The sequence below is a fragment of the Paraburkholderia sp. BR10872 genome (assembly GCF_040965835.1).
Classification (GTDB): domain Bacteria; phylum Pseudomonadota; class Gammaproteobacteria; order Burkholderiales; family Burkholderiaceae; genus Paraburkholderia; species Paraburkholderia nodosa_A.
Genome location: NZ_JBFRCN010000041.1, coordinates 1 through 57,081, shown reverse-complemented (window position 1 = coordinate 57,081; position 57,081 = coordinate 1). Strand labels below are relative to the sequence as shown.

Here is a 57,081-nt window from a genome sequence, read left to right as displayed (position 1 = left end):
GCGACGCGCCGAACGGCACATCCGCGCCGGCGAGGCGCACGGTGTCGGTGCTCGCGCTATCGGCGGCGCTGAACTGGCGCGGCTCGTAGAATTCCCCGTAGTTCGGCAGGAAGCTCTTGGGCACGACGCCCGCCACACGCCCGCCCGCCACGACCGCTGCGCAGTTGAAGAGCGAATGCCCCGCGCGCACCGGCAGCCCCACGATCATCACGAGCGGCAGCGCGGCCGACGCTTCGACGATCTGCGCGAGCGCGCGCTCGCAGGCGTCGAGCAACGCTTGCTGATGGAACAGGTCGTCGCAGGTATAGGCCGAAAGCCCAAGCTCGGGGAACGCGACGAGCGCCGCGCCCCGCGCCGCGGCCTCGCGCGCGAGCGCGAGCGTCTCGCTGGCGTTGAATGCGGGATCGGCCACACGGCAGCGCGGCACGCCCACGGCGACGCGCGCAAAACCGTGCGTATAGAGATTGAAGAAGCGCTCTTTCATTTCGATAACCTTGAGGCGGGCGCGCTGCGCACGAAAGCGCGCGCTCTGACGTTTGGGCTGCCTGGTGCCGCTTGAAGCCGCTTTGAAACGCTCGATGCTGCGTGGCTGACGCCGCTGCACGAAGCGCGGCGGTCCTCACCCGCTCGGGACGTTTGCTTTACCATGACCGTTTGCCGCTGCAGGCGCTGCTGAACGACTCAAGCCGCATCCCACGCCAACGGGCACGCATGAAACAGGAACATTTCAATTATCGCACGGGCATCCTCGGCTCACCGTCCGAGGTCGACGCCGCCGAATGGAACGCGCTGCTCGCGCGTCAGGCGCAGCCTACGCCCTTTTTGCGCCACGAATTCCTCGCGGCGCTCGACGCCACGCGCTGTACCACGCCGAACGAGGGCTGGGCCGCGCAATTCGTCACGCTCACCGACGCACGCACGGGCCGCCTCGCCGCCGCCGCACCGGTGTACCTGAAGGGCCACTCGTACGGCGAGTACGTGTTCGACTGGGCCTGGGCCGACGCGTACAAGCGCAACGGCCTCGAGTACTACCCGAAGCTCCTGTGCGCCGTGCCGTTCACGCCGGTGCAGGGCACGCGCCTGATCGCCGCCGACACGACCGCGCGCCGCCATCTTGCCGCGACGCTGCTCGCCTTCGCCGAGCAGGCCGACGTCTCGTCGCTGCACGTGCTCTTTCCGACCACCGAAGATGCCGAGGCACTGACCGACCTCGGCATGATGCAGCGCGAAGGCGTGCAATTTCACTGGCTCAACGACGGCTATCGCGACTTCGAGGACTTCCTCTCGACTCTCGAACAGAAGAAGCGCAAGAACATCCGCGCGGAACGTCGCAAGGTGCACGACGCGGGCGTGACGATGCGGCGTGTGCGCGGCGAGGACATTAGCGACACCGAGTGGCGCTTTTTCAGTCGCTGCTACCGGCAAACCTACCGCGAGCATTTCTCTTCGCCGTACCTGAATCTCGACTTCTTTCGCATGATCGGCGAGACGATGCCGGAGAATCTGCTGCTCGTGATCGCCGAGCGCGAAGGCAAGCCGATCGCGAGTTCGCTCGTGGTCTGGCAGCGCGGTGAGAATGGCCAGGGCGGCACGCTCTATGGCCGCTACTGGGGCGCGCTCGAACACGTGCCCTGCCTGCACTTCGAGACCGCGTATTATCAGCCGCTCGAATTCTGCATCGAGGAAAAGCTCGACGTGTTCGAAGGCGGCGCGCAAGGCGAACACAAGATGGCGCGCGGTTTCCTGCCCACCGCCACGCGTTCGGCGCATTGGCTCGCCCATCCGGCGTTCTCGGATGCCGTCGCGCGCTTTCTCGAGAGCGAGACGAATCATATTCACGCCTACATGCACGAACTCAATGAGCGCAATCCTTTTCGAGCGTGAAGCTTCCGCGCGAAACAGACGCCCCGCCGGCTATTGCCTGAACCAGCGGTGCGAGACGTTGTCGACGATCATCTTCGCGTGCGCGTCCGTCTTCGCCTTGATCTGCGCGAGTTCTGCCGGCGTCATGCTCGCATTCGAGCACGCGGCGCGGTAGTTGGCGAAGTTGATCCCGCAGGCGAGCGCCATCTGCTTGCCGCGCTGCACGTCGCCAGTATCGCGATAGAACGCGATCATGTCGGGCCACGTTTGTGGCGCCTGCCCGAACCAGGCGAACTGCCCTTCGAGAAACGCACGTGCCTGCGCGCGGTTGCTGGCCGCCATTGCATCGGCGAGTTGCACCTGCACACGCCACGACCGCTCTGGCGCCTTCTGGTTGCGGGCGAGAATCTGCCCCGGCGTCTCGCTCGAGCGCGCATGTGAAAGTGCCAACAAATTGGCGAGATAGTAGTCTGGCGCGGCGTCGTTCGCCGTGGCGCCCGAAGCCGCCCTCTGCGCAAGCCGGTAAGCCTCGACATAGCGATGCTGTGCCTCCAGCATGTCGATGTCGCTCAACATCGCGTAGTGTGCGAGCACCTCCTTCGTGTGCCGCTGCTTACGCGCGGCTTCCCACGGCGCCGTCGTCGCCGGCGGACGCTTGCCCGCGATCAGACCCTCCACGGCCTTGCTAAGGTCGTCCTCACGCGCAGCACCCTCCGGGTGCGTGTCACGCAGTGACGCCATACCTTTTGCCAGCGCACGGTCCAATGCGCGCTGCGCGTCGTAGGCGCCGGTGTTCAGGCTCACCTGCCCTTGTGTCAGTGCGTCGTTGAGCTTCGCAAGTGCGTCGTTGATACCCTGCAGGGCCTGCGCGGGGCCCGACGGCTGCGCATCAGACATCGGCGCTGCTGCCGCTGCAACGGCAGTAGCGCTCGCTCCGCTCGCAGGCGCGCTAGCCATCGGTACAGAGCCCTTAGGGATCCTGGCGAGCGTGTCGGCGCGGATCTTCTCGTGCATCGCGTCGTCCTGGGCCTTCTGCAACTTCTCATCGCGCTCGCGCGCCTCGGTGTCGTAGGTGTCGATGCGCTCAAGAAACGCCTTGAACCCATAGATGTACGAGTAACCGCAACGCAAGCTTACGGTCGCTCCGAAGAGGTCAGCCTGCTCTTCGATGCTGCGCTGCCAGGCCGGCATGAGTACAGTCGTTCCGATGCTCTGCACGAGCATGATCTTGTCGAGGCCGTTCCAGCCGCGATCGACGACATTGCGGTTCACGACCGACCATGTCACGCCTGCAAGAATTGCAGAAGCGTCGCCCGCGTTGCGCACGTCGTACAGCGCGTAGTGGTTCAGGTAGATGTGGCCGTATTCGTGTGAGAGGATTGCAAAAATCTCGTCCTCGGATTGCGCCGACATGATCCAGCCAAGCGGAACGTAGATGTTGCCCGCCGCCGTCGAACTCGCATTGAGCGATGTGTCCGACGTGATGTGCACCGTGACGGGCCAGTCCGCTGTACCGGTCGTCACCTTGATCTTCTGTAACAGCGCGTTGAGGTATTGCTCCAATTCCGGCATGGATACGAGGCCCCAGCCATCAGCACGATGGTCGTTGAGGTCCTGCTTCGCGTCGGGCCAGGTGTGCGCGGGCGGCGGCGGCAACTCGCCCGCGATCTTGATGACAGGCTTCTCAGGCGCGCCAGGAGCGAGTGACGAAAGTGACGCGAGACTGGCGGGCACCGGCAAGTTCGCGCAGGCAGCGAGTGCGAGCGCAGCGGAGCAAGCCGCCGCCGCACGTGCGAATGGCGGCCTCATTGGCAACGGTTCGTCGACGAGCCGAGATCGCCCGCGCTCTGCGCGCCCCCCGCGGTCTTCTCGCAGTTCGCCCTCACAATCTGGCTCGCACGCACGTTCATCGAGTCCACCCAGTAGTCCTTGCCACCCAGTTTCACGCGGTAATAGCCCGAGTTCTCTTCGAGCACTGTCCAGGGCAGCCCGCTCGCATGCGCCGAGCTCACGGGCGTCGCAGGGACGGGGGCAGCGTAGAGTGGCAGCGGGTCGCTCTTTGCGCTCACAATCGACTGGGCCGCCATAGCGGGTGCAGTCCACGCAGCGGCAACTGCGATCGCGAGCGGCAGCGCAATACTCGCCCCGCGGCGCGCGAGTGTAGGCATAAGGTCCAGTTCGCGGCTTTGCTTCATGTTCATTCCCCGTTTACGTGATGGTTTGCTTGTTGGCCTATTTAGTCTTGCTGACATTGCTCTTTAGCGGCGTCTTGCGCGTTCGCGCCCTCATCCTCCCCTGATTCTCTCTCCGGACCGAACAGCCAAATGACTAGCTTCTCGTTCCACTCGAACCATTCCGCCGCGAGCGCGAACACCGCGATATCAATGATGCTGAGAAAGCCCATGTTCAGCACGGACTGGCCGAAATAGAGCAGCACAGCGACCAGTGCGAGCGACGCAGCGATCTCGAGCGTGCACTTGACGAACCAGGAGACCGATTCGCCCGCGCGCCGTGCAACCCAGCGCATGGGTCCACGTAGGTGCTCGCGCTCTACCCTCTTACGCATGCGGTTTTTCGCCACGCGCACCGCCACCACTGCCAACAGCCCGCCCACAACCAGAATGAACAGGTGCACATGATCGCGGTCGGCGCGCAGCGCGAGTGCCGTGGCGTGCTTGTAGCGTGAGCCGTAGGTCAAGAGATTGTCGAACGCCATCGCGTGGAGGTAGACACCTGGAACGCGCCCGTGAATCGGCGAGATCACAAAGTCGTTCGAATACTCGCGCGCGGTGCCGATCATGACGACGCGATTGGTCAGCGCGCGCTTGAGCACAGTCTCGCCAACGTCGTCGGCGTTTGCGAAGTCGTAGCCGTAAACTGTTTCGTGGTAAACACAGACCGGCTTCTCCGCGTCGTGAAAAAGCCATTCGCGCAAACCGAACGGCGCGATTTCAAGCAAGCCATGGTCAGTGCGGCAATATGCTTCGTGACTCTCTGGCGCGTCGTTCCCCTCCTCGGCCGAAACCGGGGCAAGCAAGCGTAGGCCGTCTGACGCAGGCGAGAGCCCCCACGAGAGCGCCATCGGCGCGCTTGCATTGGCAACCGGTTCCTTCGCGAGGTCGTCGTAAATCGCGAGCGCGGCGCTGCGCCGAACGGGGTTGCTACTGCTGTGCGTTTCGAGCGGATACGACCACGCGAGCTTGTCGACTTCGTCGGGCCTGAACGTGATCGAGACCGTCTCGAAGCAACGCCCTCGCAACTCATCGAGGCCCGGACGCACGCGCAATACGCCAGCGGCGTCGGGCGTTCCCGCAAGATAGACTCTCGTGCCGCCGGCGCGCAGCTTGCACAGGCGCTGCGCGAACAAAGCGAGCGTCGGGTCGGGACGAGGATCCCGGAACATGATGTCGAAGAATACGGCGCGCGGCTTGTAGCCCTGTAACGCATCGAGAAGCCGGGTGTAGTAACCGTAGCTTGCGGGCCAGGTCTGTCCAGCTTGCGCGAGCGAGGCATCGTCGATCACCAGGACGGAAATCGCGTCGCGTGAACCGTTACCGTAGGCCTGCCCCGCGACAGGCGCATAAACGCTCGCGGCCTTGCGCGTGGCGAACTCCTCACCGAACAGTTGGGGCAGCACGAGCGCGGCCGCAATGCCGAATACGATGGCGAGAAGCCCCTGCAGTATCGTGCGATTGAAAAGTGCCGCGGCGAGCCGCCTCTTCAGCGCGCGCGCCCCCCGTACCAGTACATTCATTCTCGTTATTGACTGCTTCTTCTTCGAATATCCCGCGGCCGCCCGCGCGTTCCTTTCAGTTGCTCGGCCAGCGCGACGCAACCGGCGAACACTGCTCTCGACTGCATTACGGCCGCCTTACCGTAAAACTTTAGCCGGGTGCGGTGCGACAATCTGCCCTCCAGCCGATCTGACGGGACTTAGCATGCGCCGCGAACTGTGGGACACTCACGCTCGCCCACCCTGATACGCGCCGTGCGCTTTTCCCCCGCTATGCCGTGGTTCCTCTACATGCTCGAATGCGCCGACGGCAGCGTCTACACGGGCATCGCCGTCGACGTCGCCGCCCGCTTCGCCCAGCACGCGAGCGGCACGGGCGCGCGCTACACGCGCTCGCGCAAGCCGGTGCAGGTGCTCGCGCAATTCGAGTTCGCCGACCGTGCGCGCGCCTCGAGCGCCGAGTACTGGGTCAAGCGCCTCACCCCACGCGAAAAGCGCGCGCTCGCGGCCGGCGCGCGCACGCTCGAATCGGTCCTGCCCCCGCCGCCCCCGGAAACGGCCCCGGAAACCGCAGCGCCGGATTGAGCAAACGCCTCGCGGCAAGAGCGTTTGCTCTTTTCATCGAACACGCCGTCTAAAGCCTAAAGCCGCCGCAGCCCTCGCCGTTATTGCTCACAAGACGCCGGTCTTAGCCCCCGGCGTGCGCTCTCATTTCACCTCGCAAGCCGAAGGGACCGGTGAAGCATGAAGAGACCCATTAAAACGGAGCCGAGCCGGCTTGCCCCCGGGTGGCACGGATTGCGGCGCACGACCGCGGTCCTGCTGCCGTTATGGCTGCTCGCTGCCGTCATGGCCGTGATCGCCGCGGTCAGCCTCGCGATCATGTCGATCCTGCTTGCCTATGTGGCGGGGGAAAGCAGCTGGTCGAAGGGCCAGAAGGACGCGGTCCACGCGCTGGAGCGCTACGCGCGCACCGGCGACGAGGCGGACTACCGCACGTTCCTCGCCGGCATTGCGGTGCCGCTCGGCGACCGCGCGGCCAGGCTGGAGATGAACCGCGCGCAGCCTGACACCGCGGCGATCCGGCACGGTTTCGAGCTGGGCCGCATCGCGCCCGCCGACATCGACGGCATGACCTGGGGTTACCGCACGCTCAAGAACACGCCGTGGATGCGCCCGGCCGTGGCCTTCTGGGAGATCGGTGACCGCTATATCCTGCGTCTTGCCGATACGGGCGAACGCCTGCACGCGCTCGTTCAGGCGGGCAAACTGCACGCGCCCGAATCCACCGGCCTCGTGCAGGAACTGCGCGAGATCGACAGCCAGCTCGCGCCCATCGAAAGCGGCTTCTCCCGCTCGCTCGACGACGCGGCGCGCGCCACGCGCTCGCTCCTCACGCTCGCGCTCGCCGCCTCCGCGATCGTGCTGCTCGGCGTGTTCTCGCAATTCATCCGCCGCGCGCTCGCTCGCAGCGACCGCCTCGAAGCCGAAGTGCGCAAGAACGAGGAGCGCCTCACGCTAGGCTTCGAAGGCATCAACGCCGGCCTCTGGGACTGGGAGGTCGGCAGCCGGCAATGCTACTTCTCGAACTGGCTCTACGAGCAGCTCGGCTACGACGTGGGCACGCGCTTCGAAAGCGACACGGGCCTCACCCAGCTCGTCCACCCGGACGACCTCACGCTCGTGCGCCACGCACTGCGCCAACACCTTGCGCGCGCAACGACTTTCGACGTGGAGTTTCGTCTGCGCACGCTCGCGGGCAGCTACTGCTGGTGCCGCGCGCGCGGCCAGGCGGTGCGCGACGCGCGCGGGCGCGCCGTGCGCATGGTCGGTTGCCTGTTCGACATTTCCGAACTAAGGACCGCAGAAGCGAAGGCCTATACCGAACGCGAACTGGCGGAGGTCACGCTGGCCTCGATCGGCGAAGCCGTGATCCGCACCGACGAGCACGCGCGCGTGACCTACTGCAACGCGGTGGCCGAACGCATGCTCGGCCGCGCGGCCGCCGGGATGCTCACGCAACCGTTCGACGCGATCTGCGACCTGCGCAACGACGCGCAAGAACAGCAGCGCTTCGATCTCCTTATGAATTTTCTGGCGGCAGGCAACGCAGGCGGCGCGAGTCTGCATGTGTTGCGCCCGAACGGCTCGCGTCTCGCGGTCGACTACTCTGTGTCGAGGCTGCGCGACGCGCAACGCCGTGTGATCGGCACCGTCATCGTGCTCTACGACGTGAGCGCGCTGCGCGAGCATGCCGCCCGCCTCGCCTACCAGGCGACCCACGACGAGCTCACCGACATCTACAACCGCCGCGAATTTGAGCGGCGTCTGGCCGCGTTGCTCGACGAGAGCGCTAGCGCACCTGCCGGACAGCCTGGCCACGCGGTCATGTTTCTCGACCTCGACCAGTTCAAGGTCGTCAACGACACCTGCGGCCACTCGACCGGCGACGAGCTGATCCGCCAGGTTCGCCGCGTGCTCAAGAGCGGGTTGCGTGGCGAGGACATCATTGCGCGCCTGGGTGGCGACGAATTCGGCGTCGTGCTGCCGCACTGCACGGCCGCGCACGCGTCACTGCTCGCGGAGAACCTGCGCTCGGGCATCGCCGCGATCCGCTTCACGGGCGCCGGGCGCATCGTGCAGACGAGCGTGAGCATCGGCCTCGTCGGCGACGCGGCGGGGCTCGTTTCCGTGAAAGAGGTGATGAAGGCCGCGGATGTGGCGTGCTACATGGCGAAGAAGAAAGGCCGCAACCGCGTGCACCGCTTTCGCTATGACGACGAGGAACTCTCGCAGACGCACGCGCAGATGGCGTGGGTCTCCGACATCAAGGCGGCGCTCGAGAACGGCCAGTTCTGCCTGTTCGGCCAGAAAATCCTCTCGCTCGCGCAGTCGTCCAGTTCGGCATCGGCGGCCGACGACACGCACGTCGAACTGCTGCTGCGCATGCAGTCCGCCTCCGGCGCGCTCGTCGAGCCTTCCGCGTTCATCGGCGCGGCCGAGCGCTTCGACCTCATGCCGGCCATCGACCGCTGGGTGATCGCGAGCGCATTCGCGATGATCGCCGAAGGCACGCACGATTACGGCACCTGGTCGATCAACTCTCGGGCGCCTCGCTCGGCGACGAGCAGCTCGCCGACTATATCGAGGAGCAGCAGCGCATCTGGTCGATCCCGTTCGAGCGTGTGTGTTTCGAGATCACCGAAACCGCCGCCATCACGAACCTGGACGAGGCGATCACGCTCATCGAACGCCTGCGCGCGCAGGGCTGCCGCTTCGCGCTCGACGACTTCGGCGCGGGCATGTCGTCGTTCAACTACCTCAAGCATCTGCACGTCGATTATCTGAAGATCGACGGCAGCTTCATTCGCGGCATCATCGACAGTCCGCTGGACCAGGCCATCGTGCGATCGATCAATCAGGTCGCGCACGCCGCGGGCAAGCTGACGATCGCCGAGTGCGTGGAGGACGCCGCGATCGTGGACTGGATGATCGCGATGGGCGTGGACTACGCGCAAGGCTATGCGGTGGGCAGGCCCGCGCGGTTCGATATCCTACCCGGGCCCGAACTGCGCGACGTCGCAGAAGTAGGCTAAACGGGCCTGTGAGAGTCGCCGGCTCACAAGAGTGTATTGACAACAGCTACACACCGCCCTATTATGTGTATCTAATGTACACACATCAAGGGGCGAATTCATGCGTGACGCTTCTATCAACCTGCGTGCGTTGCCCGAGCAGCGCGACCTGATCGACCATGCTGCCAGCCTGCTGGGCAAGAATCGCTCTGATTTCATGCTGGAAGCGGCGTGTGAGCGTGCGAAAGCCATTGTGCTGGATCAGGTCTTTTTCAGCCTGGACGAGGCACGCTTCCGCCAGTTCACCGCGTTGCTTGATGCGCCACAGGACACGAATCCGGGCCTTGAGCGCCTGATGGCGGTCAAGGCACCGTGGAAGACCGGCAAGTCGTGAACATGCAGCTTTCGGCACCGCAACCGCTCGCCGCAACGCATCGACTTGATGGGTTCAGTTGTGGCGAGCCATCGCTGGATGACTGGTTGAAGCGACGTGCCCTGACCAACCATCTGAACGGCGCCAGCCGCACCTTCATCGTGGTCGACCCTGACCAATGCGTGCTTGGGTACTACGCCCTGGCGGCGGGGGCCGTCGCACATGAGGAGGCCACGAGCGCTGTGCGGCGCAACATGCCTGATCCGGTGCCGGTCATGGTGCTTGCAAGGCTCGCAGTCGATGCCCGTGCCCAGGGCATCAAGCTCGGGGCGTCCCTGCTCCAGGATGCTGTCGCGCGCGTGCACGCCGTCGCCGAGAATGCCGGCGTTCGAGCGTTGCTTGTACATGCGCTAAACGAGCGCGCAAAACAGTTCTATGAACACTACGGTTTTCGGGCGTCGCCTATCCACCCGATGACCTTGATGCTCCCCCTGAGAGCACGCCAGCCATGACGGCATCCTCTACTTCGCGGTACGTCATCTCTTCTGGCAACGGAGTGGGCAACCGCCGAACATCGGCGAGCGGCGCATACAGCTCAACTGCACTGGCAATGGCTCTCCGACGGTAGTGTTCGAATCCGGCCTGGGAATTAGCGGTTCGCTGGACTGGTCGGCCGTCCACCCATCCGTCTGGAAGCTCACCCGCGCCTGTTCATATGGTCGCGCAGGAATCATGTGGAGGGACCTCAGCCCAGAAGCACAAGACGCCAGACCGGTTTCGAAACCTCAGCAGTCGTCCAATTTACGTGCTCACGGCGACGGCGCCGTTTACTGCGGCAGCGCTGGCATCGACGCACATAACTGCTGCCCAAGGCCTGCGGGTGAGAGAGAGATAGACCCAGCTGCAGAACGATGAGGCTCACCGGGTTCTTGCGCCTTGCGGACGTCGAGAACCAGTGCGCCGTCATGACTCATGGCGTCAAATTTCGGCTCCAGGACTGGAGACCATGACTCACCTTGAGCACTGTATTCGACGGGATAGCCGTCTTGATGCAGGGTGAAGGTGAGAGCGCGGACGCCCAGCTTGACCTGGCCGAGCGGCTTGTCGAGTTCTCTGTTCAACGAAACAAGGGCCGCGCTGGAGCGAATTCCCCCGTCAACGTCCAGCGTGAGCCGAAAGCTCGCGTTATATTCACCTGAACAAAACACAACGAATTCGTCGTGCCTCTCCTGTTCTGCGGTCATGGTGCGATTTTCCTTGGTGTTGACCATCAGTAGTGGTAGCGGCACGAAACGATATTGATTTGCGTGTTTGCTACTTCGTAGACCAAACGATTCGTTTCATCAATGCGGCGCGACCAAAAACCAGTCAGGTTTTCCTTCAGTGGCTGCACAGGAATTCAAATCAGGAAGGAGGCTCCTTGAGCTCTATCGATGCGCCCAAATGTAAGCGATCGATAAACAACGCCCTTCAGTCATCGAACGTGTAAGAACGTTCTGATATCCTTCGCCTCTCATTCTGGCTGGCCAGGAAAAGTGAAATGCGTTGGATACTGATTCTTGTACTGGCAATCGTATGTACGTGTTCCGCGCTGGCCGCCCCGGCTGCTTTTAACTCAGGCGTAATCCGCCTCACGGTGGTGGACGAGGCTGCTTCTTTCGACACGGTCGTCTTTTACCCTACGCATGAGCGCGAGGTTCCGTGGCAAGCGGGGCCGTTCACTGTCGAGGCGACGCGCAATGCTCCGCCTGTACCTGATAACCGCTTCCCGGTTGTGTTGATTTCACACGGGCGAGGCGGCGGCCCCCTCAGCCACCGTGACCTGGCTACCGCTTTGGCTCGCGCCGGATTTATCGTCGTGTTGCCGACGCACGTTGGAGATGCTTCAGGCTATCCCCGTGCGCCGTCCCAAGCCCAGATTCTGATTGATCGTCCCCGACAGGCAGAAGCCGCGCTCAATGCAGTTCTCGCAGATCCACGGTTTTCAGCAAGCGCCGATGTCGGCAGAATTGGCATGATCGGATACTCGGCGGGTGGCTACACTGCGCTGATTCTGGCGGGAGCGAAACCCGACTTTGCATACGCCAGTGCGTACTGCGCGAACCATGATGATTCGGGATCATGTCCGCGTTCAGCATCCAGCAATGGTACGAAAGGCGCCCAAGGTAAAGCGGCCGTCCCCGCTGAACTGGTAGCTTGGCAACCGCCCGTTGACCGCCGCATGAAGGCCCTGGTGCTGATGGATCCGCTGGCGATGATGTTTGAGGCGCATGGCTTGTCCGCTGTGCGCATACCGACGATGCTCTATCGACCGCAGGACGACAGCTATCTTGGTTCTACAAGAAACTCTGTTGCCGTCGTGTCAGGCTTGCCCAAACCGCCTGCAGTCCACATCGTGCCAGGCAACCACTTCGTTTTCATTGATCCCTGTCCGGCCTCGGTCGCAGCCAGTGTGACCCTGATCTGCCGGGATGCGCCGGGGATCGATCGCGTGGAGATTCATCGCCAGATCGACCAGGAGGTCGTGGACTTCCTGCGAGCAAATCTATAACTCATCCGGGCTGAGCTGACATGCCCCAGGCAAGCAGCGCAGCGTAGTCGTCGACAGTCTTTGCCAGAGGCAATTGCTGGAACAGCAAGGTGAGGTAACGGTACGGATCGATTCGACAGGCTTTGCAGGTTTCGACGAGAGAGTAAGATTGGCGCTCGCAGTCGCGCCGCCGACAGTGCCCGCGAACAGCCAGCCGCGACGCTTACAGAAGGGCTTCTATAACCGCAAGAACTCGTTATTTGCAGCTTCGCCGCGCGGAGCCAAGGCGGCCGCCACGATGTACTCACTGCTCGGTACGGCCCGCCTGAACCACGTCGAGCCCTATGCGTGGCTCAAGAACACACTCGAGAAATTGCCGTCATATCCAGCCAGTCGCGTGCACGAACTGCTGCCGCTTGCCCGTTAAACGCCCCTCGATTGATGGACATTCTCGAAACACTTCGACAGGCGCCCAGCGCCGAACTCTACCGCCTCTATCTCGCGATCGGCAAAATGCTTGACGACCCCAGACGGATCCTGGAAGTGCGGCAGCGGCTGCACCTCGGGATGAGCGTCGACTACGTCGGCGACAATCCACTGGAACCGCTATCGCAAGGCACCATCGTTGAGCTTCGGCACACACAGGCGGTCGTTCAGGACAGCCGCAGTCGGCGCCACTGGGCGATTCCCTACGCGGCGATCGTTCCCGACAGGACTGCCCCAGTTGTTCATCCTGAGCCGCCACCGCCGCCGCGCGCAAAACGCGAAGAGTTCGCCATCGGCGACACGGTCGGGTTCACCGACACGCACCTGAACGAGCGCTTTGGCATCATCGTCAGACTGAACGCGAAAACCGCCTCGATCGCGGTAACAGGCTCGGAGGGGCACTGGCGCGTTTCCTACGGCCTGCTGCGGCATATCGTCGATCTGTAAGCCGAGTCAATACCGAATACCGCACGACGTCATGGCCAGGACCAAACCCAACGCGGAACGTGAACATCGCATCGAGATGGAAGTCGTCGTCGACGCGTATACCGAGGAAGAGCGTGCGCTGTCGTGGTACTACTACCTGGAAGAACACCTCTCGTTCCCATTCCAGGCCAATGTTCGCAAGGCGATGGCCTCTTCGCCGCTGCCCGCAGGTGAACAGGTCTCGGTCACAGCGCTCGCTCATGAAGACCTGTGTCGGGTTGGCATCTTCGTCTGGGCCCGGTGGGGCGAACGAGACGTTGTGGCACCGCTGGCCCAGCTTGTTTCGTTGAACAGCGATAAGTCAACACAGGTGGCAGTCGCGGACTGGCATTACTGGCACGATCAAGGTTACGCGTTCTGAGGTTCAGACTTCTGGCGGGTTGCGCAGACGGATACCTTTCAAACTCGGCCAGCAGTGCGCTTTCCGCTTCCCGGAGCGTTTCGGATAGCCGCATCTGATTCCGGCCACCTGTTTTCCATTCGCATCGCCGGTTCCCCGTGTGCACAACTCCGCTGCCCACACCGCAAGGGTGTGGACAGCCGCCCCGAGGGCGATACCGGAGTTGCACATACTTGAGCTCCTGACGCGCCAGCTACGCCGGCTTGTCCAAGGAAGAAAAACTGCGGAGTCAAACCCGACCGAGCAATGTGAAAAGCCTCGCAAATTCGTAGGCGTAAAAAAAGCGCCCCAAAAGGGGGCGCCTCATCGGAAACTTTCGTTTCCTGATTACGCTGGTCTACTTCTTGAAGTTCGCCACGCCGTCGGTGATTTCCTTGTGGGCGGCTTCGATGCCGACCCAGCCTTCGACCTTGACCCACTTGCCCTTTTCGAGCGCCTTGTAGTTCTCGAAGAAGTGCTTGATCTGGTCCTTCAGGTACTCGGGCACGTCGTCGAGCGACTTGAGGTTGGCCGTCATCGGGCAGACCTTGTCGTGCGGGACCGCGATCAGCTTCGCGTCGACGCCCGACTCGTCGGTCATCTGCAGCATGCCGAGTGCGCGCGAGCGCACGACCGAGCCTGCCAGCAGCGGGAACGGCGTGATCACGAGCACGTCGACCGGGTCGCCGTCGCCGGAGAGCGTCTGCGGAATGAAGCCGTAGTTCACGGGATAGCGCATGCCCGTGCCGACGAAACGGTCGACGACGAGCAGGCCCAGGTCCTTGTCGGCTTCGTATTTCACCGGATCGCTTTGCGCGGGAATCTCGATGATCACGTTGAAGTCTTGCGGCAGATCCTTGCCGGCGGGGACATTTGCAAAGCTCATGAGCGCTCTCTGTTGAGAAGGGGAAAAATCGACGGCTCGCGCGGAAAAACGGCGCGGAACCGAACGTCGCGGACGTTGGAGGATGGACGCCATTATAGCCAATCGGCCAGGGCGGCCGGCAGTTCGGCCCAGGGCTTTCCCGCACGCAGATGAAGTGCCTGCTGAATTGCCGCGCGTAGCGCCCGCAATTGGCGCGATAATCGACCTGCCGGCGCGGCCCGCCATCGGGCGATCCGAGGCACGTTTCGGCGACGTTTCCCGTTTTGCGTTTCCCCTCCCTCGTTTCACCCCCGCTTCACTCCCTATTTAGGAGGCGCATGCATGGAAGAAGCGAAGCACTTCATCGGCGGCGAGTGGCAATCGCCCGCCAGCGGCGAGACGCTCGCCGCGATCGATCCCTCCACCGGCCAGCCCTTCGTGCAGCTCGCGCGCGGCAATGCAGCCGACATCGACTCGGCCGTCACGGCCGCACGCAAAGCCTTCGAGGGCGCCTGGGGCGCACTGAGCGCCGCCGAGCGCGGGCGACTGCTGTTCGCGCTCTCGGGCCTGGTCAGCCAGCACCAGGAGGAACTCGCGCAGCTCGAAGCGCGCGACACCGGCAAGCCGCTCAAGCAGGCGCGCGCCGACGCCGCCGCGCTCGCGCGCTATTTCGAGTTCTACGCCGGCGCCGCCGACAAGCTGCACGGCGAAACGCTGCCCTACCAGGCCGGCTACACGGTGCTCACGGTGCGCGAGCCGCACGGCGTGACGGGCCACATCGTGCCCTGGAATTACCCGATGCAGATCTTCGGCCGCAGCGTGGGCGCGGCGCTCGCCACCGGCAACGCGTGCGTGGTGAAGCCCGCCGAGGACGCCTGCGTGTCGCTGCTGCGCGTAGCCGAACTCGCGCGCGAAGCCGGTCTGCCCGCGGGCGCGCTCAACATCGTCACCGGGCTCGGGCATGAGGCGGGCGCGGCGCTCAGCGCGCATCCCGGCATCGACCACATCTCGTTTACGGGCTCGCCGCAAACGGGCAAGCTCGTCGCGCAGATGGCAGCTGAACACCACGTGCCAGTGACGCTCGAACTGGGCGGCAAGTCGCCGCAAATCGTCTTCGCCGATGCCGATTTCGACGCCGCGCTGCCCGTGCTCGTCGCCGCGATCGTGCAGAACGCGGGGCAGACCTGTTCGGCGGGCAGCCGCGTGCTGATCGAGCGCAGCGCCTACGAGCCGCTCATCGACCGGCTCGCCGCCTCGTTCGGCAAGTTGCGCGTGGGCCCGGCCAGTGCCGATCTCGACTGCGGCCCCCTCATCAACGAGAAGCAGCGCCAGCGTGTGCGCGCCTTTCTCGACGAAGCGGCCGCGAGCCGCATCGCCACGGCGGCAAGCGGCAGGCTCGAAGCCGATGCGCCCAGCGGCGGCTTCTACGAAGTCCCGACGCTCCTGCGCGACGTGCCGCCGCAAAGCCGCCTCGCCCAGGAGGAAGTGTTCGGACCGGTGCTCGCGGCCATGCCCTTCGAGAGCGAGGAAGAAGCGCTCGCGCTCGCCAATGGCACGCCTTATGGCCTCGTCGCCGGCATCTGGACACGCGACGGCGCGCGCCAGATGCGTCTCGCCCGGCGCGTGCGCGCGGGCCAGGTGTTCGTCAACAACTACGGCGCGGGCGGCGGCGTCGAATTGCCGTTCGGCGGCACGCGGCACTCGGGACACGGGCGCGAAAAAGGCTTCGAAGCGCTCTATGGCTTCACGGTGCTCAAGACGATTGCGATCCGGCACGGCTGAACATGTCGATACTCATACATACGGAGACACCATGCGACTCAAAGGCAAGACGGCCGTCGTGACCGGCGGCGGCTCGGGCTTCGGCGAAGGGATCGCCAGGACTTACGCGCGCGAAGGCGCGAACGTCGTCATCAACGATCTGAACGGTGACGCCGCCGAGCGCGTGGCGAGCGAGATCGCGCTCGCAGGCGGCAAGGCCATCGCCGTGCAAGGCGACATCACGCGCGAAGCCGACTGGCACGCGCTGCGCGAGGCGGCCGTCGAGGACTTCGGCAGCGTGCAGATCGTCGTCAACAACGCGGGCACTACGCATCGCAACAAGCCCGTGCTCGAAGTGAGCGAAGCGGAGTTCGACCGCGTCTACGCCGTCAACGTGAAGGGCCTCTACTGGAGCGTGCGCGCGTTCGTACCGCACTTTCGCGAGCGCGGCGGCGGCGCGTTCGTCAATATCGCGTCGACGGCCGGCATCCGGCCCCGGCCCGGGCTCGTCTGGTACAACGGCAGCAAGGGCGCGATGATCGTGGCCAGCAAGGCGCTGGCGGCCGAGCTGGGCCCCGACCAGATTCGCGTGAACTGCGTGAATCCCGTGATCGGCGATACGGGGCTCACGGCGGAGTTCATGGGCGTGCCCGACACGCCCGAGAACCGCCAGCGCTTCGTCGCGACCATTCCGCTCGGGCGCTTTTCCACGCCGCAGGACGTGGCCAATGCGTGTCTCTATCTCGCTTCGGATGAGGCCGCGTTCATTACCGGCACCTGCATCGAAGTGGATGGCGGGCGCTGCGTATAGTTGCGCCCGCCAGCTGGCCGATCGGTGTTTTCCCCGACAGATACGCGCCGTCGCGCCACGGCGGCGCGTATAGAATGATCGTGCTTTCGCGTCGAATACCCGCCATATCAAGGCGGCAATACAACAAACACGCCAACGAGCAAGATCGCTTAGGAGACACCATGGCCAGTCCAGCGAATCATCTGCCGCAAGCGGGAGCGGGTGCCCCGCCCTCCGCCTTCGAAGAAGCCACGTACCGCAAAGTCGCGTGGCGTCTCATTCCGCTTCTCATGCTGTGTTACGTGGTCGCGTATCTGGACCGCGTCAACGTGGGCTTCGCCAAGCTGCAGATGAGTTCGGCGCTCAATCTCTCCGATGCGGTTTATGGCTTCGGCGCGGGCATATTCTTCGTCGGCTACTTTCTGTTCGAAGTGCCAAGCAATATCATCCTGCATCGCGTGGGTGCGCGCGTGTGGATCGCACGCATCATGGTCACGTGGGGCCTCGTCTCCATCCTGACGATGTTCGTCACCACGCCCACCATGTTCTACGTGATGCGCTTTTTGCTCGGCCTGTGCGAGGCGGGCTTCTTCCCCGGCATCATCCTCTATCTCACCTACTGGTATCCGGCGCACCGCCGCGGGCGCATGACCACGTGGTTCATGACGGCCATCGCGCTGTCGGGCGTGATCGGCGGTCCGGTGTCGGGCTGGATTCTCAAGTCCTTCGATGGCGCGAACGGATGGCAAGGCTGGCAGTGGCTGTTCCTGCTCGAAGGGCTGCCTTCGGTGATCGTCGGCGTGCTGGTGTTCTTCGTGCTCGACGACCGCATCGGAAAAGCGAAGTGGCTCACGGAAGAAGAGCGCGCGCTGCTCGAGCGCAACATCGCCGCTGAAGATGCCACCAAGGAGGACCCGCCGATCATGACCGTGCTCACGAGCGCGCGCGTGCTGGTGATGAGCCTCACCTACTTCTCGTTCGTGATGGGCCTCTACGGCGTGAGCTTCTGGCTGCCCACCATCATCAAGGCGACGGGCGTGAAAGACGCGCTCACGATCGGCCTGCTATCGGCGATTCCGTTCGCCGCGGCCGTGGTCGGCATGGTGCTGGTGGCGAAGAGCGCCGACCGCACGCGCGAGCGCCGCTGGCACATCGCCGTGCCGGCCGCCATCGGTGCGCTCGGCCTCGTCCTTTCGGTCACGTGGGCGCACGACACGACGCTCGCCATGACGGCGCTCACCATCGCGACGATGGGCATTCTCACCACGCTGCCGCTGTTCTGGAGCCTGCCCACGGCCTGGCTCGCAGGCACGGGCGCGGCGGCGGGTATCGCACTCATCAACTCGATCGGCAATCTCGCGGGCTTCCTGAGCCCGTACGCGGTGGGCTGGCTCAAAGAGGCCACCAAGGCCAACGATTCGGGCATGTACATGCTCGCCGCGTTCATGATCCTGGGCGGTTTGCTCGCGCTTTCGGCACCGGCGAAGCTCGTGAACCGCTAAGCGCATTACGGCTTCAGCAAAAACAAACGGCCGCCTGTTTTGCAGGCGGCCGTTTTTATTGCGGCTTCGGATTCGTCGCGGGCTGCTTTACACCACGTTCATCGACAGCGCACTTTCCCGATAGTGCGAAGCGGCCTTCTCGCCGTCGCCGAGCTGCTCATGCAGACGCGCGAGTGCGCGATGCGAGCGGATCTTGAGCGGCTCGTTCTGCGTGGCGTCGGCAGACTTGAGCGCGGCTTCGAGGAACGACTGCGCCTTGCCCCACAGTTGCTGCTTCAGGCACAGGCGGCCCAGCGCGAACAGCAGGTCGCCGTCCTCAGGGCGCTCCTTGCGCCAAACCTCGGCCTTCTGGATGAGCGGCAGCGCGTCGCTGCCCGCCGTGTCCGGATAGCGGCGCAGCAAGCGCGCGTCCCAGTTCTGCGCGAGCGCTTCCTCGACGATCTTGCGCGCGTCGGCCTGGCGATCGAGCGCGATCAGCAGTTCGGCGGCGCAGTCGGCGAGACGCGGCGAGTGACGCTCGACGTTCGAGAGCGACTGCCACAGTTCGAGCAGCGCATCCGCGTTGTGACGACGGTCGCGCAGCAGATTTTCCGCCGCGAGCTGGCGCAGGCGCACGGCCACGGCCGGGTGCAACGCTTCGCGCTTTTCCAGCGTCTTCACGAGCTTGAGCACTTCGCTCCAGTTCTTGAGCTGCTGCTGCGCGCGCAGTGCGATCTGTTGCGCGTGGATGCGGCGGCCGCCCTGCGTGCGCATTTCGGTGAGCGCGGCAAGCGCGCCATCGGCGTCGCGGCCGTCGGCGCGCATGTCGGCGGTCGCCATGAGGCGCGCTTCCTGGAGGTCGGGGTCGTCGACCTGGGTGAGCCATTCGTCGCGGCGCGCGTATTCATGCAGACGGTGCGCAGCCGTCGCGGCGATCAGGCCCGCGGCGCTCGTATTCTTCGCGTCGGCGAGCGAATCGCGTGCGGCTTTCTCGGCGCGCGAGAAGCGGCCCGCGTAGAGATTACCCACGGCATCGCGCAGCGCCGAGTTCGCCTTCTCGGCGCGCATGCGCGCGCGGTAGGCGGCCACGCGGCGCGGCATCGTCACGATGTTGCGCGCGAAACGCAGGATCGCGTATAGCAGCAGGAACGCCACCACGATGCCGACCACGAACAGGTTGAGCGAGACGTCCACACGATACGGCGGATAGACGAGCAGCACCTGCCCGGTGTCGAAGCGCCCGACAGTCGCGAGCGCGACGGCAATCGCGAACAGAAGCGCGAGCCAGAGGAGTCCACGGATCGCCATGTCTTACCCCCGGCTCCGGTATTGCTGGATCGCCTTCAGGCTCGTGTCGAGCGTGGGCAGCGTGACGGCGGCCGAGCCGTCGTTCACTTCCTTGAGCAGTCCGCGCACCGTTTGCGTGTCTTTCGACGCACTGTCGAAGTAGCGTGCGAGCGTGGCGTCGGCGGCCGCGAGGTCGGACTTGAGCGTGTCCTGGTTGCGCGAGAGCAGCGACAGGCGCGCCGAAAGCAGACGCAGCTTCAGGTTCTCACGCACGAAATAGCCTTGATCGGGCGACACGAGCATGGCGTCCGCGTTGTCGATGCGGCGCACCTGCACGAGGCTCGCGATCTGCTTGCCCACGCCGTCGACGAAGGTGTCGATCCACACCTTCCATTTCGGCTGGTTGGTCGCCGCGGCAACCTGGGCGATATCGGCGGGCTGTGCAGCCTCCGGCTTCGTATGCGCGACGATCGCCTCGCCCGAAAGCGGCAGCGAGTCGATCTGGCCGAGCGCGGTGTCGAGCTTGATGGCGAGGCCCGTGAGGTCCGTCGACGGTGCGGCCTTGAGCTTGTCGATGTCCTGCGCGATCGCCTTGCGCACGGCGATGGCCTGCGCGTTGTCCGAGGCGGCGAGGCGCGTGTCGGCGCTTTGCAGCGCGAACAGTGCGAGCTGCGTGTTGCCCGTGAGCTGGAGCTGCTCGCTCGCGCTCGACAGCATCTGGCCGACTTCGGCGAGCGTCCAGTCGTCGCGGCTCTTCGACAGGTCGGCGTATTGCTGCGCGAGCGCCTGCTGCGAATTCTGCGCGTCGGCGATCTTGCCTTCGAGCTGGGCGATCTGCTTGTCGACCTGCTGTGCGCCCGCAACCGCCTGGTCGGCGCGCGCACGCAGCGCGGCGGTCTGCTGCTCGCTCGCCTGCTGGCGTTGAATGGCCTGCATGCCGAGGTTGTCGACCTTGCGATTGAGGAAATAGCCGCCTGCGCCCGAGCCCGCCGCGACCAGCACCAGGACGAGCCACAGCAGCGCCGAGCCTGCGCCGCGCCGCCCGTTGCCCGCGCCCGGCGGTGGCGTCAGCGGCGCGGAAGAGCCCGCGCCCGACGACGCATACGAAGGCCGCGCCGATGCGCTGCCCGAAGCCGACGCGCTGCTGGAAGCGGCCGCGCCCGTGGCGAGGGCGCCCTGGTTTGTTGTGCTGCTTGAGTTGTTCGAATCTGTCATGCGTGGGTTGGCCGGCGCCTGGGCCGGAGTGTTCTGAACCGGTTGAACAACGGAAGAAGCGAGGCTTAGCAGCGTCTCGACGATGCGTTCGTCGCCCGCGCCGGACACCGTAATCCTATCAAAACCCATTGAGCGCGCCGTCTCGGCGATCCGCGGGTGCGGCGCGACAAGCGGCGCATGACGCAGCTCGACGATCTCGCCTGCCGTGAGGTGCTCGCGCGCGAGTTCGTCGAGGTTGCGCACGCCCTCGGAGCTCGTGACGAGCCACGCGTGCGGCGCGCCTTCGAGCAGCGCGTGCACCTGCGTCCAGGCGGCAATGGGCGGCTCGGGCACGACGCGGCGGTAGGCCGCCACGGTCTCGACCTCGGCGCCCGCTTCGCGCAGACGCTCGGCGAGCCACTCGCGGCCGCCGTCGCCGCGCACGATCAGGACGCGCTTGCCCGCGAAGGCATCCACGCCGAAGGTCTTTTCGAGCGCGGCGTAAAGCGACTCGGAATCGAAGCGCGCGGGCTCTTCTTCCCCCGCGCCCGCAGGGCTCACCACGCGATGCTCGGGGGCCGCCACGCCGTGCCGCTCGAGTGCGGCCACGCTCGCCGGGCCGACCACGGCCACGGGCAGCGCGGGCGGCCAGATCGACGAGACCGAGGCATAGCATGCGAACGCGCGATCGACGGCGTTCGGCGAAACGAACACGACGAGCGCATAGCGTTCGAGCGCGCCGAGCGCGGCGCGCAGCGGCGCTTCGTCGGTCACGGGCGCAATGGCGATGAGCGGAAAGTCGAGCGTGCGCATGCCGTGCTGCGCGAGTCGCCCCGCCAGACCATCCGACTGACCGGCCGGCCGGGTCATGACGACGGTGAATGGCTTACCGTCGCCATTGCCATTGCCACCATGGCTGTTATCGCCGCTTGCCGGTGACGCGCGCTTCGCGCCGGTAGAGGCGTCGCCCGGCCCGCCCCAGTCGTCGGGCTGGTCGGGGTTGCCGTATGGCTGCCTCGGGCCGGCCATCATCTGGAGGCCGGGCCTTCGCCCGCGCCGGTAGGGTTGTGGGCGGCGCCGCCGCTGGCGGGCGCCGCATTCGGACCATCGGCGGCCTGGGCCGCGTCCGCGAGTGCGCGCACGATCTCGAGCGCGCCCTGCGCGATGAGGTCGTCGGCAACGCGGCGGCCGAGCGCCATGGCATCGTCGAGCGTGGATGCCGCGGTGGCCTCCTGCGCCGCGAGCACCCGGCTCGCGTCCGGCATGGCGATCGTGCCGCGCAGCGCAAGCTTGCCATCGTGCCACTGCGCGTAGGCTGCAAGCGGCACCGTGCAGCTGCCGCCCAGTGCGCGCGAAACCATGCGCTCGGCTTCGACGGCCTTCGCGGTGGCGTCGTCGTGCAACGGCGCGAGCCATGCGGCAATATCGGCGCGATCGGCGCGGATCTCGATGCCGAGCGCGCCCTGCCCCGCCGCCGGCAGGCTGTCCTCGGGCTCGATGAGCGCGCGGATACGCGCGCCGAGGCCAAGGCGCTTCAAGCCCGCCGCCGCGAGAATGATGGCCGCGTAATCGCCGCGGTCGAGCTTGGCGAGGCGCGTGTCGAGATTGCCGCGCAACGGCTTCACGTCGAGATGCGGATAGCGCGCGCGGATCATCGACTCGCGGCGCAGGCTCGACGTGCCCACCACGCTGCCCGCCGGCAACGCGGCGAGCGAGTCGTAGTCGTTGGAGACGAACGCGTCGCGCGGGTCCTCGCGCTCCATGATGGCCGCGAGCGTGAAGCCTTCCGGAAGCTCCATCGGCACGTCCTTGAGCGAGTGCACGGCGAGATCGGCGCGGCCCTCGGCCAGCGCCTGCTCCAGTTCCTTGACGAAAAGACCCTTGCCGCCCACCTTCGAGAGCGTGCGGTCGAGAATTTGATCGCCGCGTGTCGTCATTCCAACAATTTTCACGTCGCAGGCTGGATATAATTTGTGCAGCGCAGCTTGCACATGCTCGGCCTGCCACATCGCGAGGCGGCTCTCCCGCGAAGCGATCACCAGGGTGCGGGGCATGGGCGCGGATAACGTCTCGGAGTTCATGGCAAGTACATCGAATGACGGGATGAAAAGCAGGATCGGATAACAGGCAATGTTAGCACGCGCCCTTTTTACCGCCTCCCCGCAGGGACAGGCTGACAGGGCGCGGGCGGCGGCAAGGAAGAGACTCAGGCGTTGCAGCGGCGCTTACGTACCCATCGTAGGCAAACTGGCGCGCGTCTGGCATGCGGCTGGCACAAACGCGGCCCGCACGGCCGCGGCGCCGCTTCGGCTTGCGCTCGCCCTCGCGAGCGGCGCACTCTCCAGCAAGGCCTGCACCCGGCGCACCGCCATTGGCGAGCCGCGCCGCCTCTGCCCTATCCGCACGGCTCGCACAGGGTGGCACCTTCCGCCCTCTCCAGGTTGCACCCGCAGTACACGGCCCGGCACGCGCCGCGGTCATGCAGTTGGCAGTTCTCCGACTAACCTGCCCATCTCCTGGCAAGCCTCAAGGAAAACATCGTGAAGTCTTCCGGCTCGGCGCGCGCAGAGCGCCGCAACACCGCATCGCAGAACGCAACTTCGAAGGCCGCATCGGCCGCGCCGTCCACGAAACCGGCGAAAACGACGAAGACCACGAAGACCACGAAATCCGCGACGTCGAAACCGGCCGCCGAGGCTGTCAAGGCGGCGAAGAAGCCGAAGGCCGAAAAAGCGACGAAGGCCACGAAGGCGGTGAAGGCTCCGAAAACGCCCGCCGGCGCTTCGCGCAATGGTCGCGCGCGCGACGACAAGGACCAGCCGCTCTTCGAAGACATCCGCTACCTGGGCCGCCTGCTCGGCGAAGTGCTGCGCGAGCAGGAAGGCGACGCGGTATTCGACGTCGTGGAATCCATTCGTCAGACCGCCGTGCGCTTTCGCCGCGAGGACGACAGCGCCGACGCGCTCGCGCTGGAAAAGCAGTTGCGCGCGCTCTCGCCCGAGCAGACCGTGAGCGTCGTGCGCGCGTTCAGCTACTTCTCGCATCTCGCGAACATCGCTGAAGATCGCCACCGCAACCGCCGCCGCCGCATTCATGACCTCGCGGGCTCGGCGCCGCAGGCGGGCACCATCGCGCATTCGCTCGAACGTCTCGCACTGGCGGGCGCGGCCGCGACGCCGGTGCTCCAGCAGTTCTTCAACGACGCGCTGATCGTCCCCGTGCTCACCGCGCACCCCACGGAAGTGCAGCGCAAGAGCACGCTCGACTCGCAGCACGACATCGCGCGCCTGCTCGCCGAGCGCGACCAGCCGCTCACGCATCGCGAGCTCGAGCACAACGAGTCGCTCCTGCGCGCGCGCGTGACCTCGCTCTGGCAAACGCGCATGCTGCGCGAGTCGCGCCTGACCGTGGGCGACGAAATCGAAAACGCGCTTTCGTATTACCACACGACCTTCCTCACCGAGATCCCGGCGCTTTACAGCGAGATCGAAACGCAGCTAAAGGAGCACGGCCTTTCGGCGCGCCTGCCCGCGTTCTTCCAGATGGGCAGCTGGATCGGCGGCGACCGCGACGGCAACCCGAACGTCACGGCCGCCACGCTCGAAGAAGCGAGCGAGCGCCAGGCGCAGGTGATCCTGCAGCATTACCTCGACGAAGTGCACCGACTCGGCGCCGAGCTTTCGGTGTCGAACCTGCTCGCGGGCGCAAGCGAAGAACTGAAGGCGCTCGCCGAAGCCTCGCCCGACCAGTCGCCGCACCGCGTGGACGAGCCGTATCGCCGCGCGCTGATCGGCGTATATACGCGCCTCGCCGCGAGCGCGCGCGTGCGTCTGGGCGAAGGCGTGGTGGCCGTGCGCAGCGCGGGCCGCAACGCCGCGCCCGTGCGCGCCAAGCCCTATGCCGATGCCGACGAGTTCTCGCGCGACCTGCATATCCTGATGGATTCGCTCGCCGAGCATCACGGCGCGTCGCTCGCCACCACGCGGCTTGCGCCGCTCATGCGCGCCGTCGACGTGTTCGGCTTCCATCTCGCCTCGATCGATCTGCGCCAGAGTTCGGACATCCACGAAGCCGTGATTACGGAGCTGCTCGCGCGCGCCGGTGTCGAAGCCGACTACGCGGCGCTTTCCGAAGAAGACAAGCAGATCGTGCTGCTCGCGCAGCTCGCCGATCCGCGCACGCTGCGCTCGCCGTACCTCGACTATTCCGAGCTCGTGAAAAGCGAGCTGGGCGTACTGGAAATGGCGCGCGTGACGCGCGAGAAGTTCGGCGCGCGCGCCGTGCGCAACTACATCATCTCGCACACCGAAACGGTTTCCGACCTGCTCGAAGTGATGCTGCTGCAGAAGGAAACCGGCCTCATGAGCGGGCGCCTCGGCCACGCGGAAGACCCCGCGAAGGCCGCGCTGATGGTGATCCCCCTTTTCGAGACGATTCCCGACTTGCGCCACGCGCCGGGCATCATGCGCGACCTGCTCGCGCTGCCCGGCATCGACGCCATCGTCGAGCACCAGGGCAACGAGCAGGAAATCATGCTCGGCTACTCGGACAGCAACAAGGACGGCGGCTTCCTCACCTCGAACTGGGAGCTGTACCGTGCGGAACTGGCGCTCGTCGCGCTATACAAGCAGCGCGGCATCACGCTGCGTCTGTTCCACGGCCGCGGCGGCACGGTGGGCCGCGGCGGCGGCCCGACCTACAACGCGATCCTCTCGCAGCCGCCGGGCACGGTCGAAGGCCAGATCCGCCTGACCGAGCAGGGCGAAGTCATCGCGAGCAAGTTCGGCAATCCGGAGATCGGCCGCCGCAACCTCGAAACGGTGATCGCCGCGACGCTCGAAGCGACGCTGCTGCCGATGGGCGGGGCGAGCAACGCGCCCGACCAGCTGCCCGCGTTCGAGCAGACGATGCAATCGCTCTCCGACGCCGCGATGGCCGCGTACCGCTCGCTCGTCTACGAGACGCCCGGCTTCACCGACTACTTCTTCGCCTCCACGCCGATCACGGAAATCGCCGAGCTGAACATCGGCAGCCGCCCGGCCTCGCGCAAGCTGCAGGACCCGAAGAACCGCAAGATCGACGATCTGCGCGCGATTCCGTGGGGCTTCTCGTGGGGGCAGTGCCGCCTGCTGCTCACGGGCTGGTACGGCTTTGGCAGCGCGGTGGCCTCGTATCTCGACGATGCGGGCAGCGACGCCGAGCGCGCGCGCCGTCTCGCGATGTTCAAGAAGATGTACAAGACCTGGCCGTTCTTCTCGAACCTGCTCTCGAACATGGACATGACGCTCGCGAAGACCGACCTCGCGGTGGCCTCGCGCTACGCGCAACTCGTCGCGGACAAGAAGCTGCGCAAGCTCGTATTCGAGCGCATCGTGGCCGAATGGGAGCGCACGACGAAGGTGCTCGGTGAGATCACGGGCGCCCCCGGACGACTCGCCGACAACCCGCTGCTCGCGCGTTCGATCAAGAACCGCTTCCCGTATCTCGATCCGTTGAATCACTTGCAGGTGGAGCTGATCAAGCGCTATCGCGCCGGCGACCCGAGCCCGCGCGTGCGGCGCGGTATTCATCTGACGATCAACGGGATTGCGGCGGGGCTGCGCAATACGGGTTGAGCGTTCGCGCTGTGCTCCGGTGCAAACGGCGTCGTGCCCTCGCGGTCACGACGCCGTTTTTTATTGCCTCAGGCGAACTTCAATCGCGCCGCGTCGCGTCGATCATCAGTGCATCGAGCTTGAACGACATATCGCTCTGCACATCGAAGTATTGGCGCACTTCATCGGGCGCGCGCTCCCACATCGAGCGGATCGCCGTCACGCGCTCCGGCGGCGTGCGCATGCGCGCGACCCACGAATCGAAGTCGAGCGCGATGCGCCAGCGCTCGCTCACCTTCGCGTCGAAGCCGGCGGCGTCGAGCATCGCGATCCACTCGTCGGCGCGGTAGTCGCGAATGTGCGACGCGTCGCGCAACAGTTCGATCGCCTGAATATGCGTGTCGTAAAGCGGATCGTCGATGCCCGCGATGTCGATGAACTTCAGCCGGCCGCCCGGCTTGAGTACGCGGTGCACTTCGGCAAGCGCGCGCGGCACGTCGCGCCAGTGGTGCGCGCTCATGCGGCTCACGGCCCAGTTGAAGCTCGCGTCGGCGAACGGCAGCGTTTCCGCCGCGCCCTGCTGCGTGCGCACGGTCGTCAAGCCGCGCTCCTTCGCGGCGGCTTCGACCGTGGCGAGCATCTGCGGAGCGATGTCGTAGGCCACGACTTCGCGCACGTGCGGCGCCACGGCGAAGCTCGCGTGGCCCGCGCCGCAGCCCATGTCCAGCACCGTCGCATTGCCGCAGGTGGCCGCGAAGGTCGCGGCGAGGTTCTCCAGATCCGCGCCGCTCGCGTGGACCTGGCTCGTGAGGTAGGCGGCGGCGGTCGAGCCGAACGCGTCGGCGACCTGATCGTGATGCTTCATCGCATGCTCCTTTTGCGGGTTCTTATGCGGTGCTTTATGTGGGGCGCGAAGCGGCGAGCGCCGCGCGCCGAGGGGTCTGCAATCTCCGGGCTGGCTGACGTGGCGGCCCGTCGCCGCGTCAGACGCTACAATAGAGTCCGTTTTGTACCAGTACAAGTTAAGCAATTATTCTGGTATCGCTGCCACTAGCCCCACGCCAAATGAGCCTCCACACGCCCTCCCCGGCTTCGCCCGCCGCCGCCGGCAAAACCCTCGACGCGACACCCGCCCGCGCGCTGGGCGAATTCATCCGCGCCCATCGCGAGCGTCTTTCGCCCGCGGAGGTCGGCCTGCCGCCCGGCCCGCGCCGCCGCACGCCTGGCCTGCGCCGTGAGGAAGTCGCACAGCTGTGCGGCGTGAGCCCGACCTGGTACACGTGGATCGAGCAGGGCCGCCCCGTTTCGGCTTCGGCGGACGCGCTCGCGCGCATCGCCGTCGCACTGCGGCTCTCGCGCGCCGAGCGCGCCTATCTGTTCGAGCTGGCCGCGCAGCGCGACCCCGCCGAGCCCGATCCGGCCACCGCCGCGGACGCGCCCGCCACGCTGCTGCAAACGGTGAAGCTCGTGGACGCCCCCGCGTACGTGCTCGACCGCCAGTGGACCGCGCTCGCCTGGAACGCGCATGCGGCGGACCTCTTCACGGGCTGGCTCGACGGCGAGCACGACCGCAACCTGCTGCGCTTCACGTTCACCGAGCCGCTCGGGCGCGAGCTGATCGTGGACTGGGAAACGCGCGCGCGGCGCCTGGCCGCCGAGTTCCGCGCCGACTCCATCCGCCACCTCAACGACGCGCCCACGCGCGCGCTGATCGACTCGCTGGTCGCCGCAAGCGACGACTTCGCGCGCTTCTGGGCCTCGCAGGACGTGTTCGAGCGCGAGGGCGGCCGGCGCGAGTTCAACCATCCGCGCCACGGCCGCATCGCCTGCGACCAGATCACCTTCAAGCCCGCGCATCGCGAAGATCTCAAGCTCGTGGTGCTGGTGCGGCTCTGAGCGGCGCGGGCCGGCTGGCGGCGTTGCGGCAGACCGCCAATGTTAAAATCGTGATCTTTCCCGCCGTGCTTGACGCAATGCAGCGCAATGCGCCGCGCGGCACGCCTTCTCACCGCTTGCTCGTTCACGCCCCATCACCATGACGTCCCAACTGCACAAAAAAGGCGAAGCCTGGTCGGCTCGCTTCTCCGAACCCATGTCGGAGCTGGTCAAGCGCTACACGTCGTCGGTCTTCTTCGACAAGCGCCTCGCGCTCGTCGATATCGAGGGCTCGCTCGCGCATGCGTCGATGCTGGCCGCGCAGAAGATCATCTCCGCCGACGACCTCGCCGCCATCGAGGGCGGCATGGCGAAGATCAAGGGCGAGATCGAGCGCGGTGAATTCGAGTGGCTGCTCGACCTCGAAGACGTGCACCTGAACATCGAAGCGCGCCTGACCGCCCTGATCGGCGATGCGGGCAAGCGGCTGCACACGGGCCGCTCGCGCAACGACCAGGTCGCGACCGACATCCGCCTGTGGCTGCGCGGCGAGATCGACCGCATCGGCGGCCTGCTCGGCGACCTGCGCGGCGCGCTGCTCGACCTGGCCGAACAGCACTCGGGCACGATCATGCCTGGCTTCACGCACCTGCAAGTTGCGCAGCCGGTCACCTTCGGCCATCACCTGCTCGCCTACGTGGAAATGTTCACGCGCGACGCCGAGCGCATGGTGGACTGCCGCAAGCGCGTGAACCGTCTGCCGCTCGGCGCGGCGGCGCTCGCGGGCACGAGCTTTTCCGTAGACCGCTTCGCCGTGGCGAAGACGCTGGGCTTCGACGGCATCTGCGCAAACTCGCTCGACGCCGTGTCCGATCGCGACTTCGCCATCGAATTCACGGCGGCGGCCGCGCTGGTGATGACGCACGTCTCGCGCTTCTCGGAAGAGCTGGTGCTGTGGATGAGCCCGCGCGTGGGCTTCATCGATCTGGCCGACCGCTTCTGCACGGGCTCGTCGATCATGCCGCAAAAGAAGAACCCGGACGTGCCGGAACTCGCGCGCGGCAAGACCGGCCGCGTGAACGGCCATCTCATGGCGCTCCTCACGCTCATGAAGGGCCAGCCGCTCGCCTACAACAAGGACAACCAGGAAGACAAGGAGCCGCTGTTCGACACGGTCGATACCGTGGCGGACACGCTGCGCATCTTCGCGGAGATGGTCGCGGGCATCACGGTCAAGGAGCAGGCGATGCGCGCGGCAGCGCTGCAGGGCTTCTCCACGGCCACGGATCTGGCCGACTACCTCGTCAAGAAGGGCCTGCCGTTCCGCGACGCGCACGAAGCCGTGGCGCACGCGGTGCGTATCTGCGTGGACCGCAACTGCGATCTGGCCGACCTCACGCTCGACGAGATGCGCCGCGAACTGCCTGCCGTGTCGAACCTGCTGGCCGAAGACGTGTTCGCAGTGCTGACGCTCGAAGGCTCGGTCTCGGCGCGCAACCACCCGGGCGGCACCGCGCCCGAGCAGGTGCGTGCAGCCATCGCGGCGGCGCGCGCGGCGCTCAAGTAAGCGCAGCGCAACGGGCGGAAAACGCCCGCGGTCTAAAGCCCAACCGGGCGCGCGACGGGCAACGTCGCGCGCCCGGTTTGCTTTTGGGCGGCGCACAAGGTGACCATGCCCATGAGGACACACATGACAGCGCGCTGTACCCGCAGCAAAATGCCGGAAGTGTGCGCCCGGCAGCCGCGCGTCATGGCCTACGATCCCGCGCCATACTGACGACTTGCTCCGTCAGGTTTCGTCTTCGCCCCCAACACCTGCCCCATGATCGTCCGCCCTCACCTCCACTGGTTCCGCATGCTGCTCGCGTGGCGCGGCTCCGTGCTGCCGCAACTTCTGCCGCGCCTTTTCATCGTGCTGGTACTGTCGATCATCGCAGTGGCCGCGCACGATCACATCCTCAAGCTCACGGTCAACCTGAGCACCGTGCCGTTCTCGCTGATCGGTATTGCGCTCGCGGTGTTTCTCGGCTTTCGCAACAGCGCGAGCTACGACCGCTACTGGGAAGGCCGCAAGCTCTGGGGGCAAATGCTCAATGAGACGCGCTCGCTGGTGCGCCAGGCGCTGACGCTCCCGCGCAGCGGCGACGAAGCGGCAACACGCGAGCGGGCGAGCGAACTGGCCGGTCTGCTAGCTGCGCTGCCGCATGCGCTGCGCCATCAACTGCGCAACACCGACCCGCGCGCCGATCTCGAATCGCGCCTGGCGCCCGCGCTGTTCGCGCGCGTGATGGCGGCGCGCTACCGCCCGGCCACGCTCCTGCTGTGCGCTTCGGAATGGGTCCAGCGCGAGACGCGCGAAGGCCGCCTCGACGGCTACGCGGTGCTCGCGTTCGAACATAATCTCAATGGCATTTCGGATGTGATCGGCGGGTGCGAACGTATCGTCTCCACGCCGCTGCCGTTCGCCTATACGGTGATGATTCATCGCACCGTGTACTTCTTCTGCGCGATGCTGCCGTTCGGCCTCGTCGACAGCATCGGCGGTTTGACGCCGATCTTCGCCGTGTTCGTGGCCTACGCGTTCATGGCCCACGAGGCGATCGCCTCGCAGCTCGAAGACCCGTTCGGCACCGAAGACAACGACCTCGCGCTCAACCTGATGTCGACCGGCATCGAGGTCGCGTTGCACGACCTGATGGGCGAGCCGACTGCGCTGCCGGCGCGCGCGCCGGAGCAGTTCATCCTCGACTGAAGGCGCAGCCTCAGTGGTTGTTCACCGTTTCGGCGAGGCGCTTCAAGGTCGCGAGGCGCCCGCCTAGCAGATCGAGTCGCGCATGCTCGTCGATGAGCGGCGTGGTCGCGTCGCGATACGCGCGCCAGTCGCTTTGTGCGCGTGCAACCGTAGGCCGGGCGTGCTTCGGTATGCGCGCATAGAGCTGACGGTAGTAGCGATTGAGGTCATAGCTCACGTGCTCGCAGCGCGCATCGGCGCTGCAGGCGCGCACCTTCGGCGCGTCGCCGTCGTAGGTCGTCGCCTGGGTGCGCAGCGCGAGCGCGCGATCGCGCACCGGCTGCAGGCGCATGTCCGCCTCGTAGAGCTGGTAGGTGCTGCCGCTCGTGGTCGCGAACGCGGCGCCGAGCATGGTGTCCTCGGCGTCGCGCCAGGCCACCCACTTCTGCTGGCTCAGTTGCCAGCGCTTTTGCTGCGCGGCCGGCAGCTTCGCGAGCAGTTGCGCGAGCGCGTTGTCGGCGGCCTTGCGCCATGCGGTGCGCGCGTCGTCCATGCACTGGATCTGGCCAGCCGTCGACGACCGGTCCGCGCGCGCGAGACAGGTGCGCATGGCCGTATCGATCGGATCGGCCGCCGCGACCTCGGCGCGCGCCGCCGGTGCCACGGCGAACAGCACCGTGGCGGTCGAAATCACCGACAGCGTCGACACCATCGCAGCAAAATAACGCGCTAGCCGCGCCGAAGAACCCCCCAACATTCCCCTCCCCTCGCGCGTTCAGTCGCGCACGCAATCCACGAAATACTCGATGCGGCCGTTGATGGTCTCGCCCACGAGCCCGTGGATGTCGGTATGGAAGCCCGGGAAGCGCTCGTTGAACTCGCGCGCGAACTTCAGATAATTCACGATCGTCTTGTTGAAGCGCTCGCCCGGAATCAGCAGCGGAATACCCGGCGGATACGGCGTGAGCAGGATCGACGTGACGCGGCCTTCGAGTTCGTCGACAGGCACGCGGTCGATCTCGCGGTGCGCGAGCTTCGCGAACGCATCCGACGGCTTCATCGCAGGCTCCATGCTCGAGAGGTACATCTCGGTCGTGAGGCGCGCGATATCGTTGGCACGGTAGACGCTGTGGATCTGCTGGCACAGGTCGCGCAGGCCCACGCGCTCGTACATCGGATGCTGCGCGACGAATTCGGGCAGCACGCGCCAGAGCGGCTGGTTGTTGTCGTAGTCGTCCTTGAACTGCTGGAGCTCGGTGACCATCGAGTTCCAGCGACCCTTCGTGATGCCGATCGTGAACATGATGAAGAACGAGTACAGCCCCGTCTTCTCGACGATGATGCCGTGCTCGGCCAGGTACTTCGTCACGATCGCGGCGGGAATGCCGGTCTCGCCGAATTCGCCGTCCACGTCCAGACCCGGCGTGACGATGGTCGCCTTGATCGGGTCCAGCATGTTGAAGCCTTCCGCCAGCGCGCCGAAGCCGTGCCAGTGATCGTTCGGGCGCAGCATCCAGTCTTCGCGCGAGCCGATGCCTTCTTCGGCCAGCTCGTCCGGGCCCCAGACCTGGAAGAACCAGTCGTCGCCGTACTCGGCGTCCACCTTGCGCATGGCGCGGCGGAAGTCGAGCGCTTCGGCGATCGACTCTTCCACCAGTGCCGGGCCGCCCGGCGCTTCCATCATTGCGGCGGCCACGTCGCACGACGCGATGATCGCGTATTGCGGCGACGTGGACGTGTGCATCAGATACGCCTCGTTGAAGCGGTGGCGGTCGAACGCGCTGTCTTCCGAGTCCTGCACGACGATCTGCGAGGCCTGCGAGATGCCGGCGAGCAGCTTGTGCGTCGAGTGCGTCGCGAACACCAGCGCCTTGGTACGCGGACGGCCCGCGCCGATCGCGTGCATGTCCTGGTAGAACTCGTGGAATTCGGCGTGCGGCAGCCAGGCTTCGTCGAAGTGCAGCGTGTCGAGCATGTCGCCGAGCAGATCCTTGATCATCTCGACGTTGTAGACCACGCCGTCGTACGTGCTCTGCGTGATCGTCAGAATGCGCGGCTTCACGTTCGGATTCTTCGCGAGCGCCTCACGGGCGAACGGATTCGCCTCGATCTTCTTGCGGATGTTTTCCGGCTTGAACTCGTCGCGCGGAATCGGGCCGATGATGCCGAAGTTGTTGCGCGTCGGCGTGAGGAACACGGGAATCGCGCCCGTCATCGTGATCGCGTGCAGGATCGATTTGTGGCAGTTGCGGTCGACCAGCACGATGTCGCCGGGCGCGACCGTTGCGTGCCAGACGATCTTGTTCGACGTGGACGTGCCGTTGGTCACGAAGAACACGTGGTCCGCGCTGAAGATGCGCGCCGCGTTGCGCTCCGAGGCCGCGACCGGGCCGGTGTGATCGAGCAGCTGGCCGAGTTCCTCGACCGCATTGCAGACGTCGGCGCGCAGCATGTTTTCGCCGAAGAACTGGTGGAACATCTGGCCGAGCGGATTCTTCAGGAACGCGACGCCGCCCGAGTGACCCGGGCAGTGCCACGAGTACGAACCTTCGTCGGCGTACTTGACGAGTTCCTTGAAGAACGGCGGCGCGAGCGCGTCGAGATACACGCGCGCTTCGCGAATCACGTGGCGCGCGACGAACTCCGGCGTGTCCTCGAACATGTGGATGAAGCCGTGCAGCTCGCGCAGGATGTCGTTGGGCAGATGGCGCGAGGTACGCGTCTCGCCGTACAGGAAAATGGGGATGTCCGAGTTGCGCTTGCGCACCGCTTCCATGAACGCGCGCAGCGCGACGATGGCGGGCGCGTGCTCGGGCGCTTCCTCGTCCGAGCCTTCGACGTAGGGCAGCAGCTCGTCGTCGTCGATCGAGAGGATGAAGCACGCGGCGCGGCTCGACTGCTGCGCGAACGACGTGAGGTCGCCGTAGCTCGTCAGCCCGAGGACTTCCGCGCCCTCTTTCTCGATGGCTTCGGCGAGCGCGCGGATGCCGGAACCCGAGATGTTCTCGGAGCGAAAGTCTTCGTCGATGATGACGACGGGAAAACGAAACTTCATGGGCGATTCTCCAAAAGAAACGACCGCTGCATATGACGCGCAGCGGTCCCCGTATGTCGTTGAATCCGGTAGTGTTGCGCGCTGGAACTCAGGTCTTCGGCAGGGTGACGCCGTGCTGGCCTTGATACTTGCCGCCGCGATCCGCGTACGAGACCTCGCAGATCTCGTCGCTTTCGAAGAACAGCACTTGCGCCACCCCTTCGTTCGCGTAGATTTTCGCAGGCAAAGGTGTCGTATTTGAGAATTCGAGCGTGACGTACCCTTCCCACTCGGGCTCGAACGGCGTGACGTTCACGATGATCCCGCAGCGCGCATAGGTCGACTTGCCCAGACACACCGTCAGGACGTTGCGCGGAATGCGGAAATACTCGACCGTGCGCGCCAGCGCGAACGAATTGGGCGGGATGATACAGACGTCGCCCTTGAAGTCCACGAACGACTTTTCGTCGAAGTTCTTCGGATCGACGATGGTCGAATTGATGTTCGTGAAGATCTTGAATTCGTCGGCGCAGCGGATGTCGTAGCCGTAGCTCGAGGTGCCGTAGCTCACGATCTTGCGGCCGTCTTCCGACATACGGACCTGATCGCGCACGAACGGCTCGATCATCTTCTGCTCTTCGGCCATGCGCCGGATCCACTTGTCGGACTTGATTGCCATGTTCGCTACTTGACGAGAAATTCGGGTCGGGAAAGCATGCGGACGGACCCACCGGGCGCGCGCCGCGTGCGAAAGGCGCCTATTTTACGCGATGTGGATCGCCATGCCTGGAACTGCGTGTCGCGCCGGCGCAAACGCCGCGCTCACTGGGCGCGGATCAGGCCGCAGGCGAGCGCCGGGCCCGTGCCGCGCTGCGGGTACGCGTAGGGGTCGATGGCGTCCCGGTGCACGATCACCGCGCGTTGCAGGACGGAGCGCACGCCGTCGAGCGAGACGTCGGGGGCGACGATAAAGCCCGACGCCACGCCGTTCGAATCCGCATGGATATTGCCGAGGTCGCCTTCCACGCGCGCGCCGGGCTTCAGGCGCTCCGCGGCGGGCGCGAACACGGCGCCGGCGCTCGAGGCGTCGGTGGCGTTGCAGTCGCCGCGCTCGTGCACCTGCAATGCGTGATCGCTGTCGGGCTGCAGGCCCGCGAGGTTGTAGCTCACCTGCACGCCGTCCGAATGTTCGACGAACGAAACCGTGCCGCGCACCTGGCTGCCGACAGTGGGCAGCAACTGTGCGACCGCGCGCTTCTCCTGCTGCCCCATGAAGCTCGTGCAGCCCGCCAGCAGCGCGCAGCCGCAGAGCGTGACGAGGGCGATCATCCTGACGACCTGCGCATTCCCCGCTTGCCTGTCGTGTCCTTTATCCATGCGATCCTCTTGCCGGGCGGCGGCAGCCCCGTTGCTGCCGCCATACCGGACCCGATGAAGCCCACATGATACCGCGCAGGCGGCGCGTCGCGCGCCTATCTGTCCCCATGCGCGGGGCGCCGCACGAGCGCTGCGGCCGCACCGGCGCTCAGGTGTTCTGCACGACGATGGTCGGGAACTTCGAGGTCATGTCGCGGGCGCGCTCGGCGATCTGGATGGCCACGCGCCGCGCGATCGCGCGATAGGTTGCCGCCACCGGCCCCTCGGGTGCGGCCACCACGGTGGGGTTGCCCGAATCGGCCTGCTCGCGAATGGCGATGTCGAGCGGCAGGCTGCCGAGCACTTCCACGCCGTACTCCTTGGCCATGCGCTCGCCGCCGCCCGCGCCGAAAATATGCTCGGCGTGGCCGCAGTTCGAGCAGATGTGCACGGCCATGTTCTCGACGATGCCGAGAATCGGAATGCCTACCTTCTCGAACATCTTGAGGCCCTTCTTCGCGTCGAGCAGCGCGATGTCCTGCGGCGTCGTGACGATCACGGCGCCCGTCACCGGCACGCGCTGCGAGAGCGTGAGCTGGATGTCGCCGGTGCCCGGCGGCATGTCGACCACGAGATAGTCGAGCTCGCGCCAGTTGGTCTGACGCAGCAGCTGCTCGAGCGCGGAAGTGGCCATCGGGCCGCGCCAGACCATCGGGTTGTCCTGCTCGATCAGAAAGCCGATCGAGTTGGCCTGCACGCCGTGGCCTTCGAGCGGATTCATCGACTGTCCGTCGGGCGATTCGGGGCGGCCTTCGATGCCGAGCATCATCGGCAGCGAAGGGCCGTAGATGTCCGCGTCGAGCACGCCGACCGAAGCGCCTTCGGCGGCGAGCGCGAGCGCGAGATTCACGGCGGTCGTGCTCTTGCCCACGCCGCCCTTGCCTGAGGCCACGGCGACGATGTTCTTCACGTTGGGCAGCAGCTTCACGCCGCGTTGCACCGTATGCGCGGTAATCTCGCTTCTGACCGCGACGCGGCTCGCCTTCACGCCCGGCACGGCGGCAAGCGCCGCTTCGACCTGCGCGCGCACCGCGTCGAACTGGCTCTTCGCCGGATAGCCGAGCACGATCTCGACGCCGACCGTATCGCCATCGACGGTCACGTTGCGCACGCCCTTGGCCACCGTGTAGGGATGGCCCGTGTTCGCGTCCGTCAAGGCCGCGAGCGCGGCGTCGACCAAAGCCCGATCTATGCTCATTGAAACTCCGTGGGGAGAATGCCGGTCTGCGTTAGCGCCGATCCGAGTGAGGACTGATCGCCTACGCGCCGGAAATCGAAAGAAATTGTTAAGCTGCATTGCGCAAAATTGCCCGAAAGGGCACGCTTCGCGGCAGCATCGATTTTGTATGCCGACCAGGCGATCTCGAAGCCGCGACCCAGCGGCCTTTCGCCTGGCGGCGCAAACCTCAAGGCGTCATTGTAGTAGCTGCCGCCGCGCACCGTTCGAAGACCCTGTTCGCAAGCGGGGCCGCGAACGCCGCAGGCAGCGTCCGTTCCACTCAAGAAAGGAAAGCAAATGAACACAAGAATCCTGACTCGCCTGTCCGTCTTCGCCATTGCCGGCGCGCTCGTCGCCGGCTGCGCGACGCAGCAGGGCACCAATACGGCTGTCGGCACCGGTGTCGGCGCGGGCACGGGCGCGGCGATCGGCGCCATCTTCGGCGGCGGCAAGGGCGCGGCAATCGGCGCGGGCGCCGGCGCACTGGTCGGCGGCATCACCGGTTACAACTGGCAGAACATCCACAACAAGCTCTCGGGCGCCACCAAGGGCACCGGCACGAAGATCACCGAGCAGCCGGACGGCTCGCTCAAGCTCGACATCCCGAGCAATGTGACGTTCGACACCAGCAGCTACGCGATCAAGCCGTCGTTCGCGCCGGTGCTCGACCAGGTCGCGCAGACCCTCCAGCAGAACCCGGAAGTGGTTGCGCAGGTGGTCGGCCATACGGATAACACGGGCTCCGCCGCGTACAACCAGACGCTGTCGGTCAACCGCGCACAGAGCGTCGTGAACTACCTCGCGTCTCGCGGCATTCAGATGCAGCGCATGGCGGCGGAGGGACGCGGCGATACGCAACCGATCGCCGACAACAACACCGAAGCGGGCCGCGCTGCTAATCGCCGCGTGGAAATGTACCTGCGCGCGACGTCGCAGCACCAGGGCGGTTAAGCTCGCCCGACGCAGTCGCCGGGAACGCAGCGCCGGCGACTGCGCAGAAAAAACAGCGACACATTGACGGGGCGGCAGTCATGCCGCCCCGTTTGCATTTGGAGTTGCTCGAACACGCGCTCCGATACCCTTGCTGGACGGCCCTCTCAAGCCTGCTTCAATGCGCTTGCAGAGAATCGAAAAAAATTTTCGAACTCTCGGCAAGCCGTGCTGTCTGTCTTTACGGTACGTGTGCGGCAGTGCCGCCGCGTCACCATTCTCCTCTTGTCGTTGTTGCTCCGGGGCCAATCTTGCCCCGGTTTTTTTTGGCCGCAATTTGTGCGTCGCAGCATCCCCGCGACTTTCGCAGCCCGCGCCCCATCCAGGCATTGCGCATACGAGCGTCCACCGGCTCGCCGAACGGCGCTGCGCCTGCCCTGCTAAAATCGCGCTTTCCCCCCGCAACATCGGACTTCCCCTCACTTATGTCAGCACCCGCCACCGACCTCGCAGCAGCCGGCGCGCATGCCAATCAAAGCGGCCGCCGCCAGATTCTCGTTACGTCTGCTCTGCCGTACGCCAACGGTCAGATCCACATCGGCCACCTGGTCGAGTACATCCAGACGGACATCTGGGTTCGCGCGCTGCGAATGCATGGTCACGAGGTTTACTACGTCGGTGCCGACGACACGCACGGCACGCCCGTCATGCTGCGCGCGGAGAAGGAAGGCCTCACGCCGCAGCAGCTGATCGCGCGCGTGTGGCAGGAGCACAAGCGCGACTTCGACAGCTTCGGCGTGTCGTTCGACAATTACTACTCGACGGACTCCGAAGAGAACCGCGTGCTCTCCGAGTCGGTGTATCTGGCGCTCAAGGAAGCGGGTTTCATCGAAACGCGCGACATCGAGCAGGCCTACGACCCGGTCAAGAACATGTTCCTGCCGGACCGCTTCATCAAGGGCGAGTGCCCGAAGTGCGGCGCGAAGGACCAGTACGGCGACAGCTGCGAGGTGTGCGGCTCGACCTACGCGCCCACTGACCTGAAGAATCCGTACTCGGTGGTCTCGGGCGCGACGCCCATCCGCAAGACCTCGACGCACTACTTCTTCCGTCTCTCGGACCCGCGCTGCGAAGATTTCCTGCGCGGCTGGGTGAGCGGCCTCGCGCAACCGGAAGCGACCAACAAGATGCGCGAGTGGCTGGGCGAATCGGGCGAATCGAAGCTCGCCGACTGGGACATCTCGCGCGACGCCCCCTACTTCGGCTTCGAAATTCCGGGCGCGCCCGGCAAGTACTTCTACGTATGGCTCGATGCGCCCGTGGGCTATTACGCGAGCTTCAAGAACCTGTGCGAAAAGCGCGGCCTCGATTTCGAGGCATGGGTGAAGGCCGGCTCGAAGACGGAGCAGTACCACTTCATCGGCAAGGACATCCTGTACTTCCATACGCTGTTCTGGCCGGCGATGCTGCAGTTCTCGGGCCACCGCACGCCGACCAACGTCTTCGCACACGGCTTTTTGACCGTGGACGGCGCGAAGATGTCGAAGTCGCGCGGCACGTTCATCACGGCGGAAAGCTATGTGACCACGGGCCTGAACCCCGAGTGGCTGCGCTACTACTTCGCCGCGAAGCTCAACAGCACGATGGAAGACCTCGACCTGAACCTCGAAGACTTCCAGGCGCGCGTGAACAGCGACCTCGTCGGCAAGTACATCAACATCGCAAGCCGCGCGGCGGGCTTCCTGATCAAGCGCTTCGACGGCCGCGTGCAGGACAGCGCGATGCACCATCCGCTGCTCGAGCAACTGCGCGGCGCGATTGCGCAAATCGCTGCGCACTACGAAGCACGCGAATACAGCCGCGCGCTGCGCCAGACGATGGAACTCGCCGACGCCGTGAATGGCTACGTCGACACGGCCAAGCCGTGGGAACAGGCCAGGGATCCGGCCAACTCGGTGGCGCTGCACGAGACCTGCAGCGTGAGCCTCGAGGCGTTCCGCCTGCTTTCGCTCGCGCTGAAGCCGGTGCTGCCCACGCTCGCAGAAGGGGTGGAACAGTTCCTCGCGATCGAGCCGCTGACCTGGGCCGATGCCGGCAAGGCGCTTTCGTCGCAACAGCCGATCAACGCGTACAAGCACCTGATGACGCGCGTCGATCCGAAGCAGATCGAAGCGCTGCTTGCCGCCAACCGCGATTCGCTGCAGGCAACCGATGCACCCGCCGCCGCGGCTGCGGATGCGAACAAGAAGTCGAAGGCTGCCAAGGAAGCGAAGAAGCCTGCCGCCGATGAAACGCCGGAAGTCATCTCCATCGACGACTTCGCGAAGATCGACCTGCGCGTGGCGCTGATCGTCGACTGCAATATCGTCGAAGGGTCGGACAAGCTGCTGCAGCTCACGCTCGACGTGGGCGAGGAAAAAACCCGCAACGTGTTCTCGGGTATCCGTTCGGCGTACAAGCCGGAGGACCTCAAGGGCAAGCTCACGGTGATGGTCGCGAACCTCGCGCCGCGCAAGATGAAGTTCGGCATGTCCGAAGGCATGGTGCTCGCGGCGTCTTCGGCCGACGAGAAGGCCGAACCGGGTCTGTACATTCTCGAGCCGCATAGCGGCGCGAAGCCGGGCATGCGCGTGCGTTAATGCGACACAAGCGCAAACGCCATGGCGTTGCACCACTCGCAAAAAGGCACACCCCGGAGGTGTGCCTTTTTTTATGGCGCCGACGCTACGGCATCAGCACGTGGGGCCATACAAACGCCGGAGAGCGGCACTAGCGGTAGCGTCGCGCCGGCTGCCCCAGGACCTTCACCGGGCTCACGCGAATCACATTCGCATTCATCCATGGCAAGGTAATCCTGCTGGAAAACGCGTGCATGAAGTCGTTGATGTTTGTCCGGGACGTCGCAGACGAACCGGGCGTTCACCGCAACGCCGCGTTTCGTTATCCTCACCGGATGATGCCGATGCTGGAGACGAACCCGCGCGATGAGCTCCCAGGTCAACTTCTGCCCAATTCGCCGATGTGGCGGGCCTTCGGCCGCGCTGCGTTTGAGAAGCGTCCATATCGGCGCAAAGGCACGCCGACGGTGGAGGGTGACTGCAGCGTCACCCGCTTGGATAAAAACGACCCAGGATTCCAGTGCGGGTTCTGCGAGAGATTGCGCCGCGCATCTGGGGGCTCAGGTAGTGTTGGGCTTGCGCCTTGCCATGAGCCGCTGACGCGCCGCAAGGCCGCGTTGCCGATGTGCTTCCGAGACCGGAGCGATTGTCTGAGAGGGCTCCTGAATGTCGCCAGCCAGGTTAATCTTCTCTTTCCATTCCTCGAGCGCATGTGAGAGTTCCCACCGCCAAGCGAGGTCCCTGAGAAGCTCGGCATCCAAAACACTGAAATCCACATCCTGCGGCGGCATCCGCATCGAGCTGCGGGGCGACAAAGCCAGATGCAACCAGTGCAAAGCTGCTACCTCAGGTCTAACCACCGGACAGTGGCGGCCGGCTTGGAGCAGCAGGCGCGTCTCCTCCTGGGAGGACGGGAAGAATCGAGGTGGCAGGGCGTTGAATCGAAGCGCCTGTCCGCCACTGGTCTTGACGGAACCAACACGGGGGACGGAGTCGGGGCGTTGCGGCACCACAGCCGTCACAATAGCTGGCGGGTTATTTAGAAAACCGCACTCTCCAAGCACCGATTCGAGTGAGACAACGGCACCTTGTCGAATATGCTGTGCAGCTTCGGCTACTTCGACAGCAGGCCGACTGCGACGATTCAAATAGAGCCCGCGACTCACCTTTTGCAGGGCACCCGCCTTCATCAGGCCGCCAATAGCTTTGTGGACTGTATCGGCGTTGGCGCGCGGCCGTACGCGACGAACCAGACGCGCCAGCTCTTCCGTGGTGCAAACGCGAGGTGCTTCGTTTGACTCGAGAAGTCCCAGGAGTTCATATCTCCACTCAGTGCGAGCGCGCTCGTAATCGAAACCTATATCCATCATTTGGCTCCCGGTCGTTCCGGCTTGACGTCCGCAACCCCTTCTTCTTTCTGGAGCGCGCGCGCGTCCTCTAGCCATTGTTCAACGTTCGTACCGACGTTGACCTGCATTTCTTCGTAGACTTCTTCGGTTACCGCTGCTGCTGTCTCTGGCCGCAGGTACGGCACTACGTCCGTTTTGAAACGCTCGTAGTCCATGCTTTCGACTTTTGCCCACAGTTCGGTGAGCGCCTGCTCGAGCCGGTCGGGAGATTGACTGGCCAGCAGCTGAGCCGGGGCATCGAGCTCTGTCTCGAGCAACACACTCAAGTCGAAGAGGTCACGCGGTGCATCGCGTTTGGGGTCTGTCAGAGCGAGCACTTTGCACACAGCCAGGGCCTGCGCGTCGAGCGTCAGCACGCGACCTCGCGCCGCACCTCCGGCGAATTCCTTGTTCAGCTCAAGCTGTTCGGTGCGAAATGGTGCGACCCATTCGCGGCGGGATACTTCGACCGTCAAAGAAATAGGGCGTGCTGTTCCCGGCGCGCGGCCATTGACCTTCCACCGCAGGGTTGTCTCTGTCTGCTTGGGCTCGAAAACTGACGGTCCTCGATTAGACCATGCTGCTTGATAACTCTGTCAATGGAGCGGCGAACGATGCCCTGAATTCGGCTGACGGACGCTGGCATCACCGCGTCCAGGTCAATGTCGGCAGCGGGTGCTCCCGAGCACAGCTCGCATGGCCAAGCCGCCCTTGAGCACAAGCTCGTTCTGAATCGCTTGGCACATGAGCTCGATAAGAAGCCTGGCTTGAAGCAACTCCCGACTGTAGGCGACCTCATCCATGTAGTACCTCAATCACTGTAAATCACGACTATGGAACTATGTGAATAGTCTGTTAGTCGCTCTACGCACGGTCAATTGCCGGAGGAAGAGCACCCGCTGGCGTCCTACTGGAATTCGCGCCGGGATGTAACGCCGCGCTCGAATGAACCCTTATCCCACGAGGCCCTGCATCAACACGTTAAGTGACGGGCTGGGCGGCCTGCCCCCGGCTGGCTTCATCTTTTCGAGGCTTCGAGCAGTCCGCCAACTCCACGCCTGTTCTTTCCAGACGCGGTTAGCATGCCAGTTACCAGCACGATTTAGCGACAGCGCCATTTCTTTGCTGCTGCTTATTGTTGGTTTCTGATTGCCTACCGGCGAAGCCGATCGAAACGCCGCGTATAGAGAATATCGGCGCCGTTGAAGGTGCCGCCGTACACCACCAGCGACCAGTAGCGCGAGAGGTTGATCGTGGCCTTCACCGCGTTCGACGCCGACTGCAGGCCCTGCTCATAGCCGATCACGAGACGCTGGTTGATGGCCTTCGCGATCATGACGACCTCGGTGTCGGTCAGGCCCACCTCGCTGCGCCCGATCGAAAATTCGTCGAGGCCGATGCTCTGCGCAATGCGCTTGCCTTGCGCGCTGCCGAGCAGAGCGAGCGCCGTCGTCATCGCGCTCTGCTGGCCGAGGTTGTTGCCCTGGTCGGTGCCGTGGCCGAACAGCAGCCAGGAGAGCTTTTCGTTATCGGGCACGTTGGGCTCGGAAACGAGCCGCACCGACGGCGCCTGCACGGTGCCGGTGACCTGCACGCCCGCCTCGACCTGCTGGTTGCGCCGCATGGCGAGAATGTTGATGCCCGGATTGCCCACCGGCCCGTTGAACGTGAAGAAGCCGTTTTCGATATTGAGCTTGGTGCCGAACGCCGTGTACGTGGAGCCTTCGGTCACGCGCACGTTGCCGACCGCGCGCAGCGGGACGTCCGGCGCGCTGTTGACCGTAATCGTGCCCGCCAGGCCCAGATCCGCGCCCTGCCCGCGGAAACGGAAGTCGTGGCCGAGATCGATGTCGACGTTCGCGCGCGGGGCAAAGCGTGGCGCGGGCCTGGTCGACGCCGTTTCTTCGATGGGCGGCCTGCCGCCCACCGTCGTGCCATCGGGGCGCACGATCACGACGTCGTCGCCAAGCGACGGCGCGGGCAACTCGGGCATGTCGAAGAGCGCGTGATCGACGGTGAACTTGCCGTCGATCTGCATGCCGCCCAGATGCCCGCCGTTGGCGATGCTCGCGCTGCCGGAAAGCGACAGCTTGCGGTCGGGCGAAGCGAAAAGCTCGAGCTTGTCGGCAACGATGCTCGCACTGAGATCGGGCTCGGCGTTGTCGAGCCGCACCTGGCCTTTTGCGCGCAGCGTGCCGCTCGTCGCGCCGTGGAACTCCACCTGCTGGAAGTCGACCAGGTTCTGCGAGAGCGCGATGCGTATCACGCCGTCCTTCAGCTCCACGCCCTGGTCGACCACGGTGGCCGAGATGCCGTCGCCGACCAGCGAGCCCGTGAGATTCGGCTTCGCGACCGTGCCGCCGAGCGCAAGCTGCAACGCGAGATGGCCGTCGAGCAGGTAAGTCGGGCCGAGCATGCCGCCCGTGTTCCGGAGCGAGGGCACGTTCGCCTTGATGGTGCCGCCGATCGGCGCCTCGTCCGCGACGGTGAGGATGCCGTCGCGCGGCATGAGCGTCGTGTAAGCGTCGATGTCGAGCACGCCCACGCGGTTCGCCTGCGCATGCGCCGTGAGCGTGAGGTGGTTGCCGCCGCTGAAGGCCGCGCGCACGTTGAGGTCGCCCACGCCGAGCGAGGCAAAGCCGCGGCCGACCTCGGTCGTGATGTCGCCCGAGCGGCGCTTGATCTGCACATAGCCGGTGGCCGTCGGGCCGACAGCGAAGTCCCAGTCGCCGTCGAAGATCAGGTCGGTCCTGAGCGTGGACGGTACGCCCGTGAACTGCTGCCGGATTTGCATGATGCGTGCAAGCGACACGTTGGTGAGCGTGCCCGCCGAGCGGATGCGGCCATGGTCGAGGTCGAACGATTTCAGGTCGAGCGACGCGCCTTCCCCCGTGATACGCGTCGCGCCGAGCGTGACCTTGCCGGGGCCCGCGCTCACGGTGAGAGGCGACTGCAGCTTCACGCCGGGCACGCCGCGGTTTTCGAGTTGCGTCACCGTGCCGTTCCAGCGCGTGCCCTCGCGCGTGTCCTGGAGGCCGCCGTTGGCCGCCGCCACGAAGTCGATCGGCTGGCCCTGGACCTTGCCCTTCGCGCTCGCGGTGAGCGTGTGCTTCGCGCGCGTGCCGTCGAGGCGCGCGGTGAGCGTCGTGATATCGACGCCCGCCACGGCGATGTCGCTCGCGTCGGTGCTGAAGGCGAGCGCGCCGTTCGCGCCGTCGCGCGCGAGCGCCCGGCCCTCGGCATGGCCGACGCGGTTATCGCCGAACACCACGTGGTCGGCCTTGTAGGCGAGCGAGACGTCGGGATGTGCGAAGGTGCCCGTCACGTCGCCGTTCGCCGCGAGCTGGCCCGCGATGCCAAAGCCGAGCCGGTCGAGCTGCGGCGCATCCACGCGAAAGCGCAAGCGGTCGCCACGCGCGCCGAAGCTGCCTTGCAGATCCACGGTATTGCCCGCGACCGAGAGGTTCGCGCGGCTTGGCAGAATCCGCGAGCCCGCCAGCTGGATGAGGCCCTCGCCCGTGAGCGGCAAGTCGTCGTAGACGCTCGGGCCGAGCTTGAACTCGGCCCGCGTCGTGAAGGTGGGCGCGAGCGTGCCGCTCGCATTGAGCGTGCCGTTCACGCGCGCTTCGATGCGCCGGGCCGCGGGACGCGTGGCGGGTCGCGGCTTCGCCTCGTGCTGGGCCGCCCCGCCCCGCTCGGTCTGCTTGGCGTTCTCCACGCGCTTTTGCTCGGCGGCCTGCTCGCCCGATTGCGCGGGATTGAGCGACGGGTTCAGCGCCGGATTGAGCGCGAGATTGCGTTGCGGGTTGAGCGCGTCGGCGGCGGGTTGGGCTGCAGGGCGCGGCCGGTCGGCCGGCGCTGGAATTTTCGCGGCCGTGCGCGCCGGTGTTTGCGACGTGAGCGACAGCGGATCGAAATTGGTCAGCACCGCCTTGAGTTGATAGGTCGAACTGGCGTCGTGCTTGAGCGCACCCGACAGGTCGATGCGCCCCGCGCCGGAAGTCAGCCGCACATCGTTGAGCGACAGGCGCGCGGGGTCCTGCGTGATCTTGCCCTGCACGCGCAGCGCCGCCTTGGGGTCGGCGAGATCGAGCGTGACGCTTTGGACGTCGCCATTCAGCCGCACGCCGACCGGCCCCGCGAATTGCGTGGCGCGCACGCTCGACTGGATCGCGTTGAGGTCGAGCCCGGCCACCTTCAGATCGAAACGCCCGTCGCGCCCGCTGATCGTGCCGCCGCCGGTGATCGTCGCGTTCTTCACGAGACGCACGGCAAGCCTCGGAATGCGCTGCGTCTTCGCGTCGAGCACGACGTCGGCGTGGGCGTCGATGAGCGGCAGCAGCTTTTCGTCGATGGCGCCCGGCTTCGCGTTCACGATCGAGACCGCGCCCGCCACCGTGAAGCCCGCCACATTACTGCGCGCGCGCGCCGCATCGGGCTTCGCCCCGCCCGCAGGCGCCGATGCCGGCGCCGGCACCGAAGCCGGCGTCACGCCCGACACCGCCGCCGCGCCCGAAGCCACCGCTGCGAGCGCCGCCGGCACGCCCGCCGCGCCGCCCGGCACCGGCTGCAACTGCGCACGCACGGCGAGGTCGGCGAACGGCGCGCCCGGCGCGAACGCCTGCGGATTGACATGATCGAACGCGAGCGTGACCCGCTGCAGCGGCACGGCAGCGAACGGCGTGGCCTCCACATGCGCGCGGCCGGTGAGCTTCATGCCGCTCGCCTCGACATCGGCCGTGAGCGCCTCGAGCGAGCCGGCGAGGTTTGCGCTCACCTGCACGTCTTCGCCGTTCACCTTGCCGGAGTAGCCCAGGTCGCCCGTGAGCGCGAACGGCCGCACGCCGTCGAGCTTCGCCTCGGCGCTCACTGCGCCAAAGGGCGTGTCGAGATGCTCGATGGCGGCCTCGTGATGGCGGCCGTCGCTGCGGCCGTGGAACTGGAAGTGCGAGAACTCGTTGGTCGAGGTGCCTTCGTGCACCGTGAGCTTGTCCACCTGCAGGTCGCGGATCTCGAGCCCGAGCGGCAGCTGCAGGTTTTCCGGCAGCTTCATGGGCGAGGAAGGCTCGTGCGACGGCACGACGCGCATCTCGATGTCGCCGGCATGCAGATAGTCCACCACGAAGCGCCACGGTTGCTGGCCGAAGCCCTGCAGCTCCCATTGGCCGCCGATGCGGTCGACCTTGAGCGTGGTGCCGTCCGTGCCGCGCCAGCTCACGTTGGAAAAGCGCACACCGCTCGCGAGCGTGCCGCCTTCGAACCGGCCCGCGAGCTTGCCGTCGAGCAGCCTGACCGCCGCGCGCCACGCGTAGGCCGTGCCGCGCTCGGTGGTCAGCACGCCATAGAGCAAACCGGCGACGAGCCCGACGAGCAGCACCGGCACGACGATCGCCCAGGCAAGCGCCTTCCAGAGCCGCGGCCCGCGGCGGCGCGGCGGCGCACCGTCGCCGCCCGCGCCGCCGTCGCCGCCATGTCCTCCATGGCCGCCGGCTTCGCTGCGCGCTTCATCGTCCGGGCTGCGGCCAGCTTCTTCCGGCGGCACCGCGAACGTGGCCGGCAGCCATGCCACCGCAGCAAAACGGCGCGCGCTCATGCGGCCCCCTCGCCGTGCGGCGCAGGAGGCGTTGCGAAGCGGAGCAGCGAGCACGTCATCATCAGAAGGCGATCCCGAGTGTCAGATAAGGCCGCACGCTGTGGGTGCGAAACCCATAGGCGAGATCGAGGTTGACCGGCCCGACGGGGCTGCGCCAGCGCGCGCCGATACCCGCGCCCGGATCGAACTGCTTTTCGCCCCAGGTGTCGGTGGCGGTGCCGACGTCGAAGAACGCCGCGCCGCCCCAGTCGTGGCTGAACCAGTGCTGGTACTCGGCCGAGCCGGTGACGAGATACTTGGTCGGCAGGATCGAGCCCGACTGGTCGTTACCGATGCTCTGGAACGAGTAGCCGCGTACCGAGTTCGAGCCGCCCGCACGGAACAGCAGCGACGCGGGGATGCCGCTCGACGGGCCGCCCGTGAACACGCCGCCCAGTTCCGCGCGGAACACCATGATGTCGCTGTGGCCGATCGGCAGGTATTGCTGGCCGCGCATGTAGGCGCGAAAGAAGCTTTGCTCGGCGCCCGCGTTCTTGAGCGCGAGGCCCGCCTCCACGCGGATGATGTTGCCCGAGCGCGGAAAGAGCGGGTCGTCGACGTTGCGGCGGGTCCAGCCCCAGGTCGGCACGAGCGCATAGGCCCGCGAGGACGGCCCCACGTTCTGCGTAAGTCGGTCGTCGTAGAACATCAGCGCGTACGCATAGTCGATGTTCTGCGAGGTGCGCGTGCGCTGCACCCCGACGCGCGCGCTATAGATGTTGGTGTCCGAGACGTCGGTGGTGGTGTAAGACGCGACGAGGCTGTTGGTCCAGGCGCGCGGACCCGGCGGCATCGAAAGCTGGACCTGACCGAACTTCTGGATCTGGTCGAGGCGCCCCTGCACCTGGAACGGCCACGCCGCCCCGAACGTGTTCAGGTAGGTGTAGGAGCCCTGTACATGCGCGCCGGTATCGGTCGAATAACCCACGCCGCCGCGGAAGTTGTTGTACGGGAACTCGCTCACCTTCACGTGCACGGGCGTCTCGAGCGGCTTTTGCGTGTTCGCGTCGACGTCGATCGCCACGCTCGCGTAGTACGGCGTGTTCTGCACCTGGCGCTGCAGTTCGGCCACGCGCTTCAGGTCGTAGATTTCGCCCGGCGAAAGCGGATTCACATTGTCGATGATGTAGCCCGGATAGCGCCGCGGCCCCGAAACATCGAGCTTGCCCAGCGTAAAGGTCGGCCCGCTGTCGAACGTTACGGAAAGTTGCGCGTCGTGCCTGAGCGGATCGACCCGCGCCTCCGAAAACGTAATCTTCGCGCCAAGGTAGCGGCGCGCCTGCAGCGCCTTGAGCGAGCCGTTCTTGGCGTCGTCCCAGCCCGACTGCGTAAAGGCGTCGCCTTCGTGCAGCGAGAACGCGAAGCGCGCGGTGTTCTCCTGCGCCGGGTCTTCCGTGAGGACCGGACCGCGAAACACGAGTTTCACCGACGAAATCGTGGTGCGCGGCCCCGGATCGACGCTCACCCGCACGTGCCGCCTGCCGTCGATCGTGCGCACATCGGTGCGCACGACCGGCGTGAAATAGCCCGCCGTCGACGCGAGGTCGCGCACCTGTTGCGGCGTCGCGGTCACGAGAAACTCGAACTGGTCCTCGTTCACGTCGGCGCGCGTGGCGAAGCGCGCAATGTCGAGGTGCGCCTCGAGCAGCTTGCGCAGATCGCGCGGGGTGGCCTGGATATCGACGTCGTAGTAGGTGCGCGGGCGCATCCACGGCAGGAGGGTGGTCAGGATGTCGGCCCGGGCGGGCGGTGCCACAGCGGAGCACACGGCGAGGCACACGATCAGGCACGCGGCGAGCCGTGGCCGCGCCGCCCGCGAGGGGCGCCGCCGTGCGCTCAATGCTTCGATCACCCATCCCGCCAAACGCCACCTCCTGCCGTCGTAGAACTGGTTGCCACCGGTTGCACCGCTCGCGCGCAGGGCGGCACGGGAAGCGGCAACGGGCGCAAACGCGTTATTTCACCACATCGGCGCGTCAAAACCCCAGGAGGAGGTGCAAAGCGTGCCACAACGGCGGGCGCGGCCGGACCTATGGCGCGCGCGGGGCGGCCGAGGGGATGGCCAACGCGTTGCGCCCGGGCGGATGTTCCGCGGCGTTGGCTTGCGGTAAAATTGCCGCCGACAGAATTAGCGGCGCGGCGCAATCAGGCGCCCCGCCTTACTGGACGGACGTCAGCCATGTATCAATCGGACATCACGCAGTTCATCAACCAGCTCAAGCAGCAAAAGCCGCAGCTCGAAGAACAGCAACGCAAGGGCCGCGCGCTCCTGTGGGACAAGCAGCCGATCGACCTCGACGAGCGCGAGCGCCAGCAGGCTTCGCGCGTGAAGCAGACGTCTTACGTCTACTACCAGAACTTCTGATGGCCGAGGCCGACGGGGCCGGCGCGCCGCCAGCGGGCGAGCACGCGGCCAGTCACGGGGGCCACGCTGCCGGGCAAACGCCCGGTGAGGCGCTGACCACACCCGCAACCGACTCGACGCCCGACACGGTCGACGGCGTCGCGTTTGCACGCCTTTACGGCGAGCCGCTCTTCAAGCTCCCGCAGGACCTCTACATCCCGCCGGACGCGCTCGAAGTCTTCCTCGAGACCTTCGAAGGTCCGCTCGACCTGCTGCTGTACCTCATCCGCAAGCAGAACTTCAACGTCCTCGACATCCCGATGGCGGAGGTCACGACCCAGTACCTCGGCTATGTCGAGCAACTGCGCAAGACCAACCTCGAACTCGCGGCCGAATATCTGTTGATGGCGGCCATGCTCATCGAGATCAAGTCGCGCATGCTGCTGCCGGTCAAGAAGGCCGACACCGGCGAGGAAGCCGAGGACCCGCGCGCCGAACTCGTGCGCCGCCTGCTCGAATACGAGCAGATGAAGCTCGCCGCCCAGCGCCTGGACCAGTTGCCGCAGCTCGGGCGCGACTTCCTGCGCGCCGAGGTCTACATCGAGCAGAGCATCACGCCGCGCTTCCCCGACGTGGACAGCAACGACCTGCGCGCCGCGTGGGCCGACGTCATCAAGCGCGCGAAGCTCGTCCAGCATCACAAGATCTCGCGCGAGGAGCTCTCGGTGCGCGAGCACATGAGCATCATCCTGCGCCGGCTCCAGGGCGAGCGCTTCATGGAATTTTCCGAGCTGTTCGACACTACGCGCGGCGTGCCCGTCGTGGTCGTGAACTTCATCGCCATGCTGGAGCTGTCGCGCGAATCGCTCATCGAGATCACCCAGCCCGAACCGTTCGCGCCGATTTACGTGCGGCTCGCGTATTTGCCCGCCTGATCCCCGGCCGGCCTTGCCCGGGTCCGCGCGCAGCGAAGGCAGTAAATAGGACCGCATCGTGCGGGAACCTCCAAAGGGCCGCACAGCGGAACGTCAGGACAAGCCCCTACCCGAGGCGGGTGCGCCGCATTCACAAATCCACTACAATCGCCCGCGCCTGCCCGGTCTCGTCCCATATACGGGGCACCGCGCCACTCGCGCGGACCGGGCGCGCAACGTCCGCTCGCGGCCCTTCGTCCGGGTCTCTGGCTTGCGGCCGTGCAACCCAAGTCTTGCCCCCGCGCGAGGCATAAAGCATCCGACCATGAAAGTCATCAGCTCGATTCAGGAATTGCGCGACCAGTTGCGCGGCCAAAACCGCACGGCGTTCGTGCCGACCATGGGCAACCTGCACGAAGGCCATCTCTCGCTGATGCGCCTCGCACGCCAGCACGGCGACCCGGTCGTGGCGAGTATCTTCGTCAACCGGCTGCAGTTCGGCCCGAACGAGGACTTCGACAAGTATCCGCGCACGCTTCAGGACGACATCGAGAAGCTGCAGAAGGAAAACGTCTACGTGCTGTTCGCGCCCACCGAGCGCGACATGTATCCGCAGCCGCAGGAGTACCGCGTGCGCCCGCCGCACGATCTGGGCGACATTCTGGAAGGCGAGTTCCGCCCCGGTTTCTTCGAAGGCGTGTGCACGGTCGTCATGAAGCTGATGTCGTGCGTGCAGCCGCGCGTGGCCGTGTTCGGCAAGAAGGATTACCAGCAGCTCATGATCGTGCGCGCGATGTGCAACCAGTTCGCGCTGCCGACCGAAGTGATCGCCGCCGAAACCGTGCGCGACACCGACGGCCTCGCGCTCAGCTCGCGCAACCGCTACCTCACGGAAGCCGAGCGCGCCGAGGCGCCGCAACTGGCGGGCGTGCTGCGCGCGACCCGCGAGTCGGTGCTGTCGGGCCGCCGCGACTTCCAGCAGCTCGAACTCGACGCCATGGCGACGCTCGCCGCGCGCGGCTGGAAGCCCGACTACATCGCGATCCGCAAGCGCGCGAACCTGCTGCCGCCCGCGCCGGGCGTGGCCGGCGACGCCGAGTCGCCGCTCGTCGTGCTGGCCGCCGCGAAGCTCGGCGCGACGCGCCTGATCGACAACCTCGAAATCTGAGGGCCGCGGGCGGCCGCGCCGTCCCGCTTTCACCCGATCCCCCCAGATTCCGCTTACCCGCGGCGGGCCGCGCGCCCGCTCGCCTGAGGAGACCCTCCATGCAACGCCATATGCTCAAGTCGAAGATCCACCGCGTCGCGGTCACGCACTGCGAGCTGCACTACGAAGGCTCGTGCGCCATCGACGAAAACCTGCTCGAAGCGGCGAACATCGTCGAAAACGAGCGCATCGACATCTGGAACATCAACAATGGCGAGCGCTTCACGACCTACGCGATCAAGGGCGAGCGCGGCAGCGGCATGATCTCGCTGAACGGCTCGGCCGCGCGCCGCGCGCAACTGGGCGACCTCGTGATCATCGCGGCCTTCGCGAACGTGGAAGAGGAAGAGCTCAAGGCCGGCTGGAAACCGGACCTCGTGTTCGTGGACGAGAACAACCGCATCAAGGGCAGCCGCGACCACGTGCCCACGCAGGCCTGGAGCTAAACCGCGGGGCTGGCGGACGCGGCTCATCGGGCCCGCGCCGCCGCGCTTGCCCGCCTTTTGGCGCGCTTATTTGCCGTCGACCCAACCGACGATCGACTGCCACTGGTCGAGGTCCTTCTCGACCCGGCTCTTCGCGACGTCCCACAGCGTGAGGCCGTGCGCAGCGAGCTGCACGTAGTTCTGCGTGTCGCGCAGATAGCCCAGCACCGGTAGTTCGAGGCCCTCGACGAAGCGCTGCAGCTGCTCGGCCGAGCGCGTGCGCGCATCCACCCGCATGCCCACCACGCCCACCTGGATCGCCCCCTTGCGCACGGACTTCTCCTTGGCGAGGCGGTTCAGGAAGTCCTGGGTGGCAAGAATGTCGAACATCGAGGGCTGCAGCGGCACGATCACCTTGTCCGCCAGCTCGATGATCGCCTGGAGCCGGTTGCCGTGCAGGCCGGCGGGCGTGTCGATGACTGCGTGCTCGAGTCCCTTGGGCGGCTTGGCCGGGTTGTCCAGATCGACCTGCCAGCTTTCGATCGCCGGCAGCGTCGCGGGCCGCAGATCGAGCCATGCGTGCGAGGACTGCTGCCGGTCGAGGTCCGCGAGCGCCACCCACTCGCCTTGTGCGGCGAAATAGCCGGCCAGATTGGTGGACAGCGTGCTCTTTCCCACGCCGCCCTTGGGATTCGCCACCACGATTACCGTCATGAATGCTCCCGTCAGGATGGCTGGCGCAAGGCCAGCCGGATTGCCGTGATTTTGCGTGATGCGTGTTTCGATACCTTGCGAGGCGACTTGCGGACGAGCCGGCGCCCCGAATCAACCGTCCGATATTATCGGCAAATTGCGCGCCGCCGAAGCCCCCCCACGAGCGCGCACCCGCAATGTTCATATCAAATCAAGGAGACTGAGCGACCATGAGCACGCTACGCCACGACATCACGATCGAATCCCTGCTCGAGAGGCAGCGCGGCCGCCTGCCCGATTTGCTGGGCTTTCGGCCGCTGGTCCTCGAGCAAGGCCTGCTGCGCGCCGAACTCGACGTGCGCAGCGACCTGCTCGCCCCCAATGGCTTCCTGCACGCCGCCACGGTGATCGGTCTCGCCGACACGGCCTGCGGCTACGCCTGCCTCGCGCACCTGCCGCCCAACGCGAAAAACTTCACGACCATCGAGATCAAGAGCAATCATCTGGGCACCGCGCGCGAAGGCACGATCTCGGCCGTGGCCAAGGGCGTGCACCTCGGGCGCAGCACCCAGGTCTGGGACGCCACCGTGAGCGGCCCGGACGGCAAGACCATCGCGCTGTTCCGCTGTACGCAGATGGTGCTTTACTGAGCCGGGCAGCCGCGCTTTTAGCTGCGCTGTCAGCGGATTACGCCGAACACCTTCTCCAGATCGAGGCTCGCCGCGAGCGTGTCCGCCAGCCGCTCCAGCGACGCCTCGCGCAACGCCGGATAGTCCACCGCGCGCGCCTGCGCGAGCCCGGCCCAGCGCAAGAGCGCCGCGCAGGCTTGCGGCGTGTCGAAGAGGCCGTGCACGTAGGTCGCGAGAATCTGGCCGTCCGCCGAGCGCGCACCATCGGGGCGCGTCGCCCCCTCGTCTTCCTCAGCGAGCCACAGCGCGGGCGACGCTAGCGCCCGCCCGCGCGTCTCGCCCATATGAATTTCGTAGCCCGCCACGCGCGCCGGGCCCGCGTCCGCATGCCCGTGAGCGCCTTCCAGCGCGAGCGCGCCCGTCACGTTCTTCAAGGTCTTTTCGCGCGTGAGCACGGTCTCGTAGTCGAGCCAGCCGAAACCCTCGACCGCGCCCGGCTCGCCCTCCACGCCGTGCGGATCGGCAATCGCGCGCCCGAGCATCTGCATGCCGCCGCAAATACCGATCACGCGGCCGCCATAGCGCAGATGCCGCGCGAGCGCCGTATCCCAGCCCTGGGCGCGCAGCCACGCGAGGTCGTCGCGCACGTTCTTCGAGCCCGGCAGGATCACGAGATCGGCGACGGGCGGCGCTTCGCCCGTGCGCACATAGGTGAAATCGACCTGCGGATGGGCGCGCAGCGCATCGAAGTCGGTGTGGTTGCTGATGTGCGGCAGCGCCGGCACTATCACGCGCAGCGTCTCGCCGCCGGCCTGCGCGCCGCTGTGGACCGCGCCGGGCAGCATGTCCTCGGCGTCGAGCGTGAGGCCGTGCAGATACGGCACGACGCCCAGCACCGGCTTGCCCGTCTGCTGCTCGAGCCAGGCGAGGCCCGGTTCCAGCAGCGTGCGGTCGCCGCGAAAACGGTTGATGACGAAACCTTTGACGCGCGCGCGCTCGCTCTGGGAAAGACAGGCCAGCGTGCCGATCAGATGCGCGAATACGCCGCCCCGGTCGATGTCGGCCACGAGCACGACCGGGCAATCGACCGCCTCGGCGAAACCCATGTTGGCGATGTCGTTGGCGCGCAGGTTGACTTCGGCGGGGCTGCCCGCGCCCTCCACGAACACCGTGTCGTAGCGCGCGCGCAGACGCGCGTAGGACGCCAGCACGGCCTCGCGCGCGAGCGGCTTGTAGTCCTGGTACGCGCGCGCGTTGAGATTCATGCGCGCCTTGCCGTGGATGATGACCTGCGAGCCGAGGTCGCTATTGGGCTTGAGCAGCACCGGATTGAGGTCGGTGTGCGCCTCGATGCCGGCGGCGACAGCCTGCAGCGCCTGGGCGCGGCCGATCTCGCCGCCATCCACGGTCACGGCGCTGTTGAGCGCCATGTTCTGCGGTTTGAACGGCGCGACGCGTACACCCGCGCGGCGCGCGAGGCGGCACAGGCCGGCGACGAGCGTGCTCTTGCCGGCATCGGAGGTCGTGCCCTGGATCATCAGCGTGCCGGTGGGTACGCGGGGCATGGCGGGTAGCGTGGCGGTCATGAAGCGCATGGGGGGCAGCGAAGGCGAACGCGCATTATCCCATCGCGCCGCCGCCCGATGCAGGACCACGGCGCAGGACCACGGCGCGACATTGACCGATGGGAGAACAGCGAGCCTGGGTGCAGCCGTTACAATCACGCGATGAATTCGCGCGATCTCACCTTCATCGTCGGCGGCGCGCGCTCGGGCAAGAGCGCGCACGCCGAACGCCTCGCTGCCGCGAGCGGCCTGCCCGTCACCTATATCGCCACCGCGCGCGTGACGGACGACACCGAGTTCGCCGAGCGCATCGGCCACCATCGCGCGCGGCGGCCCGCGCACTGGGCGCTCGCCGAGGCGCCGCTCGATCTCGCGCTCGCCCTCGACGCAGCCGCGGGGCCCGGCCAGTGCGTGCTGATCGACTGCCTCACGCTGTGGCTCGCGAACCTGCTTTGCCCCGCCGACTCCGAAGCGCCGCTGCCCGACTGGCGCGAGCGCCTCGACGCCTTCGCTGCCGCCTGCGAGCGCGCACAGGGCACGGTGCTCGTGGTGAGCAACGAGATCGGCATGGGCGTCGTGCCGATGGGCGCGGCCACGCGCCGTTACGTGGACGAACTCGGCCGCCTCAATCAGCGCATCGCGGCGCTCGCCGATCAGGCGACGCTTGTCGCCGCGGGCCTGCCTTTGGTGCTCAAAGCGCCGCGCGGGACCTCATGATGCTCTCGCTACCCGTCACCGCCGCGCTCGCCGTGGCCGGCGTCGCCGTGGACCGCTGGCTCGGCGAACCGCGCCGTGCACACCCGCTCGTCGCCTTCGGCAAATACGCGAACCAGATCGAAGCGCGCCTGAACACGGGCCGCCGTGGCCGTCCGCTCGGCCTCGTCGCATGGCTCGCCGCCGTCGCACCGCCCGTCGTCGTCGCCGCGCTGCTGTGCGCCCTGCTACCCTGGCCGCTCGCCTGGGCACTGCACGTCGCGCTGCTCTGGTTCGCGCTCGGCGCCCGCAGCCTCACGGAGCACATCGCGCCGATCGGCGCCGCGCTCGCCCGGCGCGACCTCGCCGCCGCGCGCGAGCTGACCGGCCGCATCGTCTCGCGCGACACAGCCGGGGCAGACGCCACCGCGCTCTCGCGCGCGGCCGTCGAATCGGCGCTCGAAAACGGCAACGACGCGATCTTCGGCGCGCTGTTCTGGTTCGCGATCGCGGGGGGCCCCGGCGCCCTCGCGTTTCGTCTCGCCAACACGCTCGATGCCATGTGGGGCTACCGCACGCCGCGCTTCCTGCGCTTCGGCTGGGCGGCCGCGCGCATCGACGACGTGCTCAACTGGATTCCCGCGCGCCTCACGGCCGCGAGCTACGCGCTACTCGGCGACACGCGCGTGGCGCTGCGCTGTTGGCGCGAACAGGCGCATCGCTGGGAGAGCCCGAACGCGGGTACGGTGATGGCCTCCGGCGCGGGCAGCCTGAACGTGCTGCTGGGCGGCGCGGCCGTGTATCACGGCATGCTGGAGGAGCGCCCGGCGCTCGGCGCGGGCTCGCCGCCGCGCGCGCAGCACGTGGATGCGGCCTTGCGGCTCGTCGAGCGCACCACCATTTTGTGGCTCGCCGCGCTGCTCGCGCTGGCCTTCGTGAGCGTGGCGAGCCATGTCTGAACAACCAGCCGCACTCGTCGCGCACGGCGGCGATCTGCACGAAGCCGCGCAGCGTTACGGCATCGCCTGGCACGCGTGGATCGACCTTTCCACCGGCATCAATCCGCACGGCTACCCTGTGCCGCCGGTGCCATCCGCGGCATGGCGGCGCCTGCCCGACGACGGGGACGGCTTCGCCGCGAGCGCCGCGCACTACTACGGCGCGCCCGACGCCCGCCACGTGCTGGCGGTGGCGGGCAGCCAGGCCGCGATCCGCGCGCTGCCCGCGTTGTTGCCGCGCGCGCGTGTAGCAATCGCTGCGCTCACCTACGGGGAGTACGCACCGGCATTCGTGCGCGCGGGCCATGAGGTCGTGCCGCTCGATGTCATGCAGGACGCACTGCCCGATACCGTCACGCATGCCGTCGTGGTG

The 57,081-nt window shown here is 66.1% G+C and carries 45 protein-coding genes and 5 pseudogenes (1 of these 50 only partly in view); 26 read left to right on the top strand and 24 right to left on the bottom strand.

The window, feature by feature from the left end; translation table 11 throughout:
* Positions 1-484: the 5' portion of an NAD(+) synthase gene (locus AB4Y43_RS27635; protein WP_368729246.1), read on the bottom strand. The gene continues 1,628 nt to the left of window position 1, outside the view; the window shows 484 of its 2,112 coding nt (coding positions 1-484); it begins with the start codon at positions 482-484; its stop codon lies off the left edge, out of view.
* Between the two features lie 227 nt (positions 485-711).
* Between AB4Y43_RS27635 and AB4Y43_RS27630 the strand changes: the two genes are divergently transcribed.
* Positions 712-1,884, top strand: a complete 1,173-nt coding sequence (locus AB4Y43_RS27630; RefSeq protein ID WP_368729245.1) for a GNAT family N-acetyltransferase — start codon at positions 712-714, stop codon at positions 1,882-1,884.
* 30 nt (positions 1,885-1,914) lie between these two features.
* Here AB4Y43_RS27630 and AB4Y43_RS27625 read toward each other — a convergent pair whose 3' ends face one another.
* From AB4Y43_RS27625 to AB4Y43_RS27615, 3 genes are read right to left on the bottom strand one after another with little or no spacing between them, the layout of a single operon-like run.
* A complete protein-coding gene (locus AB4Y43_RS27625) occupies positions 1,915-3,672 on the bottom strand; it encodes a M48 family metalloprotease (protein ID WP_069265408.1) in 1,758 nt (585 codons plus the stop codon).
* Complete coding sequence (locus AB4Y43_RS27620) at positions 3,669-4,058, bottom strand: hypothetical protein (protein WP_069265409.1); 390 nt, start codon at positions 4,056-4,058, stop codon at positions 3,669-3,671. Before AB4Y43_RS27620 ends, AB4Y43_RS27625 begins: the two co-directional genes overlap by 4 nt.
* A 41-nt stretch (positions 4,059-4,099) precedes the next feature.
* A complete protein-coding gene (locus AB4Y43_RS27615; RefSeq protein WP_069265410.1) occupies positions 4,100-5,617 on the bottom strand; it encodes a CHASE2 domain-containing protein in 1,518 nt (505 codons plus the stop codon).
* Between the two features lie 252 nt (positions 5,618-5,869).
* Here AB4Y43_RS27615 and AB4Y43_RS27610 point away from each other — a divergent pair, with 252 nt between their 5' ends.
* The 4 genes and pseudogenes from AB4Y43_RS27610 to AB4Y43_RS27595 all read left to right on the top strand — a co-directional run bounded on the left by AB4Y43_RS27610 (position 5,870) and on the right by AB4Y43_RS27595 (position 10,056).
* Positions 5,870-6,181, top strand: a complete 312-nt coding sequence (locus AB4Y43_RS27610) for a GIY-YIG nuclease family protein (RefSeq protein ID WP_069265411.1) — start codon at positions 5,870-5,872, stop codon at positions 6,179-6,181.
* A gap of 159 nt (positions 6,182-6,340) precedes the next feature.
* Positions 6,341-9,192: pseudogene (locus AB4Y43_RS27605) on the top strand (EAL domain-containing protein).
* Positions 9,193-9,292: 100 nt separating this feature from the next.
* Entirely contained in the window at positions 9,293-9,565 is a 273-nt protein-coding gene (locus AB4Y43_RS27600; RefSeq protein WP_069265413.1) for a DUF1778 domain-containing protein, read from the top strand.
* Positions 9,562-10,056, top strand: a complete 495-nt coding sequence (locus tag AB4Y43_RS27595; RefSeq protein WP_069265414.1) for a GNAT family N-acetyltransferase — start codon at positions 9,562-9,564, stop codon at positions 10,054-10,056. Before AB4Y43_RS27600 ends, AB4Y43_RS27595 begins: the two co-directional genes overlap by 4 nt.
* Before the next feature lie 315 nt (positions 10,057-10,371).
* On the opposite strand, the gene AB4Y43_RS27590 is transcribed toward AB4Y43_RS27595, so the two are convergent.
* Positions 10,372-10,815 carry a hypothetical protein gene (locus tag AB4Y43_RS27590; RefSeq protein ID WP_368729244.1) on the bottom strand — a complete coding sequence of 148 codons (444 nt, stop codon included), beginning with the start codon at positions 10,813-10,815 and terminating at the stop codon, positions 10,372-10,374.
* Positions 10,815-10,934, bottom strand: a pseudogene (locus tag AB4Y43_RS27585) (Txe/YoeB family addiction module toxin); the annotation flags it as partial. The pseudogene AB4Y43_RS27585 and the gene AB4Y43_RS27590, both read right to left, overlap by 1 nt.
* A 150-nt stretch (positions 10,935-11,084) precedes the next feature.
* Here AB4Y43_RS27585 and AB4Y43_RS27580 point away from each other — a divergent pair.
* Complete coding sequence (locus AB4Y43_RS27580; RefSeq protein ID WP_368729243.1) at positions 11,085-12,095, top strand: alpha/beta hydrolase family protein; 1,011 nt, start codon at positions 11,085-11,087, stop codon at positions 12,093-12,095.
* 1 nt (position 12,096) lies between these two features.
* Here the strand turns inward: AB4Y43_RS27580 and AB4Y43_RS27575 are convergent.
* Positions 12,097-12,311, bottom strand: a pseudogene (locus AB4Y43_RS27575) (transposase domain-containing protein); the annotation flags it as partial.
* Positions 12,312-12,318: 7 nt separating this feature from the next.
* Here AB4Y43_RS27575 and AB4Y43_RS27570 point away from each other — a divergent pair.
* The 3 genes and pseudogenes from AB4Y43_RS27570 to AB4Y43_RS27560 all read left to right on the top strand — a co-directional run.
* Positions 12,319-12,501: pseudogene (locus AB4Y43_RS27570) on the top strand (transposase domain-containing protein); the annotation flags it as partial.
* Between the two features lie 14 nt (positions 12,502-12,515).
* Complete coding sequence (locus AB4Y43_RS27565; RefSeq protein WP_069265417.1) at positions 12,516-13,007, top strand: hypothetical protein; 492 nt, start codon at positions 12,516-12,518, stop codon at positions 13,005-13,007.
* A 31-nt stretch (positions 13,008-13,038) separates the two neighbouring features.
* Complete coding sequence (locus tag AB4Y43_RS27560; protein WP_069265418.1) at positions 13,039-13,407, top strand: calcium-binding protein; 369 nt, start codon at positions 13,039-13,041, stop codon at positions 13,405-13,407.
* Positions 13,408-13,783: 376 nt separating this feature from the next.
* Here AB4Y43_RS27560 and ppa read toward each other — a convergent pair whose 3' ends face one another.
* Positions 13,784-14,311 carry an inorganic diphosphatase gene (ppa, locus tag AB4Y43_RS27555; protein ID WP_069265419.1) on the bottom strand — a complete coding sequence of 176 codons (528 nt, stop codon included), beginning with the start codon at positions 14,309-14,311 and terminating at the stop codon, positions 13,784-13,786.
* A 321-nt stretch (positions 14,312-14,632) separates the two neighbouring features.
* Between ppa and AB4Y43_RS27550 the strand changes: the two genes are divergently transcribed.
* The 3 genes from AB4Y43_RS27550 to AB4Y43_RS27540 all read left to right on the top strand — a co-directional run bounded on the left by AB4Y43_RS27550 (position 14,633) and on the right by AB4Y43_RS27540 (position 18,343).
* Complete coding sequence (locus tag AB4Y43_RS27550) at positions 14,633-16,072, top strand: aldehyde dehydrogenase family protein (RefSeq protein WP_368729242.1); 1,440 nt, start codon at positions 14,633-14,635, stop codon at positions 16,070-16,072.
* A gap of 31 nt (positions 16,073-16,103) precedes the next feature.
* Positions 16,104-16,862, top strand: a complete 759-nt coding sequence (locus tag AB4Y43_RS27545) for an SDR family oxidoreductase (RefSeq protein WP_368729241.1) — start codon at positions 16,104-16,106, stop codon at positions 16,860-16,862.
* A 161-nt stretch (positions 16,863-17,023) separates the two neighbouring features.
* On the top strand, positions 17,024-18,343 hold the full coding sequence (locus AB4Y43_RS27540; protein WP_321929330.1) for an MFS transporter: 1,320 nt from the start codon (positions 17,024-17,026) through the stop codon (positions 18,341-18,343).
* A gap of 87 nt (positions 18,344-18,430) precedes the next feature.
* On the opposite strand, the gene AB4Y43_RS27535 is transcribed toward AB4Y43_RS27540, so the two are convergent.
* From AB4Y43_RS27535 to AB4Y43_RS27520, 4 genes are all read right to left on the bottom strand, one after another.
* Complete coding sequence (locus AB4Y43_RS27535; RefSeq protein ID WP_368729240.1) at positions 18,431-19,630, bottom strand: heme biosynthesis protein HemY; 1,200 nt, start codon at positions 19,628-19,630, stop codon at positions 18,431-18,433.
* 3 nt (positions 19,631-19,633) lie between these two features.
* Positions 19,634-21,835, bottom strand: a complete 2,202-nt coding sequence (gene hemDX, locus AB4Y43_RS27530; RefSeq protein ID WP_368729239.1) for a fused uroporphyrinogen-III synthase HemD/membrane protein HemX — start codon at positions 21,833-21,835, stop codon at positions 19,634-19,636.
* A complete protein-coding gene (hemC, locus tag AB4Y43_RS27525; protein WP_069265424.1) occupies positions 21,832-22,884 on the bottom strand; it encodes a hydroxymethylbilane synthase in 1,053 nt (350 codons plus the stop codon). The genes hemDX and hemC overlap by 4 nt, the downstream gene beginning before the upstream one ends.
* A gap of 419 nt (positions 22,885-23,303) precedes the next feature.
* A complete protein-coding gene (locus AB4Y43_RS27520; protein ID WP_368729238.1) occupies positions 23,304-23,549 on the bottom strand; it encodes a hypothetical protein in 246 nt (81 codons plus the stop codon).
* A gap of 7 nt (positions 23,550-23,556) precedes the next feature.
* Here AB4Y43_RS27520 and ppc point away from each other — a divergent pair, with 7 nt between their 5' ends.
* A complete protein-coding gene (gene ppc, locus AB4Y43_RS27515) occupies positions 23,557-26,418 on the top strand; it encodes a phosphoenolpyruvate carboxylase (protein WP_256094747.1) in 2,862 nt (953 codons plus the stop codon).
* Between the two features lie 79 nt (positions 26,419-26,497).
* On the opposite strand, the gene AB4Y43_RS27510 is transcribed toward ppc, so the two are convergent.
* Entirely contained in the window at positions 26,498-27,262 is a 765-nt protein-coding gene (locus tag AB4Y43_RS27510; protein WP_069265426.1) for a class I SAM-dependent methyltransferase, read from the bottom strand.
* 200 nt (positions 27,263-27,462) lie between these two features.
* On the opposite strand from AB4Y43_RS27510, the gene AB4Y43_RS27505 reads away from it, so the two are divergent.
* The 3 genes from AB4Y43_RS27505 (at position 27,463) to AB4Y43_RS27495 (ending at position 31,024) form a co-directional block, all read left to right on the top strand.
* Positions 27,463-28,293, top strand: coding sequence for a helix-turn-helix transcriptional regulator (locus AB4Y43_RS27505; RefSeq protein ID WP_368729237.1), 831 nt, complete (start codon positions 27,463-27,465; stop codon positions 28,291-28,293).
* A gap of 139 nt (positions 28,294-28,432) precedes the next feature.
* Positions 28,433-29,839 carry an argininosuccinate lyase gene (argH, locus tag AB4Y43_RS27500; protein WP_069265428.1) on the top strand — a complete coding sequence of 469 codons (1,407 nt, stop codon included), beginning with the start codon at positions 28,433-28,435 and terminating at the stop codon, positions 29,837-29,839.
* Between the two features lie 255 nt (positions 29,840-30,094).
* Entirely contained in the window at positions 30,095-31,024 is a 930-nt protein-coding gene (locus AB4Y43_RS27495; RefSeq protein WP_342947878.1) for a bestrophin family ion channel, read from the top strand.
* 10 nt (positions 31,025-31,034) lie between these two features.
* Here the strand turns inward: AB4Y43_RS27495 and AB4Y43_RS27490 are convergent, their stop codons facing one another.
* The 5 genes from AB4Y43_RS27490 to apbC all read right to left on the bottom strand — a co-directional run bounded on the left by AB4Y43_RS27490 (position 31,035) and on the right by apbC (position 36,651).
* On the bottom strand, positions 31,035-31,715 hold the full coding sequence (locus tag AB4Y43_RS27490; protein WP_368606883.1) for a lysozyme inhibitor LprI family protein: 681 nt from the start codon (positions 31,713-31,715) through the stop codon (positions 31,035-31,037).
* Positions 31,716-31,778: 63 nt separating this feature from the next.
* Positions 31,779-34,058, bottom strand: coding sequence for an arginine/lysine/ornithine decarboxylase (locus AB4Y43_RS27485; protein WP_069265431.1), 2,280 nt, complete (start codon positions 34,056-34,058; stop codon positions 31,779-31,781).
* Between the two features lie 88 nt (positions 34,059-34,146).
* The gene (gene dcd / locus AB4Y43_RS27480) at positions 34,147-34,716 is read right to left on the bottom strand and encodes a dCTP deaminase (RefSeq protein WP_028207739.1); all 570 of its coding nucleotides are present in this window, start codon (positions 34,714-34,716) and stop codon (positions 34,147-34,149) included.
* Positions 34,717-34,859: 143 nt separating this feature from the next.
* Positions 34,860-35,414, bottom strand: a complete 555-nt coding sequence (locus tag AB4Y43_RS27475; protein WP_324161893.1) for a superoxide dismutase family protein — start codon at positions 35,412-35,414, stop codon at positions 34,860-34,862.
* Positions 35,415-35,562: 148 nt separating this feature from the next.
* Positions 35,563-36,651, bottom strand: a complete 1,089-nt coding sequence (gene apbC / locus AB4Y43_RS27470) for an iron-sulfur cluster carrier protein ApbC (protein ID WP_069265433.1) — start codon at positions 36,649-36,651, stop codon at positions 35,563-35,565.
* Positions 36,652-36,969: 318 nt separating this feature from the next.
* Between apbC and AB4Y43_RS27465 the strand changes: the two genes are divergently transcribed.
* Together AB4Y43_RS27465 and metG are read left to right on the top strand one after the other, a co-directional pair.
* Positions 36,970-37,623, top strand: coding sequence for an OmpA family protein (locus tag AB4Y43_RS27465; RefSeq protein ID WP_069265434.1), 654 nt, complete (start codon positions 36,970-36,972; stop codon positions 37,621-37,623).
* Between the two features lie 464 nt (positions 37,624-38,087).
* Entirely contained in the window at positions 38,088-40,241 is a 2,154-nt protein-coding gene (gene metG, locus AB4Y43_RS27460) for a methionine--tRNA ligase (protein ID WP_368729236.1), read from the top strand.
* Between the two features lie 539 nt (positions 40,242-40,780).
* Here the strand turns inward: metG and AB4Y43_RS27455 are convergent.
* From AB4Y43_RS27455 to AB4Y43_RS27440, 4 genes are all read right to left on the bottom strand, one after another.
* Complete coding sequence (locus AB4Y43_RS27455) at positions 40,781-41,590, bottom strand: hypothetical protein (protein ID WP_368729235.1); 810 nt, start codon at positions 41,588-41,590, stop codon at positions 40,781-40,783.
* Positions 41,587-42,135 carry a nucleotidyl transferase AbiEii/AbiGii toxin family protein gene (locus AB4Y43_RS27450; protein WP_368729254.1) on the bottom strand — a complete coding sequence of 183 codons (549 nt, stop codon included), beginning with the start codon at positions 42,133-42,135 and terminating at the stop codon, positions 41,587-41,589. The genes AB4Y43_RS27455 and AB4Y43_RS27450 overlap by 4 nt, the downstream gene beginning before the upstream one ends.
* Positions 42,136-42,761: 626 nt before the next feature.
* Positions 42,762-47,201 (bottom strand): translocation/assembly module TamB domain-containing protein, encoded by a 4,440-nt coding sequence (locus tag AB4Y43_RS27445; RefSeq protein ID WP_368729234.1) that lies wholly within the window; start codon positions 47,199-47,201, stop codon positions 42,762-42,764.
* Positions 47,202-47,262: 61 nt separating this feature from the next.
* Complete coding sequence (locus tag AB4Y43_RS27440) at positions 47,263-48,948, bottom strand: autotransporter assembly complex family protein (RefSeq protein ID WP_368606882.1); 1,686 nt, start codon at positions 48,946-48,948, stop codon at positions 47,263-47,265.
* Between the two features lie 471 nt (positions 48,949-49,419).
* Between AB4Y43_RS27440 and AB4Y43_RS27435 the strand changes: the two genes are divergently transcribed.
* The 4 genes from AB4Y43_RS27435 (at position 49,420) to panD (ending at position 52,151) form a co-directional block, all read left to right on the top strand.
* Complete coding sequence (locus AB4Y43_RS27435; protein WP_069265440.1) at positions 49,420-49,605, top strand: DUF3460 family protein; 186 nt, start codon at positions 49,420-49,422, stop codon at positions 49,603-49,605.
* Positions 49,605-50,519, top strand: coding sequence for a ScpA family protein (locus AB4Y43_RS27430; protein ID WP_368729233.1), 915 nt, complete (start codon positions 49,605-49,607; stop codon positions 50,517-50,519). Before AB4Y43_RS27435 ends, AB4Y43_RS27430 begins: the two co-directional genes overlap by 1 nt.
* 304 nt (positions 50,520-50,823) lie before the next feature.
* On the top strand, positions 50,824-51,666 hold the full coding sequence (gene panC, locus AB4Y43_RS27425) for a pantoate--beta-alanine ligase (protein WP_368729232.1): 843 nt from the start codon (positions 50,824-50,826) through the stop codon (positions 51,664-51,666).
* Between the two features lie 98 nt (positions 51,667-51,764).
* On the top strand, positions 51,765-52,151 hold the full coding sequence (gene panD / locus AB4Y43_RS27420) for an aspartate 1-decarboxylase (protein ID WP_069265442.1): 387 nt from the start codon (positions 51,765-51,767) through the stop codon (positions 52,149-52,151).
* A gap of 66 nt (positions 52,152-52,217) precedes the next feature.
* Here panD and AB4Y43_RS27415 read toward each other — a convergent pair whose 3' ends face one another.
* Positions 52,218-52,844: a ParA family protein gene (locus AB4Y43_RS27415; RefSeq protein ID WP_368606875.1), complete on the bottom strand. Its 627-nt coding sequence runs from the start codon at positions 52,842-52,844 to the stop codon at positions 52,218-52,220.
* Between the two features lie 209 nt (positions 52,845-53,053).
* On the opposite strand from AB4Y43_RS27415, the gene AB4Y43_RS27410 reads away from it, so the two are divergent.
* Complete coding sequence (locus AB4Y43_RS27410; RefSeq protein WP_069265444.1) at positions 53,054-53,473, top strand: PaaI family thioesterase; 420 nt, start codon at positions 53,054-53,056, stop codon at positions 53,471-53,473.
* Between the two features lie 29 nt (positions 53,474-53,502).
* Here the strand turns inward: AB4Y43_RS27410 and AB4Y43_RS27405 are convergent, their stop codons facing one another.
* Positions 53,503-55,017, bottom strand: a complete 1,515-nt coding sequence (locus AB4Y43_RS27405; RefSeq protein WP_368729231.1) for a cobyric acid synthase — start codon at positions 55,015-55,017, stop codon at positions 53,503-53,505.
* Positions 55,018-55,179: 162 nt separating this feature from the next.
* Here AB4Y43_RS27405 and cobU point away from each other — a divergent pair, with 162 nt between their 5' ends.
* The 3 genes and pseudogenes from cobU to AB4Y43_RS27390 form a co-directional block, all read left to right on the top strand.
* The gene (gene cobU / locus AB4Y43_RS27400) at positions 55,180-55,734 is read left to right on the top strand and encodes a bifunctional adenosylcobinamide kinase/adenosylcobinamide-phosphate guanylyltransferase (protein WP_368729230.1); all 555 of its coding nucleotides are present in this window, start codon (positions 55,180-55,182) and stop codon (positions 55,732-55,734) included.
* Positions 55,734-56,669 (top strand): adenosylcobinamide-phosphate synthase CbiB, encoded by a 936-nt coding sequence (gene cbiB / locus AB4Y43_RS27395; RefSeq protein ID WP_368729253.1) that lies wholly within the window; start codon positions 55,734-55,736, stop codon positions 56,667-56,669. Before cobU ends, cbiB begins: the two co-directional genes overlap by 1 nt.
* Positions 56,662-57,081 (top strand): annotated as a pseudogene (locus AB4Y43_RS27390) (threonine-phosphate decarboxylase); the annotation flags it as partial. The gene cbiB and the pseudogene AB4Y43_RS27390, both read left to right, overlap by 8 nt.

Coding starts and splice junctions, on each gene's coding strand:
- AB4Y43_RS27630 (WP_368729245.1), top strand. CDS start 712: ATGAAACAGGAACATTTCAATTATCGCACGGGCATCCTCGGCTCACCG.
- AB4Y43_RS27625 (WP_069265408.1), bottom strand. CDS start 3,672: ATGAGGCCGCCATTCGCACGTGCGGCGGCGGCTTGCTCCGCTGCGCTC.
- AB4Y43_RS27620 (WP_069265409.1), bottom strand. CDS start 4,058: ATGAAGCAAAGCCGCGAACTGGACCTTATGCCTACACTCGCGCGCCGC.
- AB4Y43_RS27615 (WP_069265410.1), bottom strand. CDS start 5,617: ATGAATGTACTGGTACGGGGGGCGCGCGCGCTGAAGAGGCGGCTCGCC.
- AB4Y43_RS27610 (WP_069265411.1), top strand. CDS start 5,870: ATGCCGTGGTTCCTCTACATGCTCGAATGCGCCGACGGCAGCGTCTAC.
- AB4Y43_RS27600 (WP_069265413.1), top strand. CDS start 9,293: ATGCGTGACGCTTCTATCAACCTGCGTGCGTTGCCCGAGCAGCGCGAC.
- AB4Y43_RS27590 (WP_368729244.1), bottom strand. CDS start 10,815: ATGGTCAACACCAAGGAAAATCGCACCATGACCGCAGAACAGGAGAGG.
- AB4Y43_RS27580 (WP_368729243.1), top strand. CDS start 11,085: ATGCGTTGGATACTGATTCTTGTACTGGCAATCGTATGTACGTGTTCC.
- AB4Y43_RS27565 (WP_069265417.1), top strand. CDS start 12,516: ATGGACATTCTCGAAACACTTCGACAGGCGCCCAGCGCCGAACTCTAC.
- AB4Y43_RS27560 (WP_069265418.1), top strand. CDS start 13,039: ATGGCCAGGACCAAACCCAACGCGGAACGTGAACATCGCATCGAGATG.
- ppa (WP_069265419.1), bottom strand. CDS start 14,311: ATGAGCTTTGCAAATGTCCCCGCCGGCAAGGATCTGCCGCAAGACTTC.
- AB4Y43_RS27550 (WP_368729242.1), top strand. CDS start 14,633: ATGGAAGAAGCGAAGCACTTCATCGGCGGCGAGTGGCAATCGCCCGCC.
- AB4Y43_RS27545 (WP_368729241.1), top strand. CDS start 16,104: ATGCGACTCAAAGGCAAGACGGCCGTCGTGACCGGCGGCGGCTCGGGC.
- AB4Y43_RS27540 (WP_321929330.1), top strand. CDS start 17,024: ATGGCCAGTCCAGCGAATCATCTGCCGCAAGCGGGAGCGGGTGCCCCG.
- AB4Y43_RS27535 (WP_368729240.1), bottom strand. CDS start 19,630: ATGGCGATCCGTGGACTCCTCTGGCTCGCGCTTCTGTTCGCGATTGCC.
- hemDX (WP_368729239.1), bottom strand. CDS start 21,835: ATGATGGCCGGCCCGAGGCAGCCATACGGCAACCCCGACCAGCCCGAC.
- hemC (WP_069265424.1), bottom strand. CDS start 22,884: ATGAACTCCGAGACGTTATCCGCGCCCATGCCCCGCACCCTGGTGATC.
- AB4Y43_RS27510 (WP_069265426.1), bottom strand. CDS start 27,262: ATGAAGCATCACGATCAGGTCGCCGACGCGTTCGGCTCGACCGCCGCC.
- AB4Y43_RS27505 (WP_368729237.1), top strand. CDS start 27,463: ATGAGCCTCCACACGCCCTCCCCGGCTTCGCCCGCCGCCGCCGGCAAA.
- argH (WP_069265428.1), top strand. CDS start 28,433: ATGACGTCCCAACTGCACAAAAAAGGCGAAGCCTGGTCGGCTCGCTTC.
- AB4Y43_RS27495 (WP_342947878.1), top strand. CDS start 30,095: ATGATCGTCCGCCCTCACCTCCACTGGTTCCGCATGCTGCTCGCGTGG.
- AB4Y43_RS27490 (WP_368606883.1), bottom strand. CDS start 31,715: ATGGTGTCGACGCTGTCGGTGATTTCGACCGCCACGGTGCTGTTCGCC.
- AB4Y43_RS27485 (WP_069265431.1), bottom strand. CDS start 34,058: ATGAAGTTTCGTTTTCCCGTCGTCATCATCGACGAAGACTTTCGCTCC.
- dcd (WP_028207739.1), bottom strand. CDS start 34,716: ATGGCAATCAAGTCCGACAAGTGGATCCGGCGCATGGCCGAAGAGCAG.
- AB4Y43_RS27475 (WP_324161893.1), bottom strand. CDS start 35,414: ATGGATAAAGGACACGACAGGCAAGCGGGGAATGCGCAGGTCGTCAGG.
- apbC (WP_069265433.1), bottom strand. CDS start 36,651: ATGAGCATAGATCGGGCTTTGGTCGACGCCGCGCTCGCGGCCTTGACG.
- AB4Y43_RS27465 (WP_069265434.1), top strand. CDS start 36,970: ATGAACACAAGAATCCTGACTCGCCTGTCCGTCTTCGCCATTGCCGGC.
- metG (WP_368729236.1), top strand. CDS start 38,088: ATGTCAGCACCCGCCACCGACCTCGCAGCAGCCGGCGCGCATGCCAAT.
- AB4Y43_RS27455 (WP_368729235.1), bottom strand. CDS start 41,590: ATGATGGATATAGGTTTCGATTACGAGCGCGCTCGCACTGAGTGGAGA.
- AB4Y43_RS27445 (WP_368729234.1), bottom strand. CDS start 47,201: ATGAGCGCGCGCCGTTTTGCTGCGGTGGCATGGCTGCCGGCCACGTTC.
- AB4Y43_RS27440 (WP_368606882.1), bottom strand. CDS start 48,948: ATGCGCCCGCGCACCTACTACGACGTCGATATCCAGGCCACCCCGCGC.
- AB4Y43_RS27435 (WP_069265440.1), top strand. CDS start 49,420: ATGTATCAATCGGACATCACGCAGTTCATCAACCAGCTCAAGCAGCAA.
- AB4Y43_RS27430 (WP_368729233.1), top strand. CDS start 49,605: ATGGCCGAGGCCGACGGGGCCGGCGCGCCGCCAGCGGGCGAGCACGCG.
- panC (WP_368729232.1), top strand. CDS start 50,824: ATGAAAGTCATCAGCTCGATTCAGGAATTGCGCGACCAGTTGCGCGGC.
- panD (WP_069265442.1), top strand. CDS start 51,765: ATGCAACGCCATATGCTCAAGTCGAAGATCCACCGCGTCGCGGTCACG.
- AB4Y43_RS27415 (WP_368606875.1), bottom strand. CDS start 52,844: ATGACGGTAATCGTGGTGGCGAATCCCAAGGGCGGCGTGGGAAAGAGC.
- AB4Y43_RS27410 (WP_069265444.1), top strand. CDS start 53,054: ATGAGCACGCTACGCCACGACATCACGATCGAATCCCTGCTCGAGAGG.
- AB4Y43_RS27405 (WP_368729231.1), bottom strand. CDS start 55,017: ATGCCCCGCGTACCCACCGGCACGCTGATGATCCAGGGCACGACCTCC.
- cobU (WP_368729230.1), top strand. CDS start 55,180: ATGAATTCGCGCGATCTCACCTTCATCGTCGGCGGCGCGCGCTCGGGC.
- cbiB (WP_368729253.1), top strand. CDS start 55,734: ATGCTCTCGCTACCCGTCACCGCCGCGCTCGCCGTGGCCGGCGTCGCC.